This window comes from Rugamonas fusca (genome assembly GCF_014042365.1).
In the GTDB taxonomy this organism is placed as follows: Bacteria; Pseudomonadota; Gammaproteobacteria; order Burkholderiales; family Burkholderiaceae_D; genus Rugamonas; species Rugamonas fusca.
Map to the genome: position 1 here is coordinate 169,390 of NZ_JACEZS010000010.1, position 45,785 is coordinate 215,174.

46 protein-coding genes (1 of these 46 running past the window's edge) are annotated in these 45,785 nt (G+C 65.5%); 27 read left to right on the forward strand and 19 right to left on the reverse strand.

What is annotated here, in order from left to right; translation table 11 throughout:
* On the reverse strand, window positions 1-737 hold the 5' portion of the coding sequence (locus tag H3H36_RS13545; protein WP_182218500.1) for an inositol monophosphatase family protein. Its footprint begins 46 nt before the window's first position; the window shows 737 of its 783 coding nt (coding positions 1-737); its start codon is at window positions 735-737; its stop codon lies off the left edge, out of view.
* Between the two features lie 203 nt (window positions 738-940).
* Between H3H36_RS13545 and H3H36_RS13550 the strand changes: the two genes are divergently transcribed.
* A complete protein-coding gene (locus tag H3H36_RS13550) occupies window positions 941-1,717 on the forward strand; it encodes an RNA methyltransferase (RefSeq protein ID WP_182218376.1) in 777 nt (258 codons plus the stop codon).
* A 12-nt stretch (window positions 1,718-1,729) separates the two neighbouring features.
* On the opposite strand, the gene H3H36_RS13555 is transcribed toward H3H36_RS13550, so the two are convergent.
* Entirely contained in the window at window positions 1,730-2,428 is a 699-nt protein-coding gene (locus tag H3H36_RS13555) for a DUF8198 family protein (protein WP_182218379.1), read from the reverse strand.
* A gap of 128 nt (window positions 2,429-2,556) precedes the next feature.
* Between H3H36_RS13555 and H3H36_RS13560 the strand changes: the two genes are divergently transcribed.
* The 5 genes from H3H36_RS13560 to H3H36_RS13580 all read left to right on the forward strand — a co-directional run bounded on the left by H3H36_RS13560 (window position 2,557) and on the right by H3H36_RS13580 (window position 11,094).
* Complete coding sequence (locus H3H36_RS13560; protein ID WP_182218381.1) at window positions 2,557-3,081, forward strand: hypothetical protein; 525 nt, start codon at window positions 2,557-2,559, stop codon at window positions 3,079-3,081.
* A gap of 28 nt (window positions 3,082-3,109) precedes the next feature.
* The gene (locus tag H3H36_RS13565; RefSeq protein ID WP_182218383.1) at window positions 3,110-4,762 is read left to right on the forward strand and encodes a GMC family oxidoreductase; all 1,653 of its coding nucleotides are present in this window, start codon (window positions 3,110-3,112) and stop codon (window positions 4,760-4,762) included.
* Window positions 4,763-4,803: 41 nt separating this feature from the next.
* A complete protein-coding gene (locus tag H3H36_RS13570) occupies window positions 4,804-5,745 on the forward strand; it encodes an esterase/lipase family protein (protein ID WP_182218385.1) in 942 nt (313 codons plus the stop codon).
* A 187-nt stretch (window positions 5,746-5,932) separates the two neighbouring features.
* Window positions 5,933-7,414, forward strand: a complete 1,482-nt coding sequence (locus tag H3H36_RS13575) for a PAS domain-containing sensor histidine kinase (RefSeq protein ID WP_182218387.1) — start codon at window positions 5,933-5,935, stop codon at window positions 7,412-7,414.
* A 53-nt stretch (window positions 7,415-7,467) separates the two neighbouring features.
* Window positions 7,468-11,094, forward strand: coding sequence for an EAL domain-containing protein (locus H3H36_RS13580; protein ID WP_182218389.1), 3,627 nt, complete (start codon window positions 7,468-7,470; stop codon window positions 11,092-11,094).
* A 21-nt stretch (window positions 11,095-11,115) separates the two neighbouring features.
* Here H3H36_RS13580 and H3H36_RS13585 read toward each other — a convergent pair whose 3' ends face one another.
* From H3H36_RS13585 to H3H36_RS13600, 4 genes are all read right to left on the reverse strand, one after another.
* Window positions 11,116-11,463, reverse strand: coding sequence for an HVO_A0114 family putative DNA-binding protein (locus H3H36_RS13585; protein ID WP_182218391.1), 348 nt, complete (start codon window positions 11,461-11,463; stop codon window positions 11,116-11,118).
* Complete coding sequence (locus H3H36_RS13590) at window positions 11,444-11,740, reverse strand: toxin-antitoxin system TumE family protein (RefSeq protein ID WP_182218393.1); 297 nt, start codon at window positions 11,738-11,740, stop codon at window positions 11,444-11,446. Before H3H36_RS13590 ends, H3H36_RS13585 begins: the two co-directional genes overlap by 20 nt.
* A 59-nt stretch (window positions 11,741-11,799) precedes the next feature.
* Window positions 11,800-13,500, reverse strand: coding sequence for a methyl-accepting chemotaxis protein (locus H3H36_RS13595; RefSeq protein ID WP_182218396.1), 1,701 nt, complete (start codon window positions 13,498-13,500; stop codon window positions 11,800-11,802).
* Window positions 13,501-13,699: 199 nt separating this feature from the next.
* Window positions 13,700-14,278: a transglutaminase-like domain-containing protein gene (locus tag H3H36_RS13600; RefSeq protein WP_182218398.1), complete on the reverse strand. Its 579-nt coding sequence runs from the start codon at window positions 14,276-14,278 to the stop codon at window positions 13,700-13,702.
* A gap of 131 nt (window positions 14,279-14,409) precedes the next feature.
* Here H3H36_RS13600 and H3H36_RS13605 point away from each other — a divergent pair, with 131 nt between their 5' ends.
* The 5 genes from H3H36_RS13605 (at window position 14,410) to H3H36_RS13625 (ending at window position 20,896) form a co-directional block, all read left to right on the forward strand.
* Entirely contained in the window at window positions 14,410-15,153 is a 744-nt protein-coding gene (locus H3H36_RS13605; RefSeq protein ID WP_182218400.1) for a TetR/AcrR family transcriptional regulator, read from the forward strand.
* A gap of 96 nt (window positions 15,154-15,249) precedes the next feature.
* On the forward strand, window positions 15,250-15,621 hold the full coding sequence (locus H3H36_RS13610; protein ID WP_182218403.1) for a c-type cytochrome: 372 nt from the start codon (window positions 15,250-15,252) through the stop codon (window positions 15,619-15,621).
* Window positions 15,618-17,027 carry a D-arabinono-1,4-lactone oxidase gene (locus tag H3H36_RS13615; protein ID WP_182218405.1) on the forward strand — a complete coding sequence of 470 codons (1,410 nt, stop codon included), beginning with the start codon at window positions 15,618-15,620 and terminating at the stop codon, window positions 17,025-17,027. Before H3H36_RS13610 ends, H3H36_RS13615 begins: the two co-directional genes overlap by 4 nt.
* 1 nt (window position 17,028) lies before the next feature.
* Window positions 17,029-18,300 (forward strand): alanine racemase, encoded by a 1,272-nt coding sequence (locus H3H36_RS13620; RefSeq protein WP_182218407.1) that lies wholly within the window; start codon window positions 17,029-17,031, stop codon window positions 18,298-18,300.
* Window positions 18,301-18,388: 88 nt separating this feature from the next.
* Entirely contained in the window at window positions 18,389-20,896 is a 2,508-nt protein-coding gene (locus H3H36_RS13625) for a TonB-dependent receptor (protein ID WP_182218409.1), read from the forward strand.
* Between the two features lie 86 nt (window positions 20,897-20,982).
* Here the strand turns inward: H3H36_RS13625 and H3H36_RS13630 are convergent, their stop codons facing one another.
* The 3 genes from H3H36_RS13630 to H3H36_RS13640 form a co-directional block, all read right to left on the reverse strand.
* Window positions 20,983-21,216 carry a toxin-antitoxin system HicB family antitoxin gene (locus tag H3H36_RS13630; RefSeq protein ID WP_182218412.1) on the reverse strand — a complete coding sequence of 78 codons (234 nt, stop codon included), beginning with the start codon at window positions 21,214-21,216 and terminating at the stop codon, window positions 20,983-20,985.
* On the reverse strand, window positions 21,213-21,467 hold the full coding sequence (locus H3H36_RS27345; protein ID WP_182218414.1) for a type II toxin-antitoxin system HicA family toxin: 255 nt from the start codon (window positions 21,465-21,467) through the stop codon (window positions 21,213-21,215). The genes H3H36_RS13630 and H3H36_RS27345 overlap by 4 nt, the downstream gene beginning before the upstream one ends.
* A gap of 118 nt (window positions 21,468-21,585) precedes the next feature.
* Entirely contained in the window at window positions 21,586-23,574 is a 1,989-nt protein-coding gene (locus H3H36_RS13640; RefSeq protein ID WP_182218417.1) for an SDR family oxidoreductase, read from the reverse strand.
* 196 nt (window positions 23,575-23,770) lie between these two features.
* Here H3H36_RS13640 and H3H36_RS13645 point away from each other — a divergent pair, with 196 nt between their 5' ends.
* The 5 genes from H3H36_RS13645 (at window position 23,771) to H3H36_RS13665 (ending at window position 28,152) form a co-directional block, all read left to right on the forward strand.
* Window positions 23,771-24,535, forward strand: coding sequence for a phasin family protein (locus H3H36_RS13645; RefSeq protein WP_182218419.1), 765 nt, complete (start codon window positions 23,771-23,773; stop codon window positions 24,533-24,535).
* Between the two features lie 258 nt (window positions 24,536-24,793).
* Window positions 24,794-26,071: a patatin-like phospholipase family protein gene (locus tag H3H36_RS13650; protein WP_182218421.1), complete on the forward strand. Its 1,278-nt coding sequence runs from the start codon at window positions 24,794-24,796 to the stop codon at window positions 26,069-26,071.
* A 52-nt stretch (window positions 26,072-26,123) separates the two neighbouring features.
* Entirely contained in the window at window positions 26,124-26,789 is a 666-nt protein-coding gene (locus H3H36_RS13655) for a TetR/AcrR family transcriptional regulator (protein ID WP_182218424.1), read from the forward strand.
* A 28-nt stretch (window positions 26,790-26,817) separates the two neighbouring features.
* Window positions 26,818-27,591, forward strand: a complete 774-nt coding sequence (locus H3H36_RS13660) for a hypothetical protein (protein WP_182218426.1) — start codon at window positions 26,818-26,820, stop codon at window positions 27,589-27,591.
* A 6-nt stretch (window positions 27,592-27,597) separates the two neighbouring features.
* Window positions 27,598-28,152, forward strand: coding sequence for an LOG family protein (locus tag H3H36_RS13665; protein ID WP_182218428.1), 555 nt, complete (start codon window positions 27,598-27,600; stop codon window positions 28,150-28,152).
* Here H3H36_RS13665 and H3H36_RS13670 read toward each other — a convergent pair.
* Window positions 28,149-28,658 carry a M48 family metallopeptidase gene (locus tag H3H36_RS13670; RefSeq protein ID WP_182218430.1) on the reverse strand — a complete coding sequence of 170 codons (510 nt, stop codon included), beginning with the start codon at window positions 28,656-28,658 and terminating at the stop codon, window positions 28,149-28,151. The two genes, H3H36_RS13665 and H3H36_RS13670, sit on opposite strands and share 4 nt — an antisense overlap.
* Window positions 28,659-28,773: 115 nt before the next feature.
* Between H3H36_RS13670 and H3H36_RS13675 the strand changes: the two genes are divergently transcribed.
* Complete coding sequence (locus tag H3H36_RS13675) at window positions 28,774-29,631, forward strand: GIY-YIG nuclease family protein (protein ID WP_182218432.1); 858 nt, start codon at window positions 28,774-28,776, stop codon at window positions 29,629-29,631.
* On the opposite strand, the gene cydX is transcribed toward H3H36_RS13675, so the two are convergent.
* The 5 genes from cydX to H3H36_RS13700 are packed head-to-tail and all read right to left on the reverse strand — an operon-like array spanning window position 29,628 to window position 33,308.
* Window positions 29,628-29,777 (reverse strand): cytochrome bd-I oxidase subunit CydX, encoded by a 150-nt coding sequence (gene cydX / locus H3H36_RS13680; protein WP_182218434.1) that lies wholly within the window; start codon window positions 29,775-29,777, stop codon window positions 29,628-29,630. The two genes, H3H36_RS13675 and cydX, sit on opposite strands and share 4 nt — an antisense overlap.
* A 12-nt stretch (window positions 29,778-29,789) precedes the next feature.
* Window positions 29,790-30,932, reverse strand: a complete 1,143-nt coding sequence (cydB, locus tag H3H36_RS13685) for a cytochrome d ubiquinol oxidase subunit II (protein ID WP_182218436.1) — start codon at window positions 30,930-30,932, stop codon at window positions 29,790-29,792.
* A 9-nt stretch (window positions 30,933-30,941) separates the two neighbouring features.
* Window positions 30,942-32,513 (reverse strand): cytochrome ubiquinol oxidase subunit I, encoded by a 1,572-nt coding sequence (locus tag H3H36_RS13690; protein WP_182218438.1) that lies wholly within the window; start codon window positions 32,511-32,513, stop codon window positions 30,942-30,944.
* Entirely contained in the window at window positions 32,497-32,733 is a 237-nt protein-coding gene (cydP, locus tag H3H36_RS13695; RefSeq protein WP_182218440.1) for a cytochrome oxidase putative small subunit CydP, read from the reverse strand. The genes H3H36_RS13690 and cydP overlap by 17 nt, the downstream gene beginning before the upstream one ends.
* Window positions 32,730-33,308, reverse strand: coding sequence for a GbsR/MarR family transcriptional regulator (locus H3H36_RS13700; protein ID WP_182218502.1), 579 nt, complete (start codon window positions 33,306-33,308; stop codon window positions 32,730-32,732). The genes cydP and H3H36_RS13700 overlap by 4 nt, the downstream gene beginning before the upstream one ends.
* Before the next feature lie 207 nt (window positions 33,309-33,515).
* Between H3H36_RS13700 and modA the strand changes: the two genes are divergently transcribed.
* Genes modA through H3H36_RS13720 form a run of 4 tightly spaced genes read left to right on the forward strand, consistent with a single transcriptional unit; the run spans window position 33,516 to window position 36,518 of the window.
* The gene (gene modA, locus H3H36_RS13705; protein ID WP_229219901.1) at window positions 33,516-34,268 is read left to right on the forward strand and encodes a molybdate ABC transporter substrate-binding protein; all 753 of its coding nucleotides are present in this window, start codon (window positions 33,516-33,518) and stop codon (window positions 34,266-34,268) included.
* 41 nt (window positions 34,269-34,309) lie between these two features.
* Window positions 34,310-34,984 (forward strand): molybdate ABC transporter permease subunit, encoded by a 675-nt coding sequence (modB, locus tag H3H36_RS13710; protein ID WP_182218444.1) that lies wholly within the window; start codon window positions 34,310-34,312, stop codon window positions 34,982-34,984.
* 6 nt (window positions 34,985-34,990) lie between these two features.
* Complete coding sequence (locus H3H36_RS13715; protein WP_182218446.1) at window positions 34,991-35,710, forward strand: ABC transporter ATP-binding protein; 720 nt, start codon at window positions 34,991-34,993, stop codon at window positions 35,708-35,710.
* A complete protein-coding gene (locus H3H36_RS13720; RefSeq protein WP_182218448.1) occupies window positions 35,685-36,518 on the forward strand; it encodes a TOBE domain-containing protein in 834 nt (277 codons plus the stop codon). Before H3H36_RS13715 ends, H3H36_RS13720 begins: the two co-directional genes overlap by 26 nt.
* A gap of 2 nt (window positions 36,519-36,520) precedes the next feature.
* On the opposite strand, the gene H3H36_RS13725 is transcribed toward H3H36_RS13720, so the two are convergent.
* Entirely contained in the window at window positions 36,521-37,330 is an 810-nt protein-coding gene (locus H3H36_RS13725; protein WP_182218450.1) for a helix-turn-helix transcriptional regulator, read from the reverse strand.
* A 98-nt stretch (window positions 37,331-37,428) separates the two neighbouring features.
* Between H3H36_RS13725 and H3H36_RS13730 the strand changes: the two genes are divergently transcribed.
* The gene (locus tag H3H36_RS13730; RefSeq protein WP_182218452.1) at window positions 37,429-38,253 is read left to right on the forward strand and encodes an inositol monophosphatase family protein; all 825 of its coding nucleotides are present in this window, start codon (window positions 37,429-37,431) and stop codon (window positions 38,251-38,253) included.
* Window positions 38,254-38,358: 105 nt separating this feature from the next.
* Here the strand turns inward: H3H36_RS13730 and H3H36_RS13735 are convergent, their stop codons facing one another.
* The 3 genes from H3H36_RS13735 to H3H36_RS13745 all read right to left on the reverse strand — a co-directional run bounded on the left by H3H36_RS13735 (window position 38,359) and on the right by H3H36_RS13745 (window position 40,521).
* Complete coding sequence (locus tag H3H36_RS13735; protein ID WP_182218454.1) at window positions 38,359-38,715, reverse strand: KGG domain-containing protein; 357 nt, start codon at window positions 38,713-38,715, stop codon at window positions 38,359-38,361.
* Between the two features lie 139 nt (window positions 38,716-38,854).
* On the reverse strand, window positions 38,855-39,343 hold the full coding sequence (locus tag H3H36_RS13740) for a hypothetical protein (RefSeq protein WP_182218456.1): 489 nt from the start codon (window positions 39,341-39,343) through the stop codon (window positions 38,855-38,857).
* A 146-nt stretch (window positions 39,344-39,489) separates the two neighbouring features.
* Window positions 39,490-40,521: an NADP-dependent oxidoreductase gene (locus tag H3H36_RS13745; RefSeq protein WP_182218458.1), complete on the reverse strand. Its 1,032-nt coding sequence runs from the start codon at window positions 40,519-40,521 to the stop codon at window positions 39,490-39,492.
* Between the two features lie 177 nt (window positions 40,522-40,698).
* Here H3H36_RS13745 and purU point away from each other — a divergent pair, with 177 nt between their 5' ends.
* The 5 genes from purU (at window position 40,699) to H3H36_RS13770 (ending at window position 45,621) form a co-directional block, all read left to right on the forward strand.
* The gene (gene purU, locus H3H36_RS13750; RefSeq protein WP_182218461.1) at window positions 40,699-41,568 is read left to right on the forward strand and encodes a formyltetrahydrofolate deformylase; all 870 of its coding nucleotides are present in this window, start codon (window positions 40,699-40,701) and stop codon (window positions 41,566-41,568) included.
* Window positions 41,569-41,598: 30 nt separating this feature from the next.
* On the forward strand, window positions 41,599-42,141 hold the full coding sequence (locus H3H36_RS13755; protein WP_182218463.1) for a YaeQ family protein: 543 nt from the start codon (window positions 41,599-41,601) through the stop codon (window positions 42,139-42,141).
* Between the two features lie 84 nt (window positions 42,142-42,225).
* Complete coding sequence (locus H3H36_RS13760; protein ID WP_182218466.1) at window positions 42,226-42,636, forward strand: DUF2946 domain-containing protein; 411 nt, start codon at window positions 42,226-42,228, stop codon at window positions 42,634-42,636.
* A gap of 242 nt (window positions 42,637-42,878) precedes the next feature.
* Entirely contained in the window at window positions 42,879-43,325 is a 447-nt protein-coding gene (locus H3H36_RS13765) for a copper chaperone PCu(A)C (RefSeq protein WP_182218468.1), read from the forward strand.
* 16 nt (window positions 43,326-43,341) lie between these two features.
* Window positions 43,342-45,621, forward strand: a complete 2,280-nt coding sequence (locus H3H36_RS13770; RefSeq protein WP_182218470.1) for a TonB-dependent receptor — start codon at window positions 43,342-43,344, stop codon at window positions 45,619-45,621.
* Window positions 45,622-45,785: the final 164 nt, after the last annotated feature.

A 45,785-nucleotide genomic window follows, 5' to 3' on the forward strand; every position in this document is an offset into this window, starting at 1 on the left:
GGGCTGGCGGCGATGATGTCGCCCTTGTACAGGTAGTCGGACTCGCCGCTGAACTCGCCGACGATGCCGCCCGCTTCCGTCACCATCAGCGAACCGGCCGCGATATCCCAGGGTTTCAAGCCTTTTTCATAGAAGCCGTCCAGGCGGCCGGCGGCCACGTAGGCCAGGTCCAGCGCGGCGCTGCCGGGGCGGCGCACGCCATGGCAACGTTCGGCCATGATGCCGTACATCTTCAGGTATTCATCGAGCGCCTTGGCCGAGCCGGCCACGTAGCCGGTCGACAGCAGGGCGTTGGCCAGGCGGTCGAGCTTGGTGACGCGGATGCGCTTGTCGTTCAGGTAGGCGCCGGCGCCCTTGGTGGCCGTGAACAGGTCGTTGCGCACGGGGTCGTAGATGACGGCCTGGGTGATCACGCCGCGCTGCGACAGCGCGATCGAGATCGAGTATTGCGGGAAGCCGTGCATGAAGTTGGTGGTGCCATCGAGCGGGTCGATGATCCAGGTGTATTCACTCTCGTCGTTGGCGTTCTTGGACGGACCCGATTCCTCGGCCACGAAGGCGTGGTCGGGATAAGCTTTGGACAGCACTTCAATGATGGCCTGTTCGGCGGCCTGGTCGACATCGGTGACGAAATCGTTATGTTGTTTCTCGGTCACAGTGACGCGATCGAGGTCGAAGGAGGCGCGGTTGATGACGGCGGCGCCGCGGCGGGCGGCCTTGATCGCCGTGTTGAGCATTGGGTGCATGTAAGCTTTTCCGTTAAAAGAACGCCACTGCCCGCCCGGACCAAGTCGTCCCGGCGGCACAATGGGGGTACAAGAATGAATTAAAGAGCGAAGCGGCGGCGACAGGGTAAAATCCGGGGTTGCGGGCCGCCTCTGGTGGCAAGCTTGCAAGATTGAATTTTTAGTATCGAAACCGCGCGATAGCGCTATTTTAAATGAACCTGCCCGAAATCAACACGACTCTTTTTCACCGGCTGCGATTTATTCTGGTCCAGACTAGCCGGGCGGGCAATATCGGGGCCGTGGCCAGGGCCATGAAGACCATGGGCTACACCGAGCTGGTGCTGGTGTCGCCCCGCTTCGAGGGCATGCTGGAAGACCCGGAGGCCGTGGCCTTCGCCAGTGGCGCGCTCGACATCTTGCAGGGCGCGCGCGTGGTGCAGACCATGGCCGAGGCGCTCGATGGCATCAACTTCGCGGCCGCCGTGTCGGCCCGGCTGCGCGAATATTCGCCGCCCGTGCTCACGCCGCGCGAACTGGCGGGCCAGCTGGTGGCCAATGGCGAGCTGCGCGCGGCCGTTATTTTCGGCAATGAACGATTCGGCTTGCCCAACGACGTGGTGGCCCAGTGCAATGTGCTGATCAACATTCCCGCCAACCCCGATTACTCGTCGCTCAATCTGTCGCAGGCGGCCCAGGTGCTGGCCTATGAGTGCCGCATGGCGGCGCTGGACGGCCAGCGCGCCGCGACGGAAGTGGGCTTTCAGGGCGAGGCGGCCAGCCTGGCCCAGATCGAGGGCATGTACACCCACCTGGAACAGGCGCTGGTGGCGATTGGCTTTCTTGATGCCAGCAACCCGCGCAAGCTGATGCCGCGTCTGAAGCGGCTGTTCGCGCGGGCCGGGCTGGAAACGGAGGAAGTCAACATCCTGCGCGGCATCGCGCGCCAGATGGCGGCCGTGGCGCAGGGCAAGGATCCGCGCCGGCGCTGACCCACGCCACCGCTACACCACGTCGAACGGCGCGCTGGCGCCGGCGTAGATGTGCTCCATCGCCTGCCGTTCGCGGCCGACGATGGTGGTGACGAATTGCCCGGCCTGCTTCATGCGCTTGAAGGCCGTGAAGCCCCGTTCCAAAAATTGCTGCAAGTCACCCAGCCCGGCCAGCCTGGCCGGCCCGCGCATCATGTGCAGCGTGGCGTTCAGGAAGGGGATGCGCACCAGCTCGCACAAGGACATGCCCAGCGCCTGCACCAGCGCCAGCTGGCGCGTGCGGTCGGGCGCCGTGGTGCAGGCGCGGTAGGCGGCCACGTAATCGTTGAGGTCAAATTGCGTGCCCAGTGCGCGCGCCATGGCCGTGTCCAGCCGCTCCGACAGCGCGTCGAGCACGATCGCTTCGGTGATGGTCTGCAATGCGTTGACGGGCAATAAGCGTTGCATGGTGGGGATGATGCGTTCCAGGTCCGCATCGCGCTGGCTCAGGTCGTGCGCACCGTACAGTTCTTCGAGAAAAAACAGCGCGGCCTCGCGCGAATTGGGCGCGGCCAGCAGGTCGGCGTGGGTGGTGGCCAGCCGCTGCGACTGGAATTGCTTGAGCGCCGTGCGTGCCGCCAGCAGCGCCGGATCGCGTTGCGCGCCTTGCCGCTCGGACTGCACGGCATGCAGTTGTTGCTGCAGGGTTTGCACTAATTCTTCTTTCTTCATGTCACCTTTTTACCAGAACCGGGTAGATGCGGCACTCTATTTTTCCCTTCAAAATCAAGCTTGCCTTTGACGTACACTAGAAAAATAGGCCAGAAGCCATATGAAAAAACCAGAACTGGATGGAGACCATGACCACTTCCCGCAGATCGTTTTTGAAGATCGGCATCCTCGGCGCGGTGACGCTGGCCGCTGGCGGCGCGCTGTACCGCGTCGTGCACGGTCCGGCCCAGCCGCACGCGTTCGCGCTGGATGACAACGCGCGCGCCGTGCTGACGGCGATTATCCCGTCCATGCTGGGCCCGGTGCTGCCCACCGCGCCCGCCGCGCGCGCGGCCGCCATCGCCAACACGGTGGACCGCGTGGCCGGCGCCGTGCATGGCTTGCCGCTGGCCACCCAGAAGGAAGTGCAGGACCTGTTCGGCCTGCTATCGCTGGGACCGGCGCGCCGCTTCCTGGCCGGTGTGCCGGCCAGCTGGAACGAGGCCACCACGGCCCAGGTCGACGCTTTCCTGCAAAGCTGGCAGCACCACCGCATCGCCATGCTGGTCACGGCCTACCAGGCCTTGCATGACCTGATCGCCGGTGCCTGGTATTCCGATCCCGCGCACTGGGATGCGATCGGCTATCCCGGCCCGATCAAGGAATTGAGCTGAACCGTCCGCCATCTTTCTGGAAGTCGCAATGATCAAAACGAATATCCCCCTCACGCCCGCCACGGGCCCGATTCCCGATCCCATCCAGGCTGGCCTGGCCGCCGGCTGGGACGTCACCGATTGCGCCCAGCTGGACGGCGACCGCACGCTGGAGGCGGACGTGGTCATCGTCGGCAGCGGCGCCGGCGGCGGCGTCACGGCCGAGATCCTGACGCTGGCCGGCCTCAAGGTGCTGATCGTCGAGGAGGGCGCGCTCAAGTCCTCGCGCGACTTCAAGATGCGCGAGTCGGACGCCTATCCCACGCTGTACCAGGAATCGGGCGCGCGCAAGACGCGCGACAAGGGCATCAACATCCTGCAGGGCCGCACGGTGGGCGGCACCACCGTCGTCAACTGGACCACCAGCTTCCGCACCCCGCCGGGCACGCTCAATTACTGGACCGAGCGCTTCGGCCTCAAGAGCTACACGCCTGAGGCGCTGGCGCCGTGGTTCGCCATGATGGAGGAGCGGCTCAGCATCCACGAGTGGGCGACCCCGCCCAACGCCAACAACGACTTGCTGCGCCAGGGCGCGGCCAAGCTCGGCATTCCCACGGCCACCATCCACCGCAACGTCAACGGTTGCTGGAACCTCGGTTACTGCGGCATGGGCTGCCCCACCAACGCCAAGCAATCGATGCTGGTGACGACCTTGCCGTCGGCCCTCAAGCGCGGCGCCGTGCTGCTCACGCGGCTGCGCGCGGAACGCTTCCAGTTCAAGGGCGAGCGCGTGGACCGGCTCGACTGCGTGGCGCTGGACGCGGCGGGCCTGGCGCCCACCGGCCGCAAGGTGACGCTGCGCGCCAGGCACTTCGTGCTGGCCGGCGGCGCCATCAACTCGCCGGCGCTGCTGATGCGCTCGGCCGCGCCCGATCCGCATGGCTTGCTGGGCAAGCGCACCTTTTTGCACCCGACCATCATCTCGGCCGGCCTGTTCGAGCAGCGCGTCGATGGCTACGCGGGCGCGCCGCAGTCCGTGTATTCGGACCACTTCCTGCACACCGGACCCATCGATGGCCCGGTCGGCTACAAGCTGGAAGCGCCGCCGCTGCATCCGTTGCTGCTGTCGTCCACCATGCCCGGCTTCGGCGCCCGCCACGCCGACATGATGCGCCAGTTCCCGCACCTGCAAGGCATGCTGGCGCTGCTGCGCGACGGCTTCCATCCCGAATCCGTGGGCGGCGCCGTCATGCTCAACAGCGACGGCGCGCCCGTGCTCGATTATCCGATTACGGATTTCCTGTGGGACGGCGTGCGCCGTTCGCTGCTGACCATGGCCGAAGTCCAGTTCGCGGCCGGCGCGAAAAAAGTCACGCCGGTGCACGAGATGGCCGACAGCTACAGCACCTGGGACGCGGCCAAACAGGCCATCAACAACTTGCCGTACAAGGTCTTGCAGTCCAAGGTGGTGTCGGCCCACGTGATGGGCGGCTGCACGCTGTCGGACGACGAGCGGCTGGGCGTGGTGGGCGCCGATGGCCGCTACCATGGCGTGAGCAACCTGTCGGTGCATGACGGTTCGCTGTTCCCGACCTCGATCGGCGCCAATCCGCAATTGTCGATCTACGGCATCACGGCACGCCTGGCCAGCGCGCTGGCGCAGCAGCTGACGGGCAAGCCGGCGCCGCGCGCGAGCGCGTAGCGCGCCGCGACCACGGGCGCCATCGCGGCGAGGATGAGGGCATGTTGAAACGTATCCTGATCGTGTTGTTGCTGGTGCAGGCCGCCGCCGCGCTGGGCGTGGCGCTGGCCGCGCGGCGCGCGTGGGGGCTGGACTGGTGGGCCGCGCTGGCCATCGGCGTGGGCGCCGTGCTGGCGCTGCGGCTGCTGATCTCGCTGCATAACTTCTACCTGAGCTGGCGCGCCGGCAGCGCCGTGCCGCCCGCGTTCAGACTGTCGCCGCTGGGCTGGCTGCGCCTCGTGCTGTATGAATTTCATGCCTCCCTGGCCGCTTCTTCCCTCCACATGCTGCATGGTACGGCGCCCCACGTGGTGGCCGGCGGGACGCAGCCGCCGGTGCTGCTGCTGCACGGCTATGCCTGCAACAGCGGCTACTGGACCCAGTTGAGCGCCCGGCTGCGCCAGGCCGGCATCAGCCATCTGGCGCCGGACCTGGAACCGCTGGGCGCCGACATCGACCACTACGTGGCGCAAGTGCACGCCAGCGTCGCGCAATTGTGCGCGGCGGCCGGCGCGCAGCGCGTGGTGATCGTGGCCCACAGCATGGGCGGGCTGGTGGCGCGCGCCTACCTGCGCCGCCATGGCCATGCCCGGGTGGCGCGCGTGATCACGCTGGGCACGCCCCATCACGGCACGGCGCTGGCCAGCTGGGGCCTGGGCCGCAACGCGGCCCAGATGCGGCGCGGCAGCAGCTGGCTGCGCGTGCTGGACGCCGCTGACGCAAATTCGCAACGTGACATGATGACTTCCATCTATTCTCACCACGACAACATTGTTGCGCCGCAGGACTCCAGCCAGCTGGCCGGCGCGCGCCATGTGGCGGTGGGTGCCATCGGCCACGTGGCGCTGGGCCGCCATCCGGCCATCCTGCGCCAGGTGCTGGCCGAAATCGCCGCCGTTCCGCTTGCGGCGCGGCGCGTGGACAGTCCCGGCCAGCTTCGATAGACTGTTGTTGTTGCCTAGGCAAAGTCACAGTTGGGGTGACTGGCCAGGCTAACCGGCCGGTGCGTGACTTTCTGTGAGATTTTCGCGTGCACGTTGCTGTATGGTTACTCCTAAGCAGCGCGGCATCCCGTCCACAGGCCGCCATGGCCGTCGCAGGCCGCGATGTGCTCCCCTCCGAGGCGCGACGATGGCAACAGATTTCGGTACCTTGATCCTGAACGAAACGCCGGACGCGGTGGTCCTGACCTCGCCCGCGGGGGAGGTATTGTGCTGGACGCCGGGGGCGCAGGCCGTGTTTGGCTACAGCGCGCAGGAGGCGCTGGGCCACCTGCTGCACGAACTGATCGCGCCGGCCGAGCGCGACGGCGAGGACATGGCCATCCTGCAGCAGACCCTGGCGAACGGCGCGGCCACCTACGAGACCGTGCGCCGGGCCAAGGATGGCACCCTGGTCTATATCGACAGTTCCAGCAAGGCCATCCGTGGTGACGATGGCGCCGTCCAGTACATTTTGTGGAGCAAGAAGGACGTCACCCACCTCAAGATCCAGCGCGACGCCAAGCTGGTCGAGGCGCGCTTTGGCGGCTTGCTCGAATCCATGCCCGACGCCATCATCATGGCCAACGCCAGCGGCCGCGTGGTGCTGGCCAACCGCCAGGCCGAGACCCTGTTCGGCTACAGCCGCGGCGAATTGCGCGGCACCTTGCTCGAGGAATTGATGCCACCCCGTTTCCGCGGGGCGCACGTGGGCTACCGCAGCGATTATTTCGCCGAGCCGCAGGTGCGGCCCATGGGTTCGGGGCGCGACCTGTTCGGCTTGCGCAAGGATGGCGAGGAATTCCCCGTTGAAATCAGCCTGAGCCCGATCGAGACGGAGGAGGGCATGCTGATCATGAGCGCCATCCGCGACAGCAGTGAGCGCCGCCATATCGAACACACCTTGCACGAGAAAAATATCGAACTGGCCAACGCCAACGCGGCCAAGGACCGTTTCCTGGCCGGCATGTCCCATGAATTGCGCACCCCGCTCAACGCGATCATCGGATTTACGGGTACTATGCTGATGAAGCTGCCCGGTCCCGTCAATCCCGAGCAGGAACGCCAGTTGCGCACCATCCAGGGCAGCGCGCGCCACCTGCTGTCGCTGATTAACGATTTGCTGGACCTGACCAAGATCGAGTCGGGCAAGGTGGAGCTCAATTTCCTGCCACTGCAGTGCCGCGCCCTGATCGAGGAAGTGCTGCAACTGTTTCGCCAGCCGGCCCAGCAAAAAGGGCTGGACCTGACGTTCGTGTGCGCGCGGCCGGACGTGGGCCTGATGACGGACCGGCGTGCGCTGCAGCAGATCCTGATGAACCTGATTAACAACGCGATCAAGTTCACGGTGCGCGGCGAGGTGCGGGTGGGGCTGGACGTGGTCACGCGCGGCGACGCGGCCTGGGCCGAGATCAGCGTGCGCGACACGGGACCGGGCATCGCGCCCGAGCAGCAGGGGCGGCTGTTCCAGGCCTTCGCCCAGCTCGACGCGAGCGCCACCCGGCCGCACGAGGGCACGGGCCTGGGCTTGCACCTGAGCCAGAAGCTGGCCGGCCTGCTGCATGGACAGATTGAATTTGAAACCGAGTACGGCGTGGGCAGTACCTTCACGCTGGTGTTGCCGCTCGATTGAGGGCGGTGCAACGATGAGCCCGCCGGGCAACAAGATCAACCAGGAGCGCTAACGTGTCGGCACGCATCCTTATCATTGAAGACAATCCCACCAACATGGAGCTGATGGTGTATCTGCTGCGCGCCTTCGGCTACACCCCGCTCACGGCCAGCGACGGCGAAGCCGGCGTGGCGGTGGCCCGACAGGAGGTGCCGGATCTGATCATCTGTGACGTGCACTTGCCCAAGCTGGACGGCTACGGCGTGGTGGCCGCGCTCAAGGGCGATCCGGCCCTGCGCGCGATTCCGGCGCTGGCCGTGACGGCGCTGGCCATGGTGGGCGACCGGGAAAAGCTGCTGGCGGCCGGCTTTGACGGCTATATCGGCAAACCGATCGAGCCCGACACTTTCGTGAGCCAGATCGAGTCTTTTTTGCCGGGGGCGTCGGCCCCCGGTAAAAGCGACGTCGCCACCATCCTCATCGTGGACGACCACGTGCTGAACCGTGAGTTCCTGATGACCTTGCTCGGCTACGGCGGCCACCGGCTGCTGGAGGCATCCAACGGCGCCGAAGGCTTGAAGATGGTGCACGCCGAGCGTCCGGACCTGGTGATCTCGGACATCCTGATGCCCAACATGGATGGCTACGAATTCGTCACCCGCATGCACAGCGACCCGGCCACGGCCGACGTGCCCATCATCTTCTACACGGCCACCTACCGCGAGCGCGAAGCGATGGCCGTGGCCCAGTCGTGCGGCGTGCGCTGGGTGCTGCCCAAGCCGTCCGACCCGGACGTGATCCTGCGCACCGTGCACGAGGCGCTGGGCATGGCGCCGGAAGTGGAAACCATGCCGGCGTTCGCGCCCGAGCCGCCCTCCGAGGGCCGCTTCCATGGCATCGACCACAAGGTGGCCGAGTACCTTGACGTGCTCGAGGCCAGCAGCCAGCAGATCACGCAGCTGGCCAACCACGGCGAGGGCGAGGAGCAGGCGCCGGAACACCTGTCGCTGATGACGGCGCGCCTGTCGAGTTCGCTATCGAGCCTGCAGGCCGTGAGCTTGCGCCTGACGGCCCTGATCGAGCTGGGCATCGAACTGGGCGCCGAGCGCGACCCGCAGGCGCTGGTGGAAATCGGCTGCCGGGTGGCGCAGAACATTTGCGTGTCCAAGTACGCCTGCATCGGCGTGCTCGACAATGGCGCAACCGAGCTCAGCTATTTCGCCGCCTGCGGCACGGGGCCGCAAGTGCGCGTGGTGACGGGCGCGCCGCGTGCCGGCGTGCTGCGCGGCTTGCTCGAACAGCGGCTGCCGGTGCGCATCAACGACGTTGATGGCGATCCCGGCCGCATCGGTTTGCCGGCCGGCCATCCGCCCGTGCATTCCTTCCTCGGCGTGCCCATCGTGTCGCGCGAGCGCACCCACGGCTGGCTGTACCTGGTCGACAAGCTTGGTGCCGACGAATTCTCCGAAGTCGATGAGCGGGTGGCCGCCACCGTGGCGGCCCAGATCGCCGTCGCTTACGAAAACCTGCTGCTGTACGAGCAGATCAAGCGCCACCACGCCCAGCTCACCTCCGACATGAACGCCCGCATCCGGCTCGACGAGGACTTGCGCCGCTTCCGGCTGGCCATGGACGCCACGGCCGACGCCATCTTCCTGGTGGACCGGGCCGGCATGTGCTTCGTGGACGTGAACGTGACGGCTTGCCGCATGCTCGGCTACAAGCGCGAGGATTTCCTGGAAGTGGGGCCGGACAAGCAGGCCACGGGCGACTTGAGCCGGCTGGTGGACCTGTACGACAAGCTGCTGGCCGGCGACCAGAGCGGGGCCATGACGGAACTGCTGCTCACGCGCCGCGACGGCTCGCTGCTGTCGGTGGAAGTGCAGCGCCGCACGCTGCGCTCGGGCCAGAGCTGGATCCTGGTGGCCGTGGCGCGCGACATCACGGAGCGCAAGGAGGCCGAGCAGCGCCTGCTCAAGCTGGCCCATTTCGACACGCTCACGGGCCTGCCCAACCGCAGCCAGTTCTATGAATCGCTGACCCATTCGCTGCACCAGGCCGGTGAGCACAAGTGGGCGCTGGCCGTGCTGTTCCTGGACGTGGACCGCTTCAAGAACGTCAACGATACGCTGGGCCACACTATCGGCGACGAGCTGCTGCGCCAGTTCTCGAGCCGCCTGGTCGATTGCCTGCGCGTGCGCGACACCATCGGCCGTTTCGGCGGCGACGAGTTCGCGGCCATCCTGATGCTGCCCGAAGGGGCGCAGAACGCCATCGCCGTGGTCGACAAGATCCGCGAAGCCTTGCGCCAGCCGTTCGACCTGAAAGGGCATGAGGTGACCGTCACGGCCAGCATCGGCATCTCCGTGTTCCCCGACGATGGCGCGGACGCCGACACCCTGATCCAGTACGCCGACACGGCCATGTACCGCGCCAAGGAAGCGGGACGGGACGCGTTCCGCTTCTTCACGGCCGAGATGAACGCCCAATCGCTGGCGCGCCTGGACCTGGAGAACGCGCTGCGCCGGGCCATCGAGAACGACGAGTTCGTGCTGTACTTCCAGCCCAAGGTGGACATCAGTTCGGGCCGCATCAGCGGCGCCGAAGCCTTGATCCGCTGGCGCCGTCCCGGCCATGGCATGGTGTCGCCGGCCCTGTTCATCCCGATCCTGGAGGAGACGGGCCTGATCGTGCGGGTCGGCAGCTGGGTGCTCAACGAGGCTTGCCGCAAGATCGCCCAGTGGAGCCGCAGCAATATCGGCCCCGTGCACCTGTCGGTCAACGTGTCGGGCATCCAGTTCTTCGTCGGCGGGCTGGAGGAGGAGGTGATGAAGGTGATCAAGCAGCACGACATCGCGCCCGAGCTGCTGGAGCTGGAGTTGACGGAAAGCTCGCTGATGTCGAACGCCGAGGACACCATCACCGTGCTGCAAAACCTCAAGGCGCTGGGCATCCAGATCTCGATTGACGATTTCGGCACCGGTTACTCCAGCCTGGCCTACCTGAAGCGCTTCCCGATCGACAAGCTCAAGATCGACATCGCCTTCGTGCGCGAGGTGACCAGCAATCCCGACGACGCGGCCATCGTGCTGGCCATCATCAAGATGGCGCACAGCATGAAGCTGGAAGTGATCGCCGAGGGCGTGGAGAAGGATGCGCAGCTGGCCTACCTGCGCCGCCACGGCTGCGATGAAATGCAGGGCTACTATTTCAGCCGGCCCTTGCCGGAAGAGGAGTTCGAGCACATGCTAAGCGAAGGAAAATCCCTGCAGACGCCGGCCGACGAGACGGTGCTCGAGCAGCAGACCCTGCTCATCGTGGACGACGACGCGTTCATGCTGGACGTGCTGACCGACTTCCTGGCCCAGGATGGCTACCGCATCCTGACGGCGCAAACGGCGGCCGAGGGCTTCGACCTGCTGGCGCGGCACCGGGTGCAGGTGATCCTGTGCGACCAGTGCATGCCGCTGATGAGCGGGACGGAATTCATGGAGCGGGTCAAGAACCTGGCGCCGGACACGTTTCGCATCATGCTGTCGGCCTATGCGGATTTGACGCCCATCATGGCCGCCATCAACCATGGCGCCATCGACCGCTTCTACACCAAGCCGTGGAAGGGCGCCGTGCTGCGCGAGAATATCCGCGAAGGCTTCCGCCTGCACGCCCAGCTGTACGGCCCCAGCGCCGTGATCAGCGGCTGAGCGCGGTCGGCGGGGCCGGCGCTATGCCGCTTGCAGGAGGAACTCCACTTTGACGGCGTCATAAGGGAAGACGATGCCGCCGCCCGGGGCATGTTCCAGCACGCCCGCGTGCAGCAGGGTAGTGACGTCCCCGTGTACGGCCTTGACGTCGCGTCCAGCCCGGCGCGCTGCCTCGCGGATGGAGATTTCGCCGGCACCACACAAGAGCTTCAGCAAGTGCCAGCGCTTGGCGGTCAATACTTGCCAAAGCAGTTCCGGTGTGGCGAAGCTGATGCGGGCGCCGTCCTGCGGCTTGCCTGTATTCCAGGCGGCAGTGAAGTCGGACATGGCGTCTGGCGCGGAGCGCACATCAAGAACGACGGTCTTCATCGTTCCACCTCACAATATCTTGCTGAAAGTCGGCGACCAGTTGTTCCGGGCTGCTGAATGCATATTGAAACTGCTTGCCACGCCAGTGCCGGTGGTCGCCCTTGCCGGATTCATTGTCGTAACGTAGCACGCATTCTCCCCTAACGATGTAGGCCAGCCGGTACTGGAAGCAATGCCGGGAGCCTGGCATGGGTACTGGCAGGCGCCATAGCACCAGTTCTGCAAACCGGTCGGCGGACAGGACGATGCGGGTCCGTGCGAGCAGCGTGGCCTTCATGTTGGAGAGGCTAGCAACTGCCTAGGGTGTTGTCAACATCTCCAACGTGGCGCACAGGGTCAGAACTCTTCCCACTCGCTGGCAGCGGTGGCCTTGGCGGGCTGGCGCGCGGCCGCGCGCTGGGCGGCTGCCGGCGTTGGCGTTGGCGTGGCGACGAGTGCCGAGGTGGTGCCCGGCACGGCCGGTGCGGCGCGCCGTGGCGCGGCCGGCGCGCGCGCCGTGTCGATGGTGAACGCGCTCACCGCCTGCGCCAGGTCGCTGGCCTGGTCCTGCATGTTCTGCGAGGCGGCCGCTGTCTGCTCCACCAGCGCCGCGTTCTGCTGCGTGCCCTGGTCCATCTGCGCCACCGCCTCGTGCACCTGCGTGATGCCGGAATTCTGCTCTGCCGTGGCCGAGCTGATTTCGGCCACGATGTCCGACACTTGCCGCACGCTCGTCACCACGTGGCCCATGGTGGTGCCGGCCTGTTCCACCAGGCGGGTGCCGCTGTCGACTTTTTCCACGGAATCGTCGATCAGCACCTTGATCTCCTTGGCCGCCGCCGCCGAGCGCTGGGCCAGGCTGCGCACCTCGCCCGCCACCACGGCGAAGCCGCGGCCCTGCTCGCCGGCGCGGGCCGCTTCCACGGCCGCGTTCAGGGCCAGGATGTTGGTCTGGAAGGCGATGCCGTCGATCACGCTGATGATGTCGACGATCTTGCGCGACGATGCGTTGATCGAACCCATGGTCTGGATCACCTGGTCCACCACGCCGCCGCCATCGGCCGCCACCTGCGAGGCCGACTGGGCCAGCTGGTTGGCCTGGCGCGCGTTGTCGGCGTTCTGGCTGACGGTGGCGCGCAGCTGGTCCATGCACGAGGCCGTCTCCTCCAGCGCGGCCGCTTGCTGGGCCGTGCGCGAGGCCAGGTCGGCCGTGCCTTCGGCGATCTGCTGCGAGGCCAGCTGCACCGCGTCGGCCGAGTTGCGGGCCGTGCCCACCACGCCGGCGATCTGGCGCAGCAGGCGGTTGAAGGCCTGGGCCGTGTGGCCGATTTCATCCATGCGCGCGATTTCCACCTGGTGCGTCAAGTCCAGCGACTGGCTGACCTGTTCCAGCGTGCCGCGGATGTTGCCCAGGCTGGCGTGGATGATGCGGTACAGCTGCAGGGCCAGCACGGCCGTCACCAGCAGGCCGGCCAGCGTCACCGCCACCAGCAGGCGCACGGCCGAACTGTAGGCGGCGTCGCTGCTGTGGCGCACTTCCTCGATCAGTTGCTTGTTGAAAGCGATATGCTCGTCCAGTCCCTTCTTGACGCCGGCCGCCGACACGGCCAGCGGCGTGCCGGCCAGCAGCGTGGCGCGCACGCCATCCATGTCGCCGGCGTGCGAGGCGGCCAGGAACGGCACCAGCGCCTGGCGGTAGGCCGCCATGTTGGCCTTGTCCGCCTCCAGCAGCTTGCGGTCGGCGTCGTCGTAGATGTGCTCTTTCTCGTAGGTGGCGATCACCTCGTCGAACTTGGCGTGGGCCTCGTTGTAGGCCTTGTCGAGCGCCGACTTGTCGTCCAGGTTGGAGAACACGGACAGGCGGTAGCCGGCCAGGCGGCTGTCGGCCAGCGCGCCCTTGGCGCTGTTCAAGCCTTCGATGCTGGGGATCAGGCGGGCCTGGACCATGTCCAGCCGTTGCTGTGCGGCCGAGAGCTGCCACAGTCCATTGGCGCCTACAAAGATCAGGGCCAGCAGGGCCGCCGACAGAGTCAGGATAAGACGCTTGGAGATAGTCATGGGGAGGTGCTTTTCTTCAGGGTTAGGGAGGGTCGTGCGGGAACACCCGGTGGACGCTGCCAGGATGTTAAGTATTGCAGAACCACATTTGTTGGCGCAAGTTGAATTGTGGTGGCAGCGCCGGCAACGCAACGCCCGCGCACGGCGGGCAGTGGTGGTCCCCCATCCTGTCCTGGACGGGGCGTTGCTGGGAGGGGAATCAGGCGAGCAGGACAACGTCCGGCAGGTTGGCCAGCACCTGGTCGTAGGTGGTGTAGGTTTCCAGTGCGTCGATGACGACGGGCAGTGGTTCGGCCCAGATCTCCGGCAGATCGCGCTCCATGGGCGGGCGCACGGCGAACGCCAGCGCTTCCGTGGGCGGCGAGAACTGGGCGGCCACGCCGGGCTTGTTGCCGCGCGCATCGATGCGATACCAGCCGAACTGGGGCAGGTGGACCGCGTTCAAGCCGTGCAGGCAATACGGTGCGCCATCGGTGCCCACGGACAGGCGCTGGTAGCACAGCCCGGCCGGGATACCGTTGGCGCGCAGCAGGGCGGCCAGCAGGTGGCTCTTGGCGTAGCAATAGCCGGTGCCGTGGCGCAGCACGTCGGACGCCTTGCAGGTGACGGGGTTGAGCTTGTAGTCCGCGCTGTGCCGGATCTCGTCGCGCACGAACCCGAAGCAGTTGCGCGCCACCTCCAGCGCTGTCGCGGCGCCCTCGGCCAGCGCGGCGGCCCTGGCGGCCACGTCCGGATGGTCGAAATCGATGTAGGTGCTGGCGGTGAGATAGTTCTTCATGCGATGGAAAAGTTGGGGTCAGTGCCAACTATCATACAGGGGCTCGTGCAGGTTTGTTGGCACTGACCCCGGACTGGCATTTATACTGGCGGGCCTTGCTCCAACTGTCGCCACGCACCCGACCGACGATCATGACGAAAGCCGTTCCCGCTCCCCAGCCAGCCGTGTCCGCGCCCGCGGCGACAGCGAAGCCACCGCGTGCGCGCGCGGCGCGTGCGGGCGGCGCCTCCGACCGGGGCGAGCGCACGCGCGAGCAGATCCTGCGCGCCACGCTGGAAATCATTGCCGCCCATGGCCTGTCGGGCGTGAGCCATCGCGCCATCGCCGCCAGGGCCGAGGTGCGGCTGTCGCTCACCAGCTATCACTTCGGTTCGCTCGAGGACTTGCTGGAGGCGGCGTTCGATGCCTACCACGCCCACACGGAGCGGCGCCGCACGGAACTGGTGGCCACGGTCGACCAGCAGATGGGGCAGTTGCCCGCCAAGCTGACGCCGCAGGTGCTGACAGCCATCGCCGACACCATGGCCGATACGCTGGCCGCCTACATCCACGCTGGCGTACGCGCGCACCGCACGGACCTGGCCGTCGAGTGCAGTTTCCTGTTTGCGTGGAACCTGTCGCCCACCTTGCGCCAGAAAGTGGACCAGCACAGCAAGGGCTTGGTGCAACTGGCCGCCCGCGTGTTCGCCCAACTGGGCAGCCGCGCACCGGAAGTGGACAGCGCCGTGCTGCTGGCCACCATCCGCCAGCTTGAATTCACCCAGGTGTCCACGGGCGTGGTCAGCCCCGTGGCCGACATCAAGCTGCCGCTGTTCCGCCTGCTGCTGGGGCTGCTGCTGGCGCGCGGCGTCACGCCGCCCGGCGTGCCCGCCTGATTTTCGACTGAGTTAATTTGACAACAGTTTTGTTGACAGCGGTTTTAATCAATGTGAATATTGGACGACTGTCCAATTTTGATGTTGAGAGCACCGATGCGGAAACGAAAGTCAATCAAGGCGCTGGCTTGCGCCGCGGCGTCGCTGGCCTGCCTGCTGGGCCACGCGGACGCGGCGGGGCTGAGTGCGCGCCAGTCCCAGCTGCTGGCCAACAACTGCCTGCAATGCCACGCGCGCGCCGGTGTCGACGCGCCGCAGGCCGGCGATGCGCAAGCGTGGAAACCCTACGCGGCCAAGGGCGAGTCGGCCATGCTGGTCAACGCCGTGCAGGGCACGGGCGGCATGCCACCGCTGGGCTATTGCAGCGCCTGCACCGAGGATGACTTCCGCGCCCTGATCCGGTTCATGGCCAGGCTGGCGCCATCGGCCGCAGCCAGCGGCGGCAGCGCGCAGGGAGCGGCCAAATGAAGCGCCGTACCTTCCTGCAGGCGGCTGCTGCCGGTGCCGGTGTGGCGGCGACGGGTCTGCTGGCCGGTTGTGGCCGCAGCGAGGCCGTGCCGCAAAGTCCCGTCGACTTCGTGCCCGGCAAGGCCCTGCCGTGGATGAACTGGTCCGGCAACCAGAGCTGCACGCCGGCCTGGCGCGCGGCGCCGGCCAGCGAGTCTGAGCTGGTCGATGTGCTGGCCCGCGCCAAGGGCGTGGTGCGCGCCGTGGGCGCCAGCCATTCGTTCAGCGCCGTAGTGCCGACCGATGGCACGCTGGTGGCCACCGATTTGCTGAGCGGCCTGGTGTCGCACGACCCGGCCACGCTGCGCGCCGAAATCCTGGCCGGCACCCGCATGCATGCACTGGGGCCCATGCTGCACGGCGTGGGCCAGTCGGTGCCCAACATGCCGGACATGGATTACCCGGCCATGGGCGGCGCCATCGTCAATTCCGTGCACGGCACGGGCCAGCGCTTCGGTTCCATGTCCTCGTGCGTGACGGCGCTGACGCTGGCCACGCCGTCGGGCCAGTTGATCGACTGCTCGGCCGACCGCAACGCGGAAGTGTTCCATGCGGCGCGCACTTCGGTCGGCGCGCTCGGCATCATCTCCCGCATGACTTTGCAGAACGTGGCGCCGTTCCGGCTGGTCGAGACCACGCGCATCGAAACCACGGAAGACGTGCTGGCCGAAATCGCCAAGCGCTGCGCCATGCACCGCAATTTCGAGTTCATGCCGCTGCCCCATTCCTCGCTGTGCGTGACCATCGCCACCGACGAGGCGGGACCAGACGACAAGCCGGCCGGCGAGGACGACCCGCAGGCCGTCAAGTCGCTGCGCACGCTGTGGCAGGCCGTGGGCTGGATGCCGGGCATGGGCGAGGCGGCCTACGACCAGCTGCTCACCACCTTCATGGCGGGCGAGGGTTCCCAGGTGCGCGTGGGCCAGTCATACGACGTGTTCCCGCACGTGCGCGTGGTGCGCTTTCGCGAGATGGAGTACACGCTGCCGGCCGAGGCGGGGCCGGCCTGCGTGCGCGAGATCCTGCGCACCATCCGCGAGCGGCGCCTGCCGATCGCGTTCCCGCTCGAATACCGCTACGTGAAGGGGGACGACATCTGGCTCTCGATGTTCGAAGGCCGCGACGGTTGCTCTATCTCCGTGCACCAGTACGGCGACACCGACCACCGCGCCTACTTCGCCGAGATCGAGCCGATTTTCTGGAGGTACGGCGGCCGCCCGCACTGGGGCAAGATCCACACGCTGGATGCGGCGCGGCTGGCGGCGCTCTATCCGCGCCACTGGAAGGACTTCCACGAAGTGCGGCGCAGCCTCGATCCGCAGGGCCGCATGCTCAACCCCCACCTGAAACACATCTTCGGAGCCTGACATGGTCACACGCCGCACCTTCCTGGCGGCCGGTGGCGCCGCCGCCGTCGCCGCCGCCGCCATCGCCCGGCCGCACGACGAAGGCGGGCCGTATCCGGCCTATTTCGCCGCCATGAACCGCACGCTGCGCACCCAGCGCATCGACCGCCCCGTGCTGGTGATCGACATGGACCGGCTGGACCGCAACATCGCCCGCGTGCGCCAGTCGGCCGCCGTGGCGCCGGCCAAGACCTACCGCATCGTCGTCAAGTCCATCCCCAGTCCGGGGCTGATCGACTACGTGGCCAAGGCGGCCGGCACCAACGCCTTCATGGTGTTCCACCGGCCGTTCCTGAACGCGATGGCGGCCCTGCGGCCGGACGCCGATATCCTGCTCGGCAAGCCGATGCCGGTAGACGCCGTGCGCCATTTCTACGCCGACCTGCAGGGCGCGTTCAAGCCCGAACGCCAGCTGCAATGGCTGATCGACACCAACGCGCGGCTGGCCCAGTACCAGCAACTGGCGCATGAACTGGGCGTCAAGATGCGCATCAATTTCGAGCTGGACGTGGGCCTGCACCGGGGCGGCTTCGACGACCATGGCGCGATGGCGCAGGCGCTGGCCACCATCGCGGCCGATCCGCAGCACCTCGAGTTCGCCGGCTTCATGGGTTACGACGCGCATTTGATGGGGCTTCCCGATTTTCTGGCCAAGCGCGAATTTCCCAAGGTGCGGGCGCGCTACCAGGGCTTTATCGACCTGCTCAAGGCCAGCCAGCCGGCCATGGCGGCCAGGCCCTTGTGCCTGAACGGCGCGGGCAGTCCCACCTTCCGTCTCTACGAAGGCGATGCGCTGCTGAACGACATTTCGGCCGGCACCTGCCTGATGAAGCCCAGTCATTACGACTTGCCGACATTGGCCGAATTCGAACCGTCGGCCTTCATCGCCACGCCCGTGCTCAAGCGGCTGGCGCACACACGGCTGCCGTCGCTCGAATGGACGGCGCCATTGCTGGAAGGGTGGAATCCGAACATGGCGCAGACCTATTTCATCTACAGCGGCAACTGGCTGGCCGAGCCTGAGGCGCCGCCGGGGCTGCATCCACTTTTCGCCTACGTGAGCTCCAACCAGCAGGGCTTGAACGGTTCGGCCAGGGTGCCGCTGGAAGTGGACGATTTCGTGTTCCTGCGTCCGCTCCAGAGCGAGGCCGTGCTGCTGCAGTTCGGCGACCTGCTGGCGCTGCGCGGCGACAAGGTAGCCGCGCGCTGGCCGGTGTTGACGGCGGCGCTGTAACGACAACCGGGACTTGGCAGCCAATTAGCAGCCGCCAGCGACCAAGAGCGGCGAACACGAAAACAATGACAACAAAGGAGACCAGTGTATGCAGATTCGAGACCCTTGGGCAGCCGCCCGTTCCCCATCCTCCGCCGCGCGCGCACGTCCGCTGGCGCTGGCCATCTGGCGCGCGCTGCTGGGCGGCGCGTTCGCCGCCGGCGCCTTGCTGGAGCCGGCGGTGGCGGCGGTGGCGGCTGACGCGCAGCCAGTCGCGCAGGCAGGGCAGGGCGAGGACGCCGCCATCGGCATCGTCACCATCACGGCGCAAAGCCGTACCCAGGCCGCGCAGGCCGTGCCGATCGCCATGCAGCTGATCAGCGCCGACCAGATCGGCAAGCTGGCCGCGCCCAATCTGTCGGCCATGAATGGCTACATCCCCGGCCTGGCCGTCGATGCCGAACAACCGACCCAGCCCAAGTACGCAATGCGCGGCATCGGCACCAGCGACTTTGGCATCGGCACCGATTCGCCGGTGGGCGTGTACGTGGATGGCGTCTACACGGGCAAGACGGGCGGCGCGCTGATGAACTTCAACGATACGCAGCGGGTCGAAGTGCTGAAAGGGCCACAGGGTACGCTGTTCGGCCGTAACAGCGCGGGCGGCGCCATTTCCGTCATCACGCGCGAACCGTCGCAGGAGCGCGCGGGCGAGGTGCATCTGCGCGCGGGCAACCACGGCCTCGCCTACATGGATGGCCTGCTCAACGTGCCGCTGAACGAGTCGATGGCGCTGCGCGTGACTGTGGTGGACCAGTACAGCAAGGGCTGGCTGCGCGACGCGGCCACGGGCGAACACCTGAACGGCAACAGCGACTGGGGCACGCGCGCCACGCTGCGCTGGAACGCGCCGGAGCAGACCAAGGTGCTGCTGTCGTGGGAACATGAGAAGCTGGACCAGAAGGCGCGCCCCGCCATCGGCCTGGTGGCTTTGCCGGCGGCGCCCGGCGTGCCGACTGTGCCCGTCAATCCGCAAGCGTACCTGGACCCGCGCACGGCGCCCGTCTACAACGACGCCATCGGCAACGCGGAGGCGCGCGATTTCGATGGGGTGACCCTGCGGGTCGAGCGCCCGTTCGGCTGGGGGACCTTCAACTCGACCACGGCCTACCGTCACTTCAAGTCGCGCAACCTGGAGGACAGCGACGGCACCAACCGCATCAACACCCACCTCGACACCATCAACTATGAGAGCAACGGCAGCTGGCAGCAGGAGTTCAAGCTGTCCGGCAAAACGGCGCTGGTGGACTGGGTGGGCGGCGCCAGCTTCTTCTACGAGAACGCGCACCAGACCAGTCAGATCGACATGAACACGGATACGCTCGACACGGTGTTCAACAACCTGGCCGGCATGCCCGTCTACACGCTGCTGGATGGCGCGGCGCAGCAGTTCGGCATCCCGGCCAAGTTCTTCGGCAACAGCTGGCAGGAGAGCATGATTAACCGCGGCCAGTCCAAGGCGTATGCGCTGTTCGCCGACACCATCTGGCACGTCGCGCCGAAAACGAATCTGACGGCCGGTGTGCGGTTGACACACGACGACAAGCGCTTCTCGTGGTATAGCCCGAACCGCGCCGCGCCGGGGCTGGACGCCACACTGGCGGCCTTGAATGCGCAGGGCTTCTTCCCTGGCCTGGTGCAGGCCGGCGCGCTGACGCCGGATCAACTGCAACAGGTGATGGGCGCGCTGACGCAGAACATCGAGTTCAATAATCCGTCGGCGGCCACGGCGGCCGTCAGCGCCCACAAGGGCTGGACCGACGTCAGCCCGCGCGTCGTGCTGGACTACAAGCTGACCCCGGCCGTGATGGTGTATGGCTCCGTCACCAAGGGTTATCAGGCTGGCGGCTTCAACGCGCTGGCCGTGGCGGGCAAGTACGAGCCGGAGACGATCTGGAATTACGAGGCGGGCGTCAAGAGCTATTTTCGCGAGCAGCATCTGCTGGTCAATGCCTCGCTGTTCCACTACAAGTTCTCCAATTTGCAGTCGCTCAGCCTGATCGGCAATACGGGATCGGCCATCCCCAGCTACCAGGTCAGCAGCAGCAATCAGGTGGCCACGGGCCTGGATGCGGAAGCGCGCTGGCAGGCCACGCGCGACTTGCGGCTCACGTTCTCGTCCGAGTACATCAACCAGAAGTACCAGCATTTCGTCACCGGCGACGGGGTGGACCTGAGCGACCAGCCGGTGGGCGCGCCATTGTGGTCGGCCGCTGCCGGTGTCGATTACACGTGGCGAAATGCGTTCGGCGGGACGGTCAACCTGAGCGCGCAGCACGCCTACACGGGCGCCACGCGCTGCAACGCTGACGCGCTGCAAGGGGCCTGCCTGCGCACGCCCGCGTTCACGGTGGGCGCGGCGCGCCAGCATAGCGACCTGCGCTTGGGCTGGGAGGCGGACAGCGGCAACTGGGGCGTGGCGCTGTTCGTCAACAATGTGTTCGACAAGCGCTATGTGAACCGCATCGACAACACCTCGGCCGGCATCATGGGCACGCCGTTTGCGACGGTGTCGGAGCCGCGCCGGATCGGGGTGGAGTTGCGGGCTAGTCTGTAAGGATGATAGAGGGGGGGACCTGCACAGGCCGTGCGGGCTCCTGTCGAAGGGACTCGCGCCAGCCGGGAGCGAGACCGTCGGCCCTATTACGGTAACGCGAGCTTGCTTCTGGCAGGTACTTCGGGCATACCACCCAATGCCTGGCAAGCGACGATATAGTCGTCTACGATTTGGTGAAAGTTCGCTTCGAATTCGACCATGTTTTCAGCGTGGAACATGATGATGTCATCTACATCGTCAACACGGCCGACGATAACCTTGTCTTCGGGATCGAGGGTTAAGCTCGCGGTATAACCGCGGTAAGTCATTGTGTTGCTCATGATTTGATACCCATGCGTGTAAGCAGTTCGCGGATTGCGAGGACGCGATAACGCAGTGCCTCTTTGCCGGGATGAGGTCGATGGAACGTTGCCCGCCGTCCTTGCCATTCAAACGTCACTGAGGAACCAGGCCCCTCAACGACGCGACAATCAAGCGCGCTCAACAGGGACTCTATGCGTGCCCATTCGATGTTGCCGTTGACTGGATCAGCGAAAATGGCCGCCAGTGTCTTACGGTGCTTGCTGTTCACTTGCCGATGATAGCACGGTGTATCTCGCGCCCTTGCGGCCTTGATCAATATCGCGCGCAGACAAAAAAACGCCGGCCCATCGCTGGTGCCGGCGTCATCAGGCTGAGCCCGTGTCAGCTTAGAAGTGCACCCCGCGCAGCAGCTGCTGCATGGCGATCTGCTCGGACGACAGTTGCGGTGCCTTCTTGCCGTCGCCGCCCTTGGCTGCGTCGGAGTCGGGGAACATGCGGAAGGTCGTGTTGAGCACGATCTGCGCCACGCGCGGCATCAGCGCGTGCAGCACCTGGCCGAAGATGCCGACCCGGGTGGCGATGCGCACCGGCTTGTAGACGATGGCCTGGCCGATCATGTCGGCCGCTTCCTCCGGCGACAGCGTCGGCACGTTCTGGTAGATCTTGGTCGGCGCGATCATCGGCGTGCGTACCAGCGGCATGTTGATGGTGGTGAACTTGATGCCCACGTCCGACAGCTCGGACGAGGCGCAGCGGGTCCACGCTTCCAGCGCCGCCTTGGAGGCCACGTAGGCCGAGAAGCGCGGGGCGTTGGTCAGCGTGCCAATCGAGGAGATGTTGATGATGTGGCCGCGCTTGTTGGCGATCATCGACGGCAGCAAGCCCATGGTCAGGCGCAGGCAGCCGAAGTAGTTGAGCTGCATGGTGCGTTCGAAGTCGTGGAAGCGGTCGAAGCTCGATTCGATGGCGCGCCGGATGGAGCGGCCGGCGTTGTTGACCAGTACGTCCACGCCGCCGTGGTTTTCGAGCAGCACCTGCACGAAGCGGTCGCAATCGGCCATGTCGGCCACGTCGGCCTGATAGGTGATCAGCTGATGGCCGCGCGCTTCCACTTCGGCCTTGGCTTCGGCCAGCTTGTCCAGGTCGCGCCCGCAAATGATGGTGATGGCGCCCGCTTCGGCCAGCTTGTGGGCGGCGGCCAGGCCGATGCCCGACGAGCCGCCCGTCACCAGTACCACCTTGCCGGCCACCTGGCCGCGCAGGGTGTGGTCGATCTTCAGGGCCGGGTCCAGGTTGCGCTCCCAGTAATCCCAGATCTTGGCCGCGTAGCTGTCCAGCGGCGGGCAACTGATGCCGCTGCCCTTGAGCGCGGCGGCTGCGTCGCGGTTGTCGAAGCGGGTGGGGTAGTTGACGAAACGCATCAAATCGTCCGGCAAGCCCAGGTCCTTCATGATGGCATCGCGCACGCGGCGCACCGGCGTCAGCGCGAACACGCCCTTGCGGATCGATTTGGGGATGAAGCCGAACAGGGCGGCGTTGATGCGCAGGCTCATGGTGGGCGCGTGGGCCGCGCGGCACAGGGTGTTGAGCACTTCGCCCACGCGCATCGGGTCGGGGTCGGTCAGGTGGAAAGCACGGCCGTCCAGCTTGGGCAGGTGGGAGATGTGGTCCATCGCGTTGACCACGTAGTCGACCGGGACGATGTTGATGCGGCCGCCTTCGATGCCGATGGTGGGCATCCAGGGGGGCAGCAGCTGGCGGATGCGCTGGATCAGCTTGAAGAAGTAGTAGGGGCCGTCGATCTTGTCCATCTCGCCCGTCCTGGAGTCGCCCACCACCATGCCGGGGCGGTACACGCGCCACGGGGTCTTGCATTCCTGGCGCACGATTTTTTCCGATTCGTGCTTGGAAGCAAAATACGGGTGGTCCAGGCCTTCCGCCTCGTCGAACATGTCTTCGCGGAAGATGCCTTCGAACATGCCGGCGGCCGCGATCGAGCTGACGTGGTGGAAGGTGCCGGCCTGGATCGCGTTGGCGAACTCGACCGTGTTGCGGGTGCCGCCGATGTTGGTGGCCAGTTCCTCCTCGGGATCGGCCGCCATGTCGTAGATCGCTGCCAGATGATAGAAATGATCGATTTTTTTCGTCAGGTTCTTGATTTCATCCTTGGAAACGCCCAGCTTCGGTTTGCGCAGATCACCATATACTGGAATGACACGGGTCTTGGTGGTGCCCCAATATTCGAGCAGGGCGGGCAGCTTGTCGCGGCTGCTTTCGCGCATCAGGATATGCACGACACTGCCTTTGCGCGCCAGCAGCTTCTTGACCAACCGTTTGCCGATGAATCCAGTTGCCCCTGTAACAAAATACTGCATTCGACTTCTCCTTTTGTGTTTTTGGTAATCCGCTGACGCATCATTACAGGCCCGCTTATGATTGGCAAGTGCCGTGTTTTAAGGGCGAGACACATTAGAACGGCAGCTCTATCGCATTAGAATCACGTCTCTAGTTTTGCTGTCTAAAATGAAATTATGTAAATCCGAATCAATGAAAAACAAACAGGAGCGCACCATGGTAAAGAAACTGAAGACTCTGGCAAAAGACGACGACAAACAACTGGCTAACGCCGTGCGTAATTCGGCTCAGCAAATCTGGCAAGCCGGCCTGGGCGCTTTCGCCAAGGCCCAGGAAGAAGGTGGCCGTGTGTTCGCCAAGCTGGTCAAGGAAGGTACCGAGCTGCAAAAGCGTACCCGCAGCCTGGCCGAAGAAAAAGTATCGGACGTGCGCGACACCGTCAGCGGCCTGGCCGATGGCATGGGCAAGCAAGCGGCCGGTTCGTGGGACAAGCTGGAGCAAGTGTTCGAAGAGCGCGTGGCCCGCGCCCTGAGCTCGATCGGTGTGCCCACCAGCAAGGACGTGCAAACCCTGAGCAAGCGCGTGGAACACCTGAGCAAGGCCGTTGAACAGCTGACCGGCAAGAAGCTGCCAGCCGCCAAGGCCGAGCCGAAAGCGGCCGCTGCCAAGAAGCCTGCTGCGAAAGCTGCGCCAGCCGCCAAGGCCGCCGCTAAGCCAGCTGCCAAGACTGCCGCCAAGGCCGCACCGAAAGCCGCCGCCAAGCCTGCCGCCAAAGCCGCCGCCAAGCCTGCAGCGAAAGCCGCGGCCAAGCCAGCGGCCAAGGCCAAGCCAGCCGCCAAGGCCAAACCCGCCGCCAAGCCAGCCGCCAAGGCCGCCATCAGCTTTCCGACCGTCGCTTCCGTGAAAGCGGCCGCCGAAGCCAAGAAGCCCGTGGTCGCCGCAGTGAACGCCACCGCCACGACGGAAACGCCAGCAGCCTGAGCCAGCGGACACGGCGCCGATTCCCCTCGGTCCTCACCCCGGCCTGTGCACGGGCCGGGTCCGGGGGGAACACTTGCGTAGCAGATAAATCGGGGACGGACCCCAATTAACCGGGTTGCATCCCCGATTAATTGGGGTACGTCCCCAATTAATTGATGAAGCACTCTTTTTTTTGCACAGTATCGTCCTCACTCTTGTGGCATGGAAACACCCCACGAGTAAGTATCGCCGGTAACACCTGAAGAAATGTAGTACGCCATGCCCAAGATTGCCGCAACACCCCGCAAGTCCCCCCGCCGCGCTGGCGCCGCCGCGCCGCGCCGGGCGTCCCGCGCAGCGCCACCCAAGCCCCGCATCGGCCTGGCACTGGCCGGCGGCGGACCACTGGCCGCCGTGTATGAAATCGGCGCGCTGGCCGCGCTGGAGGAGGCGGTGGAAGGGCTGGACCTGAATGACGCGAAAATCTATGTGGGCGTGAGCGCGGGCGGCATCATCGCCGCCGGCCTGGCCAATGGCGTCACGCCGCACCAGATGTGCCGGCTGTTCATCGAGAGCGATGTGGACGCTGTCGATGGCGCCATCCTGTTCAAGCCGGAAACATTGTTGCGCCCGGCACTGAAGGAATTCGGCAAGCGCATGAGCGCGGCGCCGGGGCTGTTCGCGAGCGCGCTGTTCCATTACGTGAGCCGGCGCGGCACGCTGGCCGCCTCGTTCGAGCGCCTGAAGGAATTGCTGCCGGCCGGCTTCTTCTCGGGCGATGCGATCGGCGACTTCCTGGCCGCCACGTTTTCCCAGGCCGGCCGCAGCAACGACTTCCGCAAGCTGCGCCGCAAGCTCGTCATCGTGGCCACCGATCTGGACACGGGCAAGGCCGTCCGTTTCGGCACGCCGGGTTGGGATAGCATGCCCATCTCCGTGGCCGTGCAGGCCAGCTCGGCTGTACCCGGCCTGTTCCCGCCGGTGGAGGTCGATGGCCACCATTTCGTCGATGGCGCGCTGCGCAAGACCATGCACGCCTCGATCGCGCTGGAGGAGGGCGTGGACCTGTTGCTGTGCGTGAATCCTATCGTGCCGTACAACGCCCGCTTCCAGGAGGGCGCGCGCAAGCTGGCCAATGGCGGCTTGCTCGATGTGCTGTCGCAAACCTTGCGCTCCATCCTGCATTCGCGCCTGGAAACGGGCCTGGCCAGCTACCAGATCAGCCATCCCGAGGTCGATATCGTGCTGTTCCAGCCCAGCGAGGACGATGCGGAACTGTTTTTCACCAACATTTTCAGCTACAACAACCGGCGCCGCATGTGCGAGCAGGCCTACCAGAATACGCGCCTGATGCTGTGGGAGCAGCGCGACACGCTGGGCCCCAAGCTGGCGCGCCACGGTATGCGCCTCAAATTGTCCGTGCTCAGCGACACCAGCCTGTCCCTGGTGAGCCAGAAGCCGGCCCGCAAGGCCACCACGCGGCTGGACAATGTGCTCAACGACCTCGAACGGTATTTAAAAGTAGCCCATGGCCATTCAACGCACGGCAGTTTCTAAAGTAGCAGCTTCGGTGTTATGCTTGCAGGAGAATAAAGAGAGATCGCCTGCTATGCTACAAAAAGCTCCCCGCCGCACCCGAGAACGCATCCTGGAATTATCCCTGCGCTTATTTAACGAATTTGGCGAGCCGAATATCACGACCACCGTGATAGCCGAGGAGATGAATATCTCGCCGGGTAATCTGTACTACCACTTCCGCAACAAGGACGACATCGTCAATTCGATCTTTTCGCAGTTTGAGGCGGAAATCGAACGCATCCTGACCGTGCCCGATGGCCGCCGCTCCAATATCGAGGACGTGTGGCTGTATTTGCACCTGATGTTTGAATTGATCTGGCGTTACCGTTTCTTTTACCGCGACCTGAACGACTTGTTGTCGCGCAACCGCAAGCTGGAACTGCATTTCAAGCAAATCCTGGCGCACAAGATCAAGGTCGCCAAGCAGCTGTGCGAAGACTTGCGCACCGAACAGTCGATGGAGGCCAGCGACGTGGCCATCGACGCCATGGCCACCAACATGGTGGTGGTGGCGACCTATTGGCTGTCGTATGAATACGTGCGCAACCCACGCAAATACACGGAACAGCAATCGATGGCGGACGCGCTGGCGCGCGGCTGCTACCAGGTGCTGTCGCAGATCGGCCCTTACCTGCGCGGTGAAACCAGCGTGCTGTTCCAGAAGTTGTCTGAAGAATATTTGAAGAAGCTGAAATAAAAAATCGAAATAACTCTCGGAGAAAACTATGGCATGGAGTAAATTCCCGCATCCTGACGATGCTTATGTGTACACGGCCGCCAGCCTGAAGAAGAACTGGGCCCGTCTGCACGTGGGCGATGCGGAACCGTTCCCCAAGGACGCGCGCCTGGTCGAGGCGTGGATCGCCTTCCATGCGGGCGATTTCGAGCGCGCCACCAAGATCGGGCTGGACGTCGGTGTGGACGGCTACTCCGTGGCGCACAAGGCCACCTGCATGTACGCCACCTACCTGGAAAAGAGCGAGAAGAAAAAGATCGCGACCTTCGAGGAAGTGGCCGAGCGCTGCGAGCGCCAGCAGCAGGAGCAGCCCGACAACGCGAACGGCTACTACTGGCATGCCTACGCGCTGGGCCGCTATGCCCAGGGCATCTCCGTGGTCAAGGCGCTGGCCCAGGGCGTGGGCGCCAAGGTCAAGCACAGCCTGGACATGACGCTCAAGCTGGCCCCCAAGCATGCGGACGCCCATATCGCGCTGGGCACCTACCACAGCGAGATCATCGACAAGGTGGGCGCCATGATCGGCGGCCTGACCTACGGCGTGAAGAAGGAAGAGGGCTTCAAGCACTTCAAGAAGGCGCTGGAACTCAATCCCGACTCGGCCATTGCCCGCATCGAGTATGCTAACGCCTTGGTCATGCTCGACGGCAAAAAGAAAATGGACGAGGCCGTCGGTCTGTACGAGGCTGCGGCCGCTTGCGAACCACGCGATGCGATGGAGCGGCTGGACGTGGAACTGGCGAAAGAGGAACTTGAGGATTAATCGGCTGTGACAAAATCGATCTGCGTGTACTGCGGCGCCAACCCCGGCGCCAGCCCCCGTTATGCGGACGCGGCCCGCGCGCTGGGGCGCGCGCTGGTCGAGGACAATATCGCGCTGATCTACGGCGGCGGCAATGTGGGCCTGATGGGCATCATCGCCGACGAAGTGCTGCGCCTGGGCGGTGATGTGACGGGCGTGATCCCGACCGCGCTGATGGAGCGCGAAGTGGGCCACATGGGCCTGACGCGCCAGTTCATCGTCAAGGACATGCATGAACGCAAGGCCATGATGGCCAAGCTGGCCGACGGCTTCATCGCCATGCCCGGCGGCATGGGCACGCTGGAGGAATTGTTCGAGATGCTGACGTGGTCGCAGCTGGGCATTCATGCCAAGCCGGTCGGCCTGCTCAACGTGGACGGTTTCTACGACAGCCTGATGGGCTTCATCAACCATGCCAGCGGCGAAGGCTTCATCCGCCCGCAGCACGCGGCCCTGATGATGGTGGAGTCTGATCCGCAAGCGCTGGTGCAACGCCTGCGTTCACGCCACGCCGCCGCTTAACTCCAGAGTCGCTGGCCGGCCGTATCGAGCTGGGTCAGGTACAGCCGCAGGTCGAACTCGTACTGGTGGTAGTTCGGTTCCATGTAGGTGCACAGTTTGTAGAACGCCTTGTCGTGCTGCTTTTCCTTCACGTGCGCCAGTTCATGGACGGCGATCATGCGCAGGAATTCCAGCGGCACTTCCTTGAACACGGTGGCCACCCGGATCTCATGCTTGGCCTTGAGCTTGCCACCTTGCACGCGCGAGATCGCCGTGTGCAAGCCCAGCGCGTGGTTGATCACGTGGATCTTGCTGTCGAATTCCACCTTGTTGATCGGCTCGGCGTTGCGCAAGTGCTCAGTTTTCAATTCCTGCACGTAGTGGTAGAGCGCCTTGTCGGTGCGGATGTCGTGCGCCTTCGGGTAGCGCTTGAGCAGCACTTCGCCCAGGCGGTTTTGCGCGATCAGCTGCGACACCTGGTGCTGGGTCTGTTCGGAATAGGCGCTGAGGTACTTGAGGGCGGACATGATGGAAAGGCAAGAGCGGGCCGGGCAGGGGAGGCGGAAATATACCACAGCCGCTCAAAACGCCGTATGATGAGGCCGTGTCTTCGCCGCTGTGCTCGTCCCGCTCTTTCCTCCCATGCGTACCCACGTCAATTCCCTGGGCTTGCTGATCCACGGCGATCCCGTCATTCCTTTTGTTTATCCCGATCACATCGACCGCACCAGCCTGGATGCCTTGCCATCCCAGCCCGGCATCTACATTTTTCGCGATGACGATGGCGAGGCGCTGTACGTGGGCAAGAGCGTCAACATCCGCCAGCGCGTGCTCAGCCACTTGCGCACGGCCGAGGAAGGCAAGCTGCTGCAGTGCAGCCGCCGCGTGGATTTCGAGTGCACTGGCGGGGAGATCGGCGCGCTGTTGCGCGAGTCGCAATTGATCAAGCAGTTGCAACCGCCATTCAATCAGAAACTGCGTGGCTTGCGCGAGATGTGCGCGCTGCGCATGGCCGGCAACCTGCCGGAAGTGGTGTTTTCCAGCGCGGTGGACTTCGCCCGTACGCCCGGCTTGTATGGCCTGTTCGGCACGCGGGCCGCTGCGATGGAGGCGTTGCGCGACGTGGCTGACCGCGCCGGCCTGTGCTGCGCCACGCTGGGCCTGGAAAAAGTGGCGCGTGGCCGGCCGTGCTTCGCCCGGCAACTGCGCCGCTGCGCCGGGGTGTGCGTGGGCGCCGAGAGTGCCGAGGCACACGGCGCGCGCGTGCGGGCGGCGCTGGAACCCTTGCATATCGCGCCATGGCCATTCGCGGGCGCCATTGGCATCGTCGAGCAAGCGCATGGCGTGCGGCAGGTGCACGTGGTGGACCACTGGTGCTACCTGGGGCCGCGCGGCAAGGGACGGCGGCGCAGCAAGGCCACGCCGCACTTCGATTGCGATGTCTACCACATCCTCGCCAGGCCGCTGTCGCAAGGCAGCCTGACGCTGGCGTTGCCCTAGGACTGTTCCCGCGCGCGCTCGAAGCTGGCGCGGGTGGTGTCCTCGTCGCGATGGCCGAAGGCGTAGTGGGCTTCGAGCCACATGACGTTGATGATGGCGGCCGACAGTGCCAGCCCCAGGCCCAGTATCCAGGTGAAATACCACATGATGTTGTCCTTTCAGTATGCCGTGTGTTCGTTGTCGCGGATCTGTTCCAGCGTGACCTTGCCGCGCATTACGCGGTAGACCCAGCCCGTATAGCTGAGCACGATGGGCAGCATGATCACCACCACCCAGAACATCACGGCCAGGCTCTTGTGGCTGGCCACGGCGTCCCAGGCCGTCAGGCTGCTGCCCGGCGCCAGCGATGACGGCAGCACGAACGGGAACATGGCCGCGCCCGCCGTGAGGACGATGGCCGCCACCGTCAGGCCGCTGGCCAGGAAGGCCGCCACCGTGCGGCGCAGCAGGCTCAGTACGATGACCAGCACCGCGCCGGCGAACGCGGCGACGGGGAAGGCGCGCGTGAGCGGCCAGCGGGCATAGTTGTCCAGCCACGCGCCCGTGGCCCGCGTCACCGTCTTGGCGACGGGCATGAAGGCCGTATTCGCATCGGGCATGGCCGTGATGCGGTAGCCTTCGATGCCGTAGGCCACCCACAGGCCGCCGGCCGCGAACAGCGCCATCGTCACGACGGCAGCGACCATGGCCAGTGCACGGGCGCGATGCGCGATGGCGCCGTCCGTCTTTTGCTGCAGGAAGGTGGCGCCATGCATGGCCAGCATGGCCACGCTGAGCAGGCCCGCCAGCAGGCCGAAGGGATTGAGCAGCTGGAAGAAGTTGCCCGTGTATTCCATGCGCATGGTGCTGTCGTACTGGAACGGCACGCCTTGCAGCAGGTTGCCGAAGGCCACGCCGAAGATCAGCGGCGGCACGATGCCGCCCGCGAACAGGCCCCAGTCCCAGGCGTTGCGCCAGCGCGGGTCGGCCAGCTTGCTGCGGTAGTCGAAACCGACCGGACGGAAGAACAGCGCGAACAGGCACAGCATGAGCGCGATGTAGAAGCCGGAGAAGGCGGCCGCGTACACCAGCGGCCAGGCCGCGAACACGGCGCCGCCGGCCGTGATGAACCAGGTCTGGTTGCCTTCCCACGTGGGGCCGATGGTGTTGATGATGACGCGCCGTTCGCCGTCATTGCGGCCCAGGAAGGGCAGCGCCATGCCGACGCCGAAGTCGAAGCCGTCTGTCAGCGCGAAGCCCAGCAGCAGCACGCCGACGAAGCACCACCAGATGATCTTGTAGGTTTGATAGTCGAATAACATGGTCGCTCCTTAGTGCGCGGGCGCGTGGCCCGTTTGTTCCCAGTGGTACTGGCCGGTATGCAAACTGCTCGGTCCCAGCCGCGCGAACTTGAACATCAAGCCCATTTCGATCACCAGCAGCAGCGTGTAGAAACCGATGAAGCCGGCCAGGCTGAAGTACAGGCTGCCCGCTTGCAGCGACGAGGCCGACAGGTGGGTGGGCAGGATGCCGGCGATGGTCCACGGCTGGCGGCCGTACTCGGCCACCACCCAGCCCAGTTCGGCGGCCAGCCACGGCAGCGGAATGGCGCACACGGCCAGCCGCAGCAGCCAGCGTTGCGGCGCCAGCCGCTTGCGCACCAGGAAGTAGAACGCGCTGCTGAAAATGAACAGGAACAGCAAGCCCAGCCCCACCATGGCGCGGAACGACCAGAACAGCGGCGCCACCTTGGGGATGGTGTCGTTCACGGCCAACTGGATCTGGGCGTCGGTGGCGTCGGTCACGTTGGGCGTGTATTTCTTCAGCAGCAGGCCGTAGCCGAGGTCGGCCTTGACGGCGTCGAACGCGGCGCGCGCGGCCGGCGAGGTGTCGCCGCCCTTGAGCCGGCTCAGCGCCGCGTAGGCCGTCATGCCGCGCCGGATGCGGGCCGCGTGTTCCAGCTTGAGTTGCTTGATGCCGACCACTTGCTTGTCGGCCGAGCGGGTGGCGATCAGGCCCAGCACGTAGGGAATCTTGACGGCGTAATCGGTGCGTTCGGCCGCGTCGTTGGGCAGGCCGACGACGGTGATGCCGGCCGGGGCCGGTTCCGTCTCCCATTCCGCTTCGATGGCGGCCAGCTTGACCTTGTTCACTTCGCCAGCCGTGTAGCCCGATTCGTCACCCAGCACGATCACGGACAGCGAGGACGCCAGGCCGAAGCCGGCCGCGATGGCGAACGAGCGCAGCGCGAACGGGATGTCGCGCGCCTTGAGCAGGTAGAACGCGGAGATGCCCAGCACGAACATGGAGGCCGTCACATAGCCGGCCGCCACCGTGTGCACGAATTTCACTTGCGCCACCGGATTGAAGATCACGTCAACGATGCTGACCAGCTCCATGCGCATGGTGTCGTAGTTGAATTCCGCGCCCACCGGGTAGTTCATCCAGCCGTTGGCGATCAGGATCCACAGGGCCGACAGGCTGGAGCCGAACGCGACCAGGAAAGTCACGCCCAGGTGCTGCACTTTGCCCAGCTTGTTCCAGCCGAAGAAGAACAGGCCGACGAAGGTTGATTCGAGGAAGAACGCCATCATGCCTTCGATGGCCAGCGGCGCGCCGAAGATGTCGCCCACGTAGTGCGAGTAATAGGCCCAGTTGGTGCCGAACTGGAATTCCAGCGTGATGCCGGTGGTCACGCCCATGGCGAAGTTGATGCCGAACAGCTTGCCCCAGAAGCGGGTCATGTCCTTGTAGATTTCCTTGCCCGTCATGACATAGACGGATTCCATGATGACCAGCAGCCAGGACAAACCCAGCGTGAGCGGGACGAACAGGAAGTGATACATGGCCGTCGCGGCGAACTGCAGGCGCGACAGGCTGACGACATCATCGAGCGGAGTCATTTTTCATCTCGGAAGTTGGGGGAGAGGGATTGGATGCCGGCGCGCCATCCAGCAAGTGCTGCTGGACTTCGGCGCTGGGCATCCGCATGTGGTGGGCCTGCGGATGGGAAAAGAAGGCGTGCCACAGCCAGAACAGCAGCGCGCCCTTCAGTACGAGGGCCAGGCTGATGGCGAGCCACAGCGGCAGGCCGCGCCGGCTGGCTGTGGGCGGCCGGTTCATCGGCCGTCCCGTTCGCGGGTGGTGGCCGGCACGCTCGCATCGGCGTCGGCGGACGGCGCGGCGTCGGCGCGGCCGAAGCGGAATTTGTCGCGCACGGATTCACCCACGTCCAGCAGCTTCTTGACGGTGGAACCCATCTTCATCAGCGAGGCCAGCGTGTCCGGCGACAGGCGCTGCACGTCGTCGAACCACGCGCTCGACAGTTCGATCAGCTCATACATTTCACGCATCCTTTGCTGGGCTACGCGGTCGGCGTCCGTGGTGGGTGTTTCCAGCAGCGCGTCGCGCAGCATGGACAGCGTGGGCTCCACTTCGCGCCGGCGGCGTTCCTCCAGCAAGGCCTTGAAGATTTCCCACACGTCCTTGGGCGGCTCGAAGTATTCGCGCCGGTCGTTCGGCTGGTGCAGCAGTTTGACCAGCCGCCACGATTGCAGTTCCTTCAACCCCATCGAGACGTTGGAGCGCGAGAACGACAGCGATTCGGCGATCTCGTCCGCGTTCAGTGGGCGGGCGCTCACGTACAGCAGGGCGTAGATTTGGCCCACGGTGCGGTTGATGCCCCAGCGGCTGCCCATTTCGCCGAAATGCAGGATGAAGCGTTGCGCCAATGGTGTGAGATTGATCACGATACGTGTCCTTTTGAATTTTCAGTAATTCCTGAAATTATAGAAGGTTTACGAAAAGTGCGTAGTCGGCCTAGCTATTTCGATGTAGAGCGGGAAAAAACGTTGCGCTATATAATGCGGTATATTGCGATTTCGCCATGGTGGAAAGGAATGTGTATGTTGCGGAAAGTTGGTGTGGTGACGGCGCTGTTGCTCGGTGCAGCGGCGGGGACGGCCAGCGCGGCCGATATCACGGTGTCGGCTGCCGCCAGCCTGACGAACGCATTCAAGGACATCGCCCAGGCTTATGAACAGGCCCACGTGGGCGACAAGGTGCAGCTCAATTTCGGCGGCTCCGATGCGCTGGTGCAGCAGATCGCCAAGGGCGCGCCGGTGGACGTGTTCGCCTCGGCCGACCAGGAGGCGATGGACAAGGCCGAGAGCCAGAAGTTGCTGCGCCTCGGCAGCCGCGCCAACTTCGCCAGCAACCGCGTGGTGCTGATCGTGCCAGCCAGCGGGGGCGCGGAGCTGCATGGCCTGGGCGACCTGACCCAGCCTGGCGTGAAACGCGTCACGCTGGGCAACCCGGCCAGCGTCCCCATCGGCCGCTACGCCAAACACGCGCTGGAACAGGCGCGGCTGTGGGCGGCCGTGGAACCGAAAGCCATCTACGCCACCTCCGTGCGCCAGAGCCTCGATTACGTGGCGCGCGGTGAGGCGGACGCGGGCTTCGTCTATGCCACCGACGTGGCCGTGCAAAAGGACAGGGTGAAAGTGGTGGCCACCGTGCCCACCGAAACGCCGGTCAGCTATCCGATCGCCGCCACGGCCGGCAGCGCGCAGCCCGAGGCCGGACGCCGCTTCGTCGCCTTCGTGCTCACGCCCGTGGGCCAGGCCATCCTGGCCAAGTATGGTTTCGGCCGTCCCTGAAGCCGGCGCTTAACGATGGATAACCCCGATGGATAACCCCGATGGATAACCCGGCCTGGATCGCATTGGCGCTGTCGCTCAAGGTGGCGGGCTGGGCCACGGCCATCGATTTGCTGCTGGGGCTGGCGCTGGGCTATCTGCTGGCGCGCTGCCGTTTTCCCGGCCGCGAAATGCTGGACGCCATGCTGACCTTGCCGATGGTGATGCCGCCCACCGTGCTCGGCTACTACCTGCTGGTGCTGATTGGCCGCAACGGCTGGCTCGGCGGCTGGCTGCAACGCAGCTTCGGCATCAACCTGATCTTCACCTGGCAGGCGGCCGTGATCGCGGCCGCCGTGGTGGCGTTTCCGCTGGTGCTCAAGGCGGCCCGCTCCGCGTTCGAAACGGTGGACCGTCAACTGGAGCAGGCCGCCCATGTGCTGGGCATCTCGTCGTTCGGCGTGTTCCTGCGCGTGACCATGCCGCTGGCGTGGCGCGGCGTGCTGGCCGGCACCTTGCTCGCCTTCGCCCGTTCGATGGGCGAATTCGGCGCCACGCTGATGGTGGCCGGCAGCATACCGGGCAAGACGCAAACGCTGTCGATCGCCGTGTACGAAGCCGTGCAGGCGGGGCAGGACGACAGCGCCAACATGCTGGTGCTGATCACCTCCGTCACCTGCATCGTGGTGCTGGTGCTGGCCAGCAAACTGACGCCCAAGCGTCTCGTCAACGATTGAGCCACCATGCAGATCCAGGTTGATATCCGTAAGAAGATGCGCTCGGGCGCCCGCACGTTCACGCTGGACGCGCAATTTACCTCCGACAGCCAGCGCATCGTCATCTACGGCCCGTCGGGCGCCGGCAAGAGCCAGCTGATGAAAGCCGTGGCCGGGTTGATGACGCCGGACGCGGGCCGCATCGCGCTCGACGGCCGCCTGCTGTTCGACCGCGCGGGCGGAGTGGACCTGGCGCCGCAGCAGCGCCAGGTGGGCTACCTGTTCCAGGATTACGCGCTGTTCCCCCATTTGAATGTGCGGCAGAACATCGCGTTTGGCCTGGCGCGAGGCTGGTTCAATCCGCGCGCGCGGGCCGATGACGCGGCCGTGCGCCACTGGCTGCAGGCGTTCGAGCTCGAGCACGTGGCGCACCAGTTTCCACACGAACTGTCGGGCGGTCAGCGCCAGCGCGTGGCGCTGGCGCGGGCGCTGGTGCCCGATCCGCAGGCGCTGCTGCTGGATGAGCCGTTCGCCGCGCTCGATCCCAGCCTGCGCGCGCGCATGCGCTCCGAGCTGGACGCGCTGCAGCGCCGGCTGGCCATCCCCATGATTTTGATCACGCACGATCCCGACGATGCGCGCGTGTTCGGCGAACACATCCTGCGCATGGAAGACGGCAAGATCGCGCCGGTGCGCACCTTTGAATTCCCGGAGTTGAAAGATGGAACACGACAAACGAGCACCTGACGGCGCGCCACCGCAACTGGCCTTGCAAGGCAATGTGTGGATGACGGTGGGCGGCGAGAAGCTGGGTGGCCAGGACCGCGTGGCGTTATTGGCGGCCATCGCGGAAACGGGTTCCATCACGCGCGCGGCCAAGGCCGTCAAGATGAGCTACAAGGGCGCGTGGGACGCCATCGACGCCATGAACAACCTGGCCGGCGCCACGCTGGTCGAGCGCGTGGCCGGCGGCAAGGGCGGCGGCGGCACGCGGCTGACGGCGCGCGGCGCGCAGCTGGTGGCCAACTTCCGCCAGATCGCGGCCGAGCACGACCAGTTCATCGCCCATTTGAGCGCCCAGTCCCACGGCCTGGCCGACGATTTTTTATTGATACGGAAAATGCAGATGCAAACGAGTGCGCGTAACCAGTTCAGCGGCACCGTCATCGCCCTGCGGCGCGGCGCCGTCAACGACGAGGTGGTGCTGGAGATCATGGGCGGGCAACAGGTCGTGGCCACCATCACGCGCGACAGTTGCGACAGCCTGGGCTTGCGCGAGGGCGCGCCGGCGTTCGCGCTGGTCAAGGCCTCGTCCATCATCGTCATGACGGATGCGACCGGCGCGCGCCTGTCGGCCCGCAACCAGCTGGCCGGCACGGTGGTGCGCTTGCAGCCGGGCGCCGTCAACACGGAAGTGAGCATCGCCTTGCCGGGCGGCGGCACCATCGCCGCCATCATCACGCGCGACAGCGCCGAAGCGCTCGATCTCGCGGTGGGGGCGCCGGCCACGGCCATCTTCAAGGCGTCCAGCGTCATCCTCGGCACCGCCGGCTAAGTTCAGACCTGGCCCCACGGCAGGAACTTGGCGGGCGTGGTGCCCAGGATGCGGCGGAACAGGGCGATGAAGCTGCTCACGCTGTCGTAGCCGAGGTTCATGGCCACCGTCGTCACGGACTCGCCCGCCGTCAACAGTTCCATGCCTTTCTGCAGGCGCGCGATCTGGCGCCATTCCACCAGCGACATGCCGGTTTCAGCGCGGAAGTGGCGCGTCACGCTGCGCCGCGACAGGCCGATCCGTTCGGCCCAGCCATCGAGGTCCGTTTCATCGGCCGGGTTCTCGGCGATGCTGGTCGCCATCGCCAGCAGGCGCGGATGGCGCGGCATGATCAGGCGCAGCGGGTCCGGTTCGGCCCGGCTTATCTCATCGAGGAACACCATCATCAGCCTGTGTTCGGCCGCGTCGGCGGGCGTGCCTTGCGGCCAGCCGCGCATGCGCTCGAACAGGGCGCTGGCCACGGGCGACAGGCGCAACACCTGGGGCTGCGCTGGCAGCGCGTCGCACAACGTCGGCGCCAGGTGCAGCGTGTAGCCGGCCAGGCCGGGACGCAGCTTGCTGCCGTGCACGCTGGCGCCGTGCGCCATCTGCGGCGGCACCCAGCCCAGGCGGCCCGGCGGCAGCACGGTACGGTTGCCGCCCGCTTCCAGCACGATCAAGCCCTGCAAGGCGATGTACATCTGGCCTTCCGGATGGCGGTGGATGTGCTTGCCTTTATCTGTCCCGGACAGATCGGCATGGGTGGGCGTGAGCAGCATGGGGAAGTCGGCCGTGAGCCGGCGTTCTTCGAAAGGAGGAGGGTGCAAATGCATATTGTGGCCCGATCGCGTTATCTCTTGTCTGGCGCCAGTTAGCCGGACGACGGCGCTGCTGGCATGCTAGGAACTTTCATTTATAGCAAGGATTTAACATGACTGCAATCGATACCGAAGAGGTGCTGGCCCTGTTGCGGAGTGTGGGAGCATCCTTGTGCGACACGTTCTGGCAACTGGAGCCGGTGGTGGAACTCGATGAGATGGCGGCCGCCTTCCAGCGCATCGACGGCCAGGCCTCGGCCGCGCTGCGCGGTGGACTGGCCGAGCTGTATCCGCGCATCGGCTGGATGGAAGGCGAGTTCGAGGGCGCCGACAGCGACGACGAGGAAGCCGTCGCCTTGCTGGCGCAGGGCGAATACTGGATTTGCGATGCGATCGATGGCGCGGCCCAGTACCTGCGCGCGATGCCGAACTGGGCCATGTCGCTGACGCTGGTGCGCGAAGGCGTGCCCGTGTTCGTGGCCGTGTTCGACGCGGCCCACGACGAGATGTTCCACGCCGTGTGGGGTGGCGGCGCGTGGTGCAACGGCAAGCCGGTGCGCGTGAACCAGCGCGAGAGCCACTACAACGGCGTGGTGGCCACCAGCCAGCCGCCGTTCGCCGTCAAGCAACCGCGCGCCGTGGGCCGTGCCGGCCGGGCGCTGAGCGCCATGCTGCCCGACGTGGCGGCCGTGCGCAACCTGGGCCCCACGTCGCTGCAACTGGCCTATGTGGCTTGCGGCCGGCTCGACGCGTTCTGGGAATTCGGCGAGGACGGTTTCAACTGCATGGGGCCGGCGCTGCTGGTGCGAGAAGCCGGTGGCATGGTGAGCCAGGTCGATGGCGCGCCTTACCGCCTGCTGTCGGCCGACATTGCGGCTGCGCCGCCCCGCGTGCACGCGTCCATGCTGCTGCGCTTGCAGGAAGTGCTGGCGGCGTAAGCGACACCAAGGCGTCAGTGCCGGCGCCGGCAGCACGGTCAGGGCGCCGCACGGACGGCGCCGGCCGTGGCTGCCGCGCGGGCGTGCTCACGGCCGTGGCGACGGTCAACTGGCGTCTTCCTTGCCCCCCTGGCGCGTGGCGCTCTTGTCCTGTTGTTGCGAGCTGGCGGCGGCGCGCACCTTGCCGTTCTGGCGCGCCGCCAGTTGCCGGTTCTCGCCACCCTTGCGGCCTATCTCTGCCATATGCTCGCGGTCGCGGCTGACGGCCTCGCCGCCTTTCTGGCCGGCGCGGCGCGCTTCCTCGGAATCGAACTCGTGCGCCGTGCCTTTCTGGTGGGCCGCCTGGCCGCCCTTGCTGGCGATTTCGCGCTGCTGCGCCTCGCTCATGGCGGCAAAGCCGCGCTTGGCCGTGCCTTTTTGCGTGCCGCCTTTACCCTGCTCGCTACCTTGATTGCTGGCCATATCGACCTCCTTAGTCATGGGAAATGATTGTTTATCGCAGGGCACCGCGTTGTGGCGCCGGCGAACCGGGCACGTTCGGCTGCCCTGCGTGGTTAGAGATGGGCCGCCGGCGGAAGTTCCATGTGGCGTGGCCCCAGGTTCAGTGCGGCCGCTGGCCCGCGTGTTCGTCCGCGTGGCCGTCGCCACCGTGGATGCCGGCCTGCAGTTGCTCGACCGCCTGCTGCTGGCGTTCCGTCGCTTTGGCCGCTTCCTCGGACGCGCGGCGCATGGCGTCCTCGGCCAAGGCCGTGGCCGAGCGGCTCAGCTTGGGCATATGGGTTTCCGTGGCGCGGGCCAGGTCGTCGCAGGCATGGGCCATGGTGTCGGCCAGCTTGCGCTGGTACTCGCGCAGCGGGCCGTTGGCGGGATTGAGCTTGCTGCCCAGCGCCGCGCCCAGTTCGGCCGCGTTGCCATCGGCCATTGAGCGCTGGCATATCTGGCCCAGGTCGGCCAGCATGTCGCGCGCCAGCTGCAAGTTCAGTTCGCCGACTTTGTGCATCGTGTCGAGCAGGTGTTGGCTCACGTCGGTGGAATAGGTGATCAGGGCGTCGCAATGCGACCGTAACGCGGGGGGGATGAGTGTATCCATGGCGTATCCTCAAGCTGGCGGTTGGAAACGCCCGGCGGCGCCGGGCGGCAAGTGCTCACTTGGGATAGACGCTGGCGGCGCGCGGAAGTTCCGCCGGCGCGTGAAGATGAGGGCTGGGGCGGCGCGGGCCGCCCCCGTGTGCGCGTTTAGTCTTGCGCCACCTGCAGCACCAGCTTGCCGAAGTTCTTACCTTCAAACAGCATGTTGAGCGCTTGCGGGAACTGGGCTATGCCTTGCACCACGTCTTCCTTGCTCTTGATCTTGCCTTGCTTGAGCCACTGGCCCAGCGCGGCCACGCCCAGGTGGTAGCGGTCGGCGTAATCGAACACGACGATGCCTTCCATGCGGGCCCGGTTGACCAGCAGCGACAGGTAGTTGGCCGGTCCCTTCACGGGCTCCGTGTTGTTGTACTGCGAGATGGCGCCGCAGATCACGATGCGGGCCTTCATGTTGATGCGGGTCAGTACGGTGTCGAGGATGTCGCCGCCCACATTGTCGAAATACACGTCCACGCCTTGCGGGCAGTGCTGCTTGAGGCCGTCACGCACGGAATCGTGCTTGTAGTCGATGCAGGCGTCAAAGCCCAGTTCGTTGACGACGAAATCGCATTTTTCCTTGCCGCCGGCGATGCCGACCACGCGGCAACCGAGCTGCTTGGCCACCTGGCCCACGGTCTGGCCCACGGCGCCGGCCGCGCCCGACACCACCACCGTCTCGCCGGCCTTGGGCTGGCCCGATTCGAGCAGGCCGAAGTAGGCCGTCATGCCGGGCATCCCCAGCGTGTTGAGGTAGGTGGTCAGCGGCGCCAGCGTCGGGTCGACCTTGTAGAACGCGCCGGCCTTGTCGTCGGCCTTGCCGATCCAGTAGCGCTGCACCCCCGTGCCGCCGGATACATGGTCGCCCACGGCGAATTTGGGCGAGCGCGAGGCCAGCACCACGCCAATGCCGCCGGCCCGCATCACTTCGCCGATGGCCACCGGGCGGATGTAGGACTTGGCGTCGTTCATCCAGCCGCGCATGGCCGGGTCCAGTGACAGGTACAGCACCTTGACCAGGATTTCGCCGTCGGCCAATTCGCGCACCGGCTCCACCACCTGCTGCCAGTCGCTGGCCTTGACCATGCCCACGGGGCGGGCGGCGAGGCGAAATTGCAGGTTCTCCAAGACGTTCGTTGTCATTTTTTCTTCCTCTGTAAGGGTAGGTGGCGTCCACTATACCGCATAAATGCACGACCGTGCTATTTCCGATTTTGTGGCCAGTGGCGATGCCTTTCTGCCCACTTTTTTACGGCAGGGGCTCCGGCATGCGACAATATCGCCCTTGTTCAGATAACGCATCATTGCCCAATAGCAGCCATGACCCACCCCGAATACATTTTGACTCTCTCCTGCCTGGATCAGCGCGGTATCGTTCATCGCGTATCGGGCTTCCTGGCCGACCACGGCTGCAACATCATCGACTCGGCCCAGTTCGGCGACGGCGAATCGCGCCTGTTCTTCATGCGCGTGCACTTCGCGCTGGAGGATAGCGCCGTGGGCGACGCGCTGCTGCGCGCCGATTTCGGGCAGCTGGCGGCCGAGATGGGCCTGGACTGGGAACTGCGCGACGCGCGCTACAAGCCGCGCGTGATGCTGATGGTGTCCAAGATCGGCCACTGCCTGAACGACCTGCTGTTCCGCTACAAGAGCGGCCTGCTGCCGGTGGAGATTCCGGCCATCGTGTCCAACCACATGGACTTCTACCAGCTGGCGGCCAGCTACAACATCCCGTTCCACCACCTGCCGCTGGCCACCGGCGCGCCCAAGGAAGCCAAGGCCGCGCAGGAAGCGAAGATCATCGAGCTGATGAACACCCACGGCATCGACCTGGTGGTGCTGGCCCGCTACATGCAGATCCTGTCGCCCGAACTGTGCGCGGCCCTGAAGGGCAAGGCGATCAATATCCACCACTCCTTCCTGCCCAGCTTCAAGGGCGCCAAGCCGTATGCCCAGGCCCACCACCGCGGCGTCAAGCTGATCGGCGCCACCGCCCACTTCGTGACGGGCGACCTGGATGAAGGCCCCATCATCGAGCAGGACGTGGAGCGCGTGGACCATTCGATGGACGCCGAAACGCTGTCGGCCATCGGCCGCGACGTGGAGTGCGTGGTGCTGGCGCGCGCCGTCAAGTGGTTCGTCGAGCACCGCATCCTGCAAAACGGCGAGAAGACCGTCGTATTCAAGTAATCGTTTATATCATTTACAGAGTTTCACAAGATGGCCCTCAAAGCGACAATCTACAAAGCCGATCTGCAAATCGCGGATATGGACCGCAACTACTACGAGAGCCAGGCGCTGACGCTGGCGCGCCATCCGTCCGAGACGGACGAGCGCATGATGGTGCGCCTGCTGGCCTTCGCCATCCACGCCAACGAGGCGCTGACCTTCACCAAGGGCTTGTTCGACGTGGAGGAGCCGGACCTGTGGCAGAAGGACCTGACGGGCGCCATCCAGCTGTGGATCGAAGTGGGCCAGCCGGACGAGAAGAAGCTGCTCAAGGCTTGCGGCCGTTCCGAGCACGTGGTGGTGTACAGCTACAGCGCCACCAGCCATATCTGGTGGAAGCAGCTGGCCAACAAGGTCGAGCGGTGCAAGAACCTGACCGTGATTAATTTGCCGGCCGACGCCACCGCCGAGCTGGAGAAAATGGCCCAGCGCACCATGCAACTGCAATGCACGATACAGGACGGCCAGATCTGGCTCACGGACGGCACCGCGACGGTGGAAATCGGCCGCGAAACGTTCAAGGCCGAGCGCTGACCTTTTCCCGAAAAAGGACAGCATAAATCAAGTTCGCCGCAGCTGTTCGCGTGGCGAAAATGCGCACTCCGCTATAATCGCCCCATGTCCAGGAAATCGAACCTACGCGCGTTGCACATCTGGATCGCATGCTTTGCGATTCTCATGAACGCGCTTGCGCCGTCGATTTCCCATGCCGTCGCCTTCATGCAGGGCCAGCCGCCGAGCTGGGAAATCTGCCGCAGCACACTGCAGGCCGCGCCGGCCGGCGAAATGCTCCAGGCCATACTGGCCGATGGCGCCGACAAACAGCCGGCGCCGCACAAGGCCATGTTCAGCATGGACGATTGCGGCTATTGCACGCCACACGCCGGCAGCTACGGCCTGTTGCCTACGCTCGTCTCCGGGCTGGGCCTGTTCAGCACGCACTCGATACAACCGTTCCTGTTCTACCGCTCGCCCGCGCCGCTGATGGCGTGGTCGGCCTCGCGCCCGCGCGGCCCGCCCGTGGCCTGATTGCGGCTTGCATGCGGCCTGCCTGCGACCTGATGCCGGTCACATTCCGCGCGCCGCGCCGTTCCCCGCACCGCACCCGTAATCGTATAGCCCAGGCGCCTGACCGCGCCTGAATAGAATGCCGCCCCGCGCGGCCCCGCGAGTACCGCCGTTGTGCCTCCGTCGTTGTCCGCGCCGATCCGGCCCGGCAGCCTGACCCGGCACCGCACCGGCCCGTACCGCCACTTGAAGAGAGAACGAACATGAACAAGCAAATCCTGACCTTCCTCGCATCGATGACGATTGCCTCCTGCGCCATGGCCCAGGTTACCGTGAAGGATGCATGGATACGCGCCACCGTGCCCACCGCCAAGGCCACCGGCGCCTTCATGCAGCTGCAGTCGGCGCGCGACGCGCGCCTGGTCGAAGTACGCTCCAGCGCGGCCGGCGTGGTCGAGATCCACGAAATGGCGATGGAAGGCCAGATGATGCGCATGCACGCCATCACCGGCCTTGATCTGCCGGCCGGCAAGCCCGTGAATCTGGCCTCGGGCGGCTACCACGTGATGCTGCTGGACTTGAAGCGCCAGTTGAAGGAGGGCGACACGGTGCCCATGACGCTGGTGATCCAGAACCAGGACAAGAAGACCGAGACCGTCTCGCTGTCCGTGCCCGTCAAGGCGCTCAACTATACCGCCCCCAAACATTGAGCCAGCGGAGCGTGCCATGACATCACGTATCCGTATCAAGCCGCTGGTGCTGTTGCTTTCCCTGCTGGGTGCCGGCCACGCCGTGGCCGATGAAGCCCAGCCGATGACGGTGATCGCCATCAACGGCGGCCGTCCCAGCTCGCTGCCGACCCAGATCCCCACCACCATCGAAGGCATCACCGGCCCGCAGATCGAGGAGCGCATCAATGCCCTCGACAGCGAGGACGCTCTCAAATACCTGCCCAGCCTGAACGTGCGCAAGCGCTACGTGGGCGACTACGACCACGCCGTGCTGGCCAGCCGCGCCTCGGGCACCGGCAACAGCGCCCGTTCGATGGTGTACGCGGACGGCATCCTGCTGTCCAACCTGCTCGGCAACGGCGCCACCTACACGCCGCGCTGGGGCCTCGTTACGCCCGAGGAGATCGAGCGCGTGGACGTGCTGTATGGCCCGTTCTCGGCCGCCTACGCGGGCAACTCGGTGGGCGCCGTGGTTGATTTCCTGACCCGCATGCCCACCCGTTTTGAAGCCCACTTCAAGCTGTCCGGCTTCGGCCAGGCGTTCCAGCAGTACGGCACGGACGCCCATTACTTCGGCAAGCAGGGCAGCGCTGCCATCGGCGACCGCCAAGGCGCTTGGTCGTGGTGGCTGGACCTGTCGCGCCTGGACAGCAACGGCCAGCCCATCGCCTACGCCAACAAGCTGACCAGCAAGGGCGTGCCCGGCAGCGCCGGCCTGCCCGTGACGGGCGCGCTGGCCGATCGCAACCCCGTCAACCAGGACTGGCTGATCCTGGGCGCCACCAACCAGATCCACACCATCCAGGACCACGCCAAGGTCAAGCTGGCGTATGACGTGTCGCCTGTGCTGCGGGCCAGCTACACGCTGGGCTGGTGGAAGAACGACGCCGAACGCCATTCCGATTCCTACCTGCGTGACGCGGCCGGCAACGCCGTCTACACGGGCGACGACAAGAACCGCATTAACGTCGGCGGCAAGACCTACACCTTGCTCGCTTCCGACTTCGCGCCCAGCGTGGGCGATCTTGAACACCTGATGCACGGTCTGTCGCTGAAAAGCCATGGCAAGGGCGTGTTCGACTGGGAAGTGGCGGCCAGCCTGTATGACTACCACCGCGACCTGGTGCGCACCCCGACCGTGCTGGTGGCGAACGCGCAGACCAACGGCCAGGGCAACATCACGGACATGGGCGGCAGCGGCTGGAACACGCTGGCGCTGAAAGGTACGTGGCGCCCGGACGGCATGGCCGGCGCCCACATCGTCGATTTCGGCGTGCAGCGCGATAGCGCCAGGCTGCGCACCCACGTGTTCAGCAGCGGCGACTGGCTGCATGCGGCCGATGGCGCGCCGGTGTCCGACTTCAACGGCGACACCCGGCTAGAAAGCCTGTTCGCGCAGGATACCTGGCGTATGGCGCCGGCCTGGAAGGCCACGCTGGGCGCGCGCTTCGAGCACTGGCAAGCGTTCGATGGCCAGATCGGCGCCAGGGGCAAACTGCTGCCGTTCACCGACCGCAGCGAATCGGCGTGGTCGCCCAAGGCCGCGCTGGCGTGGAGCGCCAGCGACGAATGGACGATGAAAGCATCGGCCGGGCGCGCCGTGCGCAACCCGACGGCGGCCGAACTGTTCCAGGGCGCCATCGTGGACGGCAAGATCCTGTACACGGATCCCAACCTGAAGGCGGAAAAGTCGTGGACCAGCGAATTGACGGCCGAGCGCCTGAACGCCGACTCCAGCCTGCGCGCCACGCTGTTCCATGAAGTGACGCGCGACGCCCTGTATTCGCAGCCGCTGACGCCGACCGTCAACACCATCCAGAATGTGGGCAAGATCCGCACCACGGGCGTGGAGTTCTCGCACCAGGCCGACAATGTGCTGCTGTCCGGCTTGAGTATCACGGACAGCCTGACCTACGCCGATTCGCGCATCGTTGCTAATGATGCCTTCCCGGCCAGCGTGGGCAAGCTGCAACCGCGTGTGCCGCGCTGGCGTGCCAACTTCCTGGCCGCCTATCAGGCCAACGCGCGGTGGAGCGGCACCTATGGCGTGCGCTACAGCGGCAAGCAGTACGGCACGCTCGACAACAGCGACCCGAACGGCAACACGTACACGGGTGTGTCGAAATACCTGGTGATGGATGTGCGTGTGCGCTGCCGGCTGGACCAGCATTGGACGGCGTCGGCCGGTATCGATAACCTCAACAACGCGAAGTATTGGGCCTTCCATCCCTACACCCAGCGTACGCTGGTGGCGGAACTGAAGTACGACCTGTAAAGCAAAAAAATGCCCGGAGCGATCCGGGCATTTTTCATTGGTGCGCCCAGCATGGGCGCACTCCTGTGGGTGCAAGTCCCGCCGCGAGCTGACCACAGTGAGCGAAGTGAAGCGCAACTGCGGAAGGGTAACTGACTGTGGGAAGGAAGCGTGGAGCATAAATC

Excerpts from the sequence above, each read along its gene's own strand:
- H3H36_RS13660 (WP_182218426.1), top strand. The coding sequence starts at position 26,818 with ATGGCATGGAGTAAATTCCCGCATCCTGACGATGCTTATGTGTACACG.
- H3H36_RS13720 (WP_182218448.1), top strand. The coding sequence starts at position 35,685 with ATGGAACACGACAAACGAGCACCTGACGGCGCGCCACCGCAACTGGCC.
- H3H36_RS13615 (WP_182218405.1), top strand. The coding sequence starts at position 15,618 with ATGAAGCGCCGTACCTTCCTGCAGGCGGCTGCTGCCGGTGCCGGTGTG.
- H3H36_RS13690 (WP_182218438.1), bottom strand. The coding sequence starts at position 32,513 with ATGACTCCGCTCGATGATGTCGTCAGCCTGTCGCGCCTGCAGTTCGCC.
- H3H36_RS13650 (WP_182218421.1), top strand. The coding sequence starts at position 24,794 with ATGCCCAAGATTGCCGCAACACCCCGCAAGTCCCCCCGCCGCGCTGGC.
- H3H36_RS13590 (WP_182218393.1), bottom strand. The coding sequence starts at position 11,740 with ATGAAGGCCACGCTGCTCGCACGGACCCGCATCGTCCTGTCCGCCGAC.
- H3H36_RS13585 (WP_182218391.1), bottom strand. The coding sequence starts at position 11,463 with ATGAAGACCGTCGTTCTTGATGTGCGCTCCGCGCCAGACGCCATGTCC.
- cydB (WP_182218436.1), bottom strand. The coding sequence starts at position 30,932 with ATGTTATTCGACTATCAAACCTACAAGATCATCTGGTGGTGCTTCGTC.
- H3H36_RS13640 (WP_182218417.1), bottom strand. The coding sequence starts at position 23,574 with ATGCAGTATTTTGTTACAGGGGCAACTGGATTCATCGGCAAACGGTTG.
- H3H36_RS13570 (WP_182218385.1), top strand. The coding sequence starts at position 4,804 with ATGTTGAAACGTATCCTGATCGTGTTGTTGCTGGTGCAGGCCGCCGCC.
- H3H36_RS13605 (WP_182218400.1), top strand. The coding sequence starts at position 14,410 with ATGACGAAAGCCGTTCCCGCTCCCCAGCCAGCCGTGTCCGCGCCCGCG.
- modA (WP_229219901.1), top strand. The coding sequence starts at position 33,516 with ATGTTGCGGAAAGTTGGTGTGGTGACGGCGCTGTTGCTCGGTGCAGCG.
- H3H36_RS13725 (WP_182218450.1), bottom strand. The coding sequence starts at position 37,330 with ATGCATTTGCACCCTCCTCCTTTCGAAGAACGCCGGCTCACGGCCGAC.
- H3H36_RS13765 (WP_182218468.1), top strand. The coding sequence starts at position 42,879 with ATGAACAAGCAAATCCTGACCTTCCTCGCATCGATGACGATTGCCTCC.
- H3H36_RS13760 (WP_182218466.1), top strand. The coding sequence starts at position 42,226 with ATGTCCAGGAAATCGAACCTACGCGCGTTGCACATCTGGATCGCATGC.
- H3H36_RS13625 (WP_182218409.1), top strand. The coding sequence starts at position 18,389 with ATGCAGATTCGAGACCCTTGGGCAGCCGCCCGTTCCCCATCCTCCGCC.
- H3H36_RS13620 (WP_182218407.1), top strand. The coding sequence starts at position 17,029 with ATGGTCACACGCCGCACCTTCCTGGCGGCCGGTGGCGCCGCCGCCGTC.
- cydP (WP_182218440.1), bottom strand. The coding sequence starts at position 32,733 with ATGAACCGGCCGCCCACAGCCAGCCGGCGCGGCCTGCCGCTGTGGCTC.
- H3H36_RS13655 (WP_182218424.1), top strand. The coding sequence starts at position 26,124 with ATGCTACAAAAAGCTCCCCGCCGCACCCGAGAACGCATCCTGGAATTA.
- H3H36_RS13735 (WP_182218454.1), bottom strand. The coding sequence starts at position 38,715 with ATGGCCAGCAATCAAGGTAGCGAGCAGGGTAAAGGCGGCACGCAAAAA.
- H3H36_RS13740 (WP_182218456.1), bottom strand. The coding sequence starts at position 39,343 with ATGGATACACTCATCCCCCCCGCGTTACGGTCGCATTGCGACGCCCTG.
- H3H36_RS13675 (WP_182218432.1), top strand. The coding sequence starts at position 28,774 with ATGCGTACCCACGTCAATTCCCTGGGCTTGCTGATCCACGGCGATCCC.
- H3H36_RS13670 (WP_182218430.1), bottom strand. The coding sequence starts at position 28,658 with ATGTCCGCCCTCAAGTACCTCAGCGCCTATTCCGAACAGACCCAGCAC.
- H3H36_RS13595 (WP_182218396.1), bottom strand. The coding sequence starts at position 13,500 with ATGACTATCTCCAAGCGTCTTATCCTGACTCTGTCGGCGGCCCTGCTG.
- H3H36_RS13610 (WP_182218403.1), top strand. The coding sequence starts at position 15,250 with ATGCGGAAACGAAAGTCAATCAAGGCGCTGGCTTGCGCCGCGGCGTCG.
- H3H36_RS13645 (WP_182218419.1), top strand. The coding sequence starts at position 23,771 with ATGGTAAAGAAACTGAAGACTCTGGCAAAAGACGACGACAAACAACTG.
- H3H36_RS13560 (WP_182218381.1), top strand. The coding sequence starts at position 2,557 with ATGACCACTTCCCGCAGATCGTTTTTGAAGATCGGCATCCTCGGCGCG.
- cydX (WP_182218434.1), bottom strand. The coding sequence starts at position 29,777 with ATGTGGTATTTCACCTGGATACTGGGCCTGGGGCTGGCACTGTCGGCC.
- H3H36_RS13600 (WP_182218398.1), bottom strand. The coding sequence starts at position 14,278 with ATGAAGAACTATCTCACCGCCAGCACCTACATCGATTTCGACCATCCG.
- H3H36_RS13575 (WP_182218387.1), top strand. The coding sequence starts at position 5,933 with ATGGCAACAGATTTCGGTACCTTGATCCTGAACGAAACGCCGGACGCG.
- H3H36_RS13755 (WP_182218463.1), top strand. The coding sequence starts at position 41,599 with ATGGCCCTCAAAGCGACAATCTACAAAGCCGATCTGCAAATCGCGGAT.
- purU (WP_182218461.1), top strand. The coding sequence starts at position 40,699 with ATGACCCACCCCGAATACATTTTGACTCTCTCCTGCCTGGATCAGCGC.
- H3H36_RS13730 (WP_182218452.1), top strand. The coding sequence starts at position 37,429 with ATGACTGCAATCGATACCGAAGAGGTGCTGGCCCTGTTGCGGAGTGTG.
- modB (WP_182218444.1), top strand. The coding sequence starts at position 34,310 with ATGGATAACCCGGCCTGGATCGCATTGGCGCTGTCGCTCAAGGTGGCG.
- H3H36_RS13550 (WP_182218376.1), top strand. The coding sequence starts at position 941 with ATGAACCTGCCCGAAATCAACACGACTCTTTTTCACCGGCTGCGATTT.
- H3H36_RS13555 (WP_182218379.1), bottom strand. The coding sequence starts at position 2,428 with ATGAAGAAAGAAGAATTAGTGCAAACCCTGCAGCAACAACTGCATGCC.
- H3H36_RS13700 (WP_182218502.1), bottom strand. The coding sequence starts at position 33,308 with ATGGGCAGCCGCTGGGGCATCAACCGCACCGTGGGCCAAATCTACGCC.
- H3H36_RS13745 (WP_182218458.1), bottom strand. The coding sequence starts at position 40,521 with ATGACAACGAACGTCTTGGAGAACCTGCAATTTCGCCTCGCCGCCCGC.
- H3H36_RS13715 (WP_182218446.1), top strand. The coding sequence starts at position 34,991 with ATGCAGATCCAGGTTGATATCCGTAAGAAGATGCGCTCGGGCGCCCGC.
- H3H36_RS13770 (WP_182218470.1), top strand. The coding sequence starts at position 43,342 with ATGACATCACGTATCCGTATCAAGCCGCTGGTGCTGTTGCTTTCCCTG.
- H3H36_RS13630 (WP_182218412.1), bottom strand. The coding sequence starts at position 21,216 with ATGAGCAACACAATGACTTACCGCGGTTATACCGCGAGCTTAACCCTC.
- H3H36_RS13565 (WP_182218383.1), top strand. The coding sequence starts at position 3,110 with ATGATCAAAACGAATATCCCCCTCACGCCCGCCACGGGCCCGATTCCC.